This is a genomic window from Burkholderia sp. 22313 (assembly GCF_052045245.1).
In the GTDB taxonomy this organism is placed as follows: domain Bacteria; phylum Pseudomonadota; class Gammaproteobacteria; order Burkholderiales; family Burkholderiaceae; genus Burkholderia.
Genome location: NZ_JBQEON010000007.1, coordinates 143,658 through 197,426, shown reverse-complemented (window position 1 = coordinate 197,426; position 53,769 = coordinate 143,658). Strand labels below are relative to the sequence as shown.

Here is a 53,769-nt window from a genome sequence, read left to right as displayed (position 1 = left end):
TGCGTCGGGTCCTTGATGTCGCAGGTCTTGCAGTGCACGCAGTTCTGCGCGTTGATCACGAGGCGATCGCTGCCGTCGTCGTTCTTCACGAACTCATACACCGCCGCCGGGCAGAAGCGCCCCTCGGGGCCCGCGTAGGTCCGCAGGTTCACGTTCACCGGCACGTTCGCATCCTTCAGCGTCAGGTGCGCCGGCTGGTTCTCCTCATGGTTCGTGTTCGAGATGAACACCGACGACAGCCGGTCGAACGTCAGCTTGCCGTCCGGCTTCGGATACTCGATCGGCGTGCATTGCGACGCCGGCTTCAGCGTCTCGTGGTCCGCATGCTTGTGGTGCAGCGTCCACGGCACATTGCCGCCCATCACCTTCTGCTCGAGCCCGACCATCAGCGTGCCCAGGTACAGACCCTTGGCCATCCACTGCTTGAAGTTACGTGCGCGGTACAGCTCCGTGTACAGCCACGATTGCTTGAACGCGTCCGGGTAGGCATTGAGTTCATCGCTCTGACGGCCGGCCTGCACCGCGTCGAACGCGGCGTCGGCCGCCAGCATGCCGGTCTTGATCGCCGCGTGGCTGCCCTTGATCCGCGATGCGTTCAGGAAGCCCGCATCGTCGCCGATCAGCGCGCCGCCCGGGAACACCGTCTTCGGCAGCGACAGCAGGCCGCCCGCGGTGATCGCGCGCGCGCCGTACGACACGCGCTTGCCACCTTCCAGGAACGCGCGGATCGACGGGTGCGTCTTGTAGCGCTGGAATTCCTCGAACGGCGACAGGTACGGGTTCGTATAGCCCAGGCCCACCACGAAGCCGACCACCACCTGATTGTTGTCCATGTGATACAGGAACGAGCCGCCGTACGTATCGGACTTCAGCGGCCAGCCGGCCGTGTGGATCACGAGGCCCGGCTTGTGCTTGGCCGGATCGATTTCCCACAGTTCCTTGATGCCGATCCCGTACGCCTGCGGATCCGCGTTCGCGTCGAGCTTGAACTTCGAGATCAACTGGCGGCCCAGGTGGCCGCGGCAGCCTTCGGCGAACAGCGTGTACTTCGCGTGCAGCTCCATGCCGAGCTGGAAGTTCTCGGTCGGCTCGCCGTCCTTGCCCACGCCCATGTTGCCGGTGGCGACGCCTTTGACCGAGCCGTCGTCGTTGTAGAGAATCTCCGCGGCCGGGAAGCCCGGGAATATTTCCACACCGAGCGCCTCAGCCTGCTGGCCAAGCCAGCGCGTGACATTGCCCAACGAAATCACGTAGTTGCCGTGATTCTGGAAGTTGGCGGGCAGCGCCCAGTTGGGCGTCGTGACCGCGCTCTTCTCGGACAGGAACAGGAAGCGGTCTTCGGTCACCTCGACGTCGAGCGGTGCGCCGCGTTCCTTCCAGTCGGGGAACAGTTCGTTGATCGCGCGCGGATCCATCACCGCGCCCGACAGGATGTGCGCGCCGATCTCGGAACCCTTCTCGAGCACGCACACGCCGATCTCGGTGCCTTTCTCGGCAGCCAGCTGCTTGAGCCGGATCGCGGCCGACAGCCCGGCGGGGCCGCCGCCGACGATCACGACGTCGTATTCCATCGATTCGCGCGGGCCGTATTGCGCGAGCAAGTCCTGTGTGGTCAAAATCCTGTCTCCTCCTGCGCCCCGACCGTCACGGTCAGAACTGGTCTTCCGTCAACGCGAGCACGCTCTCGTTGCCCTTCGCGCCGACGATCGACGCTTCGAGCCCGCCTGCCTGCACGAGGACGTGTTCCGCATAGCATTGCGCGATCGCGATCTTCGCCTCGAAGAACGCCGTGTCGCTCGCGCGGTTCGCCTGCGCCGCCAGCAGCGCGCGCGCCATCTGCCACCCGCACAGCACGACGCCCGCGAGCTTCAGGTACGGCACGCTGCCCGCGAACACCGCGTTCGGGTCCTGCTTCGCGTTCGCCAGCACGTAGTCCACCACCGTCGACAGCGAGCGCGCGCCCTTCTCGAGTTGCGCCTTCATCGACGCGGCCGCCACGCCATCCAGCTTGCCGAGCGCCGCGACAGTCTCGCCGATTTCGGCGATCAGCGCCTTGGCGACCGCGCCGCCGTCGCGCAGCGTCTTGCGGCCGACCAGGTCGTTCGCCTGGATCGCGGTCGTGCCTTCGTAGATCGCCAGGATCCGCGCATCGCGGTAGTACTGCGCGGCGCCGGTTTCCTCGATGAAGCCCATCCCGCCGTGCACTTGCACGCCGAGGCTCGCCACGTCGTTCACCATCTCGGTGCTCCAGCCCTTCACGACCGGCACCAGATATTCGTAGATTGCCTGATGACGCGCGCGCGTCGCCTCGTCCGAATGGCGGTGGGCAATGTCGCTGTGCGCGGCAGCCACGTAGGCGAGCGCGCGCGCGCCTTCGGTCAGCGCGCGCATCGTGCCGAGCATCCGGCGCACGTCCGGGTGATGGATGATCGTCACCGATTGCTTGGCCGACCCGTCGACCGGACGACTCTGCACGCGCTCCTTCGCGAATTCGGCCGCCTTCTGGTACGCACGGTCGGCCACGCCGATCCCCTGCATCCCGACGCCGAAGCGCGCGGCGTTCATCATGATGAACATGTATTCGAGGCCGCGGTTCTCCTCGCCGATCAGGTAGCCGATCGCGCCGCCGTGATCGCCGTATTGCAGCACCGCGGTCGGGCTCGCCTTGATCCCGAGCTTGTGCTCGATCGACACGCAGTGCACGTCGTTGCGTGCGCCGAGCGAGCCGTCTTCGTTGACCAGGAACTTCGGCACGATGAACAGCGAAATGCCCTTCACGCCTTCCGGCGCGTTCGGCGTGCGTGCCAGCACCAGGTGGACGATGTTGTCCGCCATGTCGTGCTCGCCCCACGTGATGAAGATCTTGGTGCCGAACACCTTGTACGTGCCGTCGCCCTGCGGCTCGGCGCGCGAGCGCACCAGCGCCAGGTCCGAACCGGCTTGCGGCTCGGTCAGGTTCATCGTGCCCGTCCATTCGCCCGAGATCAGCTTCGGCACGTAGCGCTGCTTCTGTTCGTCGGTGCCGGCCGTCAGCAGCGCCTCGATCGCGCCGTCGGTGAGCAGCGGACACAGCGCGAACGACAGGTTCGATGCGTTCAGCATTTCGATGCACGGCGTCGCGATCAGCTTCGGCAGCCCCTGGCCGTCGTATTCGGACGGGTGCTGCAGGCCTTGCCAGCCGCCTTCGACGAACTGGCGGAACGCGGCGCCGAAGCCGGGCGTCGCGGTCACGACGCCGTCCTTCCAGCTGCTCGGGTTGCGATCGCCCTCGACGTTCAGCGGCGCCAGCACCTCGCCGCAGAATTTCGCGGATTCGTCGAGCACGGCCTGCGCCGTGTCGTAGCCGGCTTCCTCGAAGCCCGGCAGCTGCGCAACGGTATCGATGCCCGCGAGTTCCTTCAGCACGAACAGCATGTCCTTGACAGGGGCGTTATAGCTCATGGTCGATGTTCCAAATCAGGCGGTGAATGAGGCGCGCGACCCGGGCGGCTGCGGCAAAACCGGCCAGCACCAGGCGACGTCGTGACCCATCGTAATGCCGCGCCGGCGGTTTCCCATTGTCATATCCGGCCCATATGGTGACAAAACCGGCCACGCGATGCGGCGGGAGGATGGGGGAAACGGGCGTCCGGGCCGGGATTCGAAGGCGCCGGCTTCGGTGAAAACGACGCGCAATCGGCATGCCGGCCGGACAGGCGCGGAGGCGGGGTCGAAGCGGCGGGCGAAACGAGGGACGCGCAATGCACGCTGGATCCCGGCGCAGCCGGCGCGCATGTGAATATCCGCGGAGAAGCCGACAACACGGGCGAGTCCCGCAGCATCGCCTTCCCGAAGCGCGTCGGCCCGTCGGGTCGCAACGCGAATCACGGCAGCCTGATCGCTGCGGCAAGACCATGGCGGCCGATGCCAAATCGGCCGCCCTTTTTCGCTGCCCGGACCGATGCGTTTCTGCGTAGACTTTCTTCTCGTCAATGCAAGTGAAAGCGGGAGCACGAACCAGGATGCGCGAACGCCCGAAGCACATCGCGGATTTCGTCCGGCTCGCCGGCGAACTGTTCCAGTCGGACAAGCTGCCCCCCGCCGCGCGCGCGTTCGCACCGCACGTTTTCGCGCGGCTGCAACAGCCGTCGGATAACGGCGTGCGCAACGCGGTCCGATATCCGGCATGCGACTGGCTCGATCCGGCGCTCGCGTCGGTCGCGCGCATCGATCCGACGTTCGCCACCGTCGCGCAACTGCTCAAGTCGCTCGAGCCGGTGGTCGGCTGGACGCGTCGCACGTCGGGCAGGGATGGCAGCCCGAACTACATCGACGGGCACGTGAACGGGATGATTTGCGGCCCCGGCGGGGCGGAAAGCCGCGACGACATTCAGCTCGGCTTTTCGTTGATGATGCCCGGCGTCAGGTATCCGGATCATGGCCATGCGCCGGAAGAAGCATACGTACTCCTGAGCGCCGGCGAATTCCGGCAGCAAGGCGGCGCGTGGTTCGATCCCGGGATCGGCGGCGGGATCCACAACCCGCCGGGCGCGCTGCATGCGATGCGGTCCGGCGATGCGCCGTTCCTCGCGATATGGTGCCTGCTGAATTAATCCGACTGTTCTGACGAAAGGCGGCCCGACATTGACCAACCGGTCGGTCTGGACTGTTGCAGGCTGCTGTCGATGGAAGACATGCGTGTCCGGACCGGCCGGATCGTGCCCGCGAGCGTGGCAACGATTCAACGCCAGCGCGAATCGCCGATGTCGACGTCCCCATGAAAGCGGCAGTCCGGCCGCATCGTCGAGCTCCATTCGGGCGACGCGATGTTGGCCGCGCGTGGATAAAACACAACATCCGGCGGAAGATCTGCTCGACGCCGTCACCCCCTCGATGGCACCGTCGCTGTCGGGCATACTCGGTTCGCACTCAGCGAACGATCGTTCCTTTTTTAACGCAAACCGTCGCTCATGCCACTAAACACGCACACGATTCTGTTACCGTGACCCACCGGCCCGAGCGCTTCGCGATGGCCATCACCCATCTTTCACAATATGACATTACAGATTGGGATTCCTCTGGAGACAGCCACCGGCGAACGGCGCGTAGCGACCGTCCCCGAAGTGGTCGAGAAACTGATCAAGCTGGGATTTTCGGTCGCCGTCCAAAGCGGTGCCGGGGCCGGCGCGAACTTTGATGACGACGCCTACCGTGCGGCGGGCGCGAGCGTCGCCGCCACGGCGGCCGAGCTCTGGTCCGGCAGCGACATCGTGTTCAAGGTGCGCCCGCCGAGCGCCGACGAAGTCGCGCTGATGCGCGAAGGCGGCACGCTGATCGGCTTCGTGTGGCCCGCGCAGAACCCCGAACTGATGCAGCAGCTGGCCGCGAAGCGCGCCACGGTGCTCGCGATCGACTCGCTGCCGCGCACGCTGTCGCGCGCGCAGAAGATGGACGCGCTCACGTCGATGGCCGGCATCAGCGGCTATCGCGCGGTGATCGAGGCCGCCCATGCGTTCGGCCGCTTCCTGAACGGGCAGGTCACCGCGGCCGGCAAGGTGCCGCCGGCCAAGGTGTTCATCGCCGGCGCCGGCGTGGCCGGCCTGGCCGCGATCGGTACGGCCGCCAGCCTCGGCGCGATCGTGCGCGCGAACGACACGCGTGCCGAGGTGGCCGATCAGGTCAAGTCGCTGGGCGGCGAGTTCGTCAAGGTCGATTACGAAGAGGAAGGCTCGGGCGGCGGCGGCTACGCGAAGGTGATGAGCGAAGGCTTCCAGCAGGCGCAGCGCGCGATGTATGCGCAGCAGGCGAAGGATGCCGACATCATCATCACCACCGCGCTGATCCCCGGCAAGCCGGCACCGAAGCTCATCACCGCCGAGATGGTGCAGTCGATGAAGCCCGGCAGCGTGATCGTCGACATGGCCGCCGAACAGGGCGGCAACTGCGAACTGACGGCGCCCGGCGAAGCCGTCGTGCGCCACGGCGTGACGATCGTCGGCTATACGGATCTCGCGTCGCGCCTGTCGCGGCAATCTTCCACGCTGTATGCGACCAACCTGCTGCGCGTGGTCGAGGAGCTGTGCAAGGGCAAGGACGGCACGATCAACGTCGACTTCGACGACGACGCGATCCGCGGCCTCACCGTCATCAAGGAAGGCAACGTCACGTGGCCGCCGCCGCCGATCAAGCAGGCGGTCGTCGCGCCCAAGCCCGCGGCGGCGGCACCCGCGGCAGCCGCGCCCGCGAAGTCGAAAGGCCACGGTCACAGCGGCGAGCCGATGTCGGCCAAGGCGCTCGCGATCGTGTTCGCGATCGGCGCGGTGATGTTCCTGCTGGTCGGCCAGTTCGCGCCGGCCAGCTTCCTGTCGCACTTCACGGTGTTCGTGCTCGCGTGCTTCGTCGGCTACATGGTGATCTGGAACGTCACGCCGTCGCTGCACACGCCGCTGATGAGCGTGACCAACGCGATCTCGTCGATCATCGCGATCGGCGCGCTCGTGCAGGTCGCACCGCCGCTGGGCGAGCTGGCCAATGCCGGCGACCGTCCGTCCGGGCTGATCCTGGGCCTGGCGGTGGGCGCGCTCGCGCTCACGGCCGTCAACATGTTCGGCGGCTTCGCGGTCACGCGCCGCATGCTGGCGATGTTCCGCAAATAAGGGGACGACAATAATGACTTCCAACCTGACTACCGTCTCCTATATCGGCGCCGCGATCCTGTTCATTCTCAGCCTCGGCGGGCTGGCCAACCCTGAAACCGCGCGCCGCGGCAACCTGCTCGGGATGATCGGCATGCTGATCGCCGTGCTGGCCACCGTGCTCGGCCCGCGCGTGTCGGCCGCGGGCATTCCGTACGTGATCGCCGCGCTCGTCGTCGGCGGCGCGGTCGGCCTGTACGCCGCGAAGAAAGTGCAGATGACGCAGATGCCGGAACTGGTCGCGCTGATGCACAGCCTGGTCGGTCTCGCGGCCTGCCTGGTCGGCTTCGCGAGCTACATCGACACGTCGCTGCAGTTCGCCGGTGCCGAGAAGGCGATCCACGAGGTCGAGATTTATGTCGGCATCCTGATCGGCGCCATCACCTTCGCGGGCTCGATCATCGCGTTCGGCAAGCTGTCGGGCAAGATCGGCGGCAAGCCGCTGCTGCTGCCCGCACGGCACTGGATGAACCTGGCCGCGCTGCTGATCGTGATCTACTACGGCCGCGCGTTCCTGCATGCGGAAACGATCCAGGACGGCATGCTGCCGCTCGTCGTGATGACCGTGATCTCGCTGCTGTTCGGCGTGCACATGGTGATGGCGATCGGCGGCGCGGACATGCCGGTCGTGGTGTCGATGCTCAACAGCTACTCGGGGTGGGCGGCGGCCGCCACCGGCTTCATGCTCGGCAACGACCTGCTGATCGTGATCGGCGCGCTCGTCGGCTCGTCGGGTGCGATCCTGTCGTACATCATGTGCCGCGCGATGAACCGCAACTTCATCAGCGTGATCGCCGGCGGGTTCGGCAGCGGCGCGGGCGCACCGGCGGCAGCCGGCGGCGGCGCCGCGCAACCGGCTGGCGAAGCGGTCGCGGTGAGCGCGGCGGAGACGGCCGAGCTGCTGCGCGAAGCGAAGCGCGTGATCATCGTACCCGGCTATGGGATGGCCGTGGCACAGGCCCAGCACACGGTGTTCGAACTGACGAAGCTGCTGCGCGAAAAAGGCGTCGACGTGCGTTTCGCGATTCACCCGGTCGCGGGCCGCATGCCGGGGCACATGAACGTGTTGCTGGCCGAAGCGAAGGTGCCGTACGACATCGTGCTGGAAATGGACGAGATCAACGGCGACTTCCCCGAAGCCGACGTGTCGATGGTGATCGGCGCGAACGACATCGTGAACCCGGCCGCGCAGGACGACCCGTCGAGCCCGATCGCCGGCATGCCGGTGCTCGAGGTGTGGAAGGCGAAGACGTCGATCGTGATGAAGCGCAGCATGGCTTCGGGCTATGCGGGCGTCGACAATCCGCTGTTCTACAAGGACAACAACCGCATGTTGTTCGGCGACGCGAAGTCGATGCTCAACGAGATCTTCGGCGCACTGAAGGCCTGAGTGCGGCCACGCGCGTGGAGCGGGCAGCACGCCGCTCCCGCGCCGCGTCGCCTCTGCCTGTCGTCAAGGATGCCGGGAGCGGACGCATCGTCCCCACCCGGCATACGTCCTCCCGATCATCCCGCCCCCTTCCGCAGTCCGCCGTGCCGCCCCGGATCGACGCCAGATGCCCGGCGCACCTTGCATGGCGATCAGAGCCCTTTGCGCGTTACCCGCCGGCGAAAAAGCGGCATCATGCTCGACATCTTCCGCAACGGAGCCCAGGATGTTGAATATCGATACCGACCTGCCGGTGCTGGTGACCGGCGCAACCGGCTACGTCGCGGGTCAGCTCGTGCAACGGTTGCTCGAAGCCGGCCTGACCGTGCATGCCGCCGTGCGCCATCCCGACGACCCGGACAAGCTCAAGCATCTGCAGCGCATCGCGGCCGGCCAACCCGGCACGATCCGCTATTTCCGCGCCGACCTGCTCGAACCGGGTTCGTATGCGGAAGCGATGGCCGGTTGCGGCACCGTATTCCATACCGCGTCGCCGTTCACCGTCACGGTTCGCGATCCTCGGAAAGAGCTGGTCGACCCGGCGCTGCTCGGCACGCGCAACGTGCTCGAGACGGTGAACCGCACGCCGTCGGTCCGGCGCGTCGTGCTGACCAGCAGTTGCGCGGCGATCTACGGCGACAACGCCGATCTCGACGCGGTGCCGAACGGCGTGTTCACCGAAGCGATCTGGAATACCAGTTCGTCGCTCGAACACCAGCCGTATTCGTATTCGAAGACGGTGGCCGAACGCGAAGCATGGAAAATCGCCGGCGCGCAGTCGCGCTGGGATCTCGTGACGATCAACCCGTCGCTCGTCATCGGGCCGGGCATCAACCCGTACGCGACGTCGGAGAGCTTCGAGATCGTCCGGCAAATGGGCAACGGCACCATGAAAATGGGCGTGCCGGATCTCGGCATGGGCGCGGTCGACGTCCGCGACGTGGCCGACGCGCACGTGCGCGCCGCGTTCACGCCCGGCGCGAACGGCCGCTACATCGTGTCGGGTCACAACACGAGCCTGCCGGCGATGGCGGCCACGCTGCTCGAACGATATGGTGCCGACTATCCGATTCCGCGGCGCATCCTGCCGAAATGGCTCGTCTGGCTGGTCGGTCCGCTGGCGAACCAGGGCGTGACGCGCCGTTTCGTCGCGCGCAACATCGGGCTCCCGTGGCGCGCGGACAATCGCCGCAGCCGCGACGAACTCGGCATCCGCTATCGCCCGCTCGCCGAATCGATGAACGACTTCTTTCAGCAGCTGATCGAAACCGGACAGTTGAAGCGGTGAACCGCACACCGGCGGCACGCACGATGGCGCGCCACGACGGGGAGCCATCCATGGGATCGCACGAAGGATCCCGGTTATGGGAGCGAGGTTTGAATCGACCGCGCTACGCGCGCCGCCGGTAAGTGCCCGGCGTACTGCCCGTCCAGTGCCGGAACGCGCGATGGAACGCGCTCGGATCGTCGAAGCCGATATCGGCGCCGATCGCCGCGATCGTGTCGAGCGTATCGGTCAGCCGCTGAATCGCGATGTCGCGCCGCAGTTCATCCTTGAGCGCCTGGAACGTCGTGCCTTCCGAGGCCAGATGGCGGCTCAGCGTGCGCACCGAGCAATGCAGATGCTCGGCCGCCTGATCGATCACCGGCAGGTCGGGCAGCGCCGCCGACAGGTATTGCCGCACGCGATGGCACACGCGCTGTTCGCTGAACGATTCGAAGATCCAGTCGCCGGGCGCCCGCGCGAGGAACTTGCGCAGGTTGCGTTTGCTCTGCCGGATCGGCGCGTCGAGATAGTCGGCGCTGAAACGCATCAGCGTGCGTTCGCAGTCGAACTGCACGGAGCCCGTGAAGAAGTACAGATGCTCGACCGCATGACGCGGCCGCGGACACGCGAACTCGATCTGCAGCAGCGGAATCTTCTGCCCGATCAGCCAGGAGCACACACCGTGCACGAGCTTGAGCATCAGCTCCTGGCCGAGCGCGCCGATCGGGCCGATGGCCGGGTTCGGCCGCAGCAGCACCTGCGCGACCAGGCCGTCGCGCTTCGCTTCGACGAAGAAGTCGTCGAGCAGGATATGGAAGAACTGGCCGAAACGATGCAGCGCCGTTTCGAGGTTGCGCGCATCGAGCAGGCTCAGGCACAGGTACTTCAGCGTGCCGCCGCGCAGCGGGCGCGAGAAGATGCCGGGCATCTCGTCGTCGAGGTCGATCGCCAGCGTGCGGTACAGCGTCGAGAACTGCTCTTCCGTCACGCGCGCATGCGGCTCGCCGAGCAGCTCGAGCGGGATGCCGGCACCGCGCAGGTAGCGCTCGACCACGTCGCGTTGCGCGCCGGCACTCGCCAGGAAACCGTTGACGAGCGAGATCGGCACCGTCGCGCTCGGCGACGGCAACGCACGCCCGGGCTGGGCGGAAGGTGAGTCTGAACCGGTCATCGCGTCCCCGTCGATCGAACCGCTCGCATTGTACTTGAGCGGCCCATGCCGGGTTTTCGGGGCCTTCGCGGCTTTCTCGGCTTTCTCGGCTTTCTCGGCTTTCTCGGCTTTCTCGGCTTTCTCGGCTTTCTCGGCTTTCTCGGCTTTCTCGGCTTTCTCGGCTTGCGACGCACCCGCCCGCGCGCCGCCGGGCGCGCGGCGTGTCGGCACCATCAGTCGGCGCGGCTGAGTTCCCGGCGCAGGATCTTCCCGACCGTCGACTTCGGCAGCCGCTCGACCACGCGAATCAGCTTCGGCACCTTGTAGGCCGCGAGGTTCGCACGGCAATGCGCGACGATCTCCGCCTCGGTCACGGCCGCGTCCGGCGCGAGCACCACGAACAGCTTCACGGCCTCGCCGGTGCGTTCGTCCGGCACGCCGATGCACGCGCATTCGGCAATGCCCGGCAGCGCGGTCGCGACCGCTTCCACCTCGTTCGGGTACACGTTGAAGCCCGACACGATGATCATGTCCTTCTTGCGGTCGACGATCTTCAGGAAGCCGGCCGCGTCGAACACGCCGATGTCGCCGGTGCGGAAGTAGCCGTCCGCGGTAAACGCAGCCGCGTTCGCGTCCGGCTTCTGCCAGTAGCCGCCCATCACCTGCGGCCCCTGCACGCAGATCTCGCCCGCTTCGCCGATCGCCACCTCGCGGTCCTGGTCGTCGAGCAGCTTCACGTCGGTCGACGGCAGCGGCAGGCCCGTCGTGCCCGTAAACGCATCGATCGACTGCGGGTTGAACGTGACCACCGGCGACGTTTCCGACAACCCGTACCCTTCGCGAATGAAGTTGCCCGTCACCGCCTTCCAGCGCGCGGAGATCACGTCGATCACCGCCGCGCCGCCGCCGGCCGACAGCTTGAGCCGCGACCAGTCGACTTCCTTCAGCCGCGGATGGCCGGTGAGCCCCGCATACAGCGTGTTGACGCCGACGAACACCGACGGCCGCGCTTCCTTCAGCACGTCGATGAAGCCGTCCATGTCGCGCGGATTCGCGACGAGCCAGTTCGCCGCGCCGATCGCGAAGTAGGACAGGAAGTTCACCGTCAGCGCGAAGATGTGATACAGCGGGATCGCCGTGACGACGACCTCCTCGCCCGGCCGTCGCGCGGCCGGCACGATCGCCCCGAACTGCTCGATGTTCGCGACCAGGTTGCGGTGCGACAGCGCGGCGCCCTTCGACAGCCCGGTCGTGCCGCCGGTGTACTGCAACAGCAGCAGATCGCCGCCGCCGAGCGCGACCGGCTCGAATGCCAGCGATTCGCCTGCGGCGAGCGCGTCCGCGAGCGGGAGCGAACCGCGCGGCAGGGCTTCGCACGCGCCGGCCGGTGCATCGACGACGCCGAGATCGCCGCGCCCCACGCTCAGCACAGTGCGGATGCGCGTCTTGCCGACCACGTCGGCGAACGTGCCCATCGATCCGCCGCACACCACCGCCACTTCGACGCCCGCGTCGTTGAGCTGGTGTTCGAGCTCGTGCGCGGTGTAGAACGGGTTGACGTTGACCTGGATCGCGCCGAGCCGCGCGACCGCGACGAACACCACCGGAAACGCGAGCACGTTGGGCAGCATCACGGCCACGCGATCGCCCTTGCGCACGCCGGCGACCTGCTGCAGGTACGCGGCGAGCGCACGCGACTGGCGGTCGACGTCGGCGTAGGTGAGCGTGCGGCCGAACGCGCGGAACGCGGAACGCTCGGCAAAGCGGTGCATCGCGTCGTCCAGCAGCGCGGTTACGGAAGGAAAACGATCGGGATCGATCTCGGCGGGGATCGAGCCGTACGAGCCGATCCAGTGTCTCTTCGTCATATCCTGCTCCTCGGGGACGGCGCCGGGCAGCGCCGTTCGCACGGCGGCCCGCGCACCGGATGGGCACGGGCCGTCGCCTGATCGGCGACTATCGCCCGCCAACGGTACTTTGAAAATGATCCGGGCGGCCGAAAAGATGATCGAAACGGACACGCGGGCGCACGACGGCCGGCCTGCCGACGCATGCGCCCATGCACCGGTTCGCCGGCATCGCGCCACGCAGGCCGATGAAACTCAGGGTGAACCCTATGGCGCCCCCGCGCGTTCCGGCGCAGAATCGCGAACCCGGAACGGTATCGAATCGGACACAGAACCCCCATGCCGCGCAGTACGCCCCTGAACCCGACGGCCGCCGGCGCCGCGCCGCGGCCGGACACCCCGCTCGCCCCCGCGTCGCACGAGAAGCGCTTCTCGCCGGCCAAGCTGGCCGTGCTCGTCGGTGTCACCCAGGAACTCGGCCTCGACCCGGCCGCCGTGCTCGACGGCACCGGCCTGTCGCCGGACGCCGTCGCCGATCCGTTCACGCTCACGTCGTCGCAGCAGTTCCTGAGCGCCGCGCGCAACGCGATCGCCCGCCACGACGGCTCCGATCTCGGCGTGCGGGTCGGCCGCCGGCTGCATGCGTCGAGCTACGGGATGTACGGCTACGCGATGCTGTGCTCGGAATCGCTCGCGCATGCGTTCGATTCGGCCGTCAAATATCATCAGCTCGCGAACGGGATGCTCGCGATCCGCTGGGTCGAACAGGGCGACACCGCGTCGTGGCTGTTCCCGGATCCGCACGAAGCCGCGCTGTCCGGGCCGGACCTGCCGCTGTACCGCTTCCTGATCGACATGCAGTTCGCGCTGCACGTGACGGTCATCAAGGACGTGATGGGCGCGTGGTGCGTGCCGGCCCGCGCGCAGTTCGCGCAACCGCGGCCGGCGCATGCGGCGCAGCTCGCCGATGCGCTCGAATGCCCGATCGCGTTCGACCAGCCGCAGCATGTGCTCAGCTACCCGGCCGCCTGGCTCACGCGCGCGCCGCAGCTCGCGAACCCGATCACCGCCGCGCAGGTGTCGTCGCACTGCGCGCGCCTGCTCGACGAGTTGCGCAGCCAGGCCGGCGTGACGCGACGCGTCTATCAGGAACTCACGCGCAAGCCCGGGCAGTTTCCGGACATCGACGCGATCGCCGACACGCTGTGCATGACGTCGCGCACGCTGCGCCGCAAGCTCGACGCCGAGGGCACGTCGTACAGCGAACTGCTGACGAGCGTGCGCAAGGCGCTCGCGATCGACTACCTGAGCACCACCACGCTCAGCACCGAGGACATCGCGCTGACGCTCGGCTTCAGCGATGCGGTCGGGTTCCGCCACGCATTCAAGCGCTGGACCGGCACGACGCCGAGCGACGTGCGGCGCAAGCGCGGCGGATAGGCACGGTCGCTCGGCGCGCACACGCGCATCGCCGCCGGTGTCAGCGCGCGTCGCCGGCCGCCGGGCGCGCCACCGCCAGCGCAAACTCGAACACCGCCCCGCGCCCGTCGCGGTCGACGAGCCGGATCCCGCTGCCATTGAGCGCCAGCATCCGGTGCACGATCAGCAGCCCGAGCCCGCCGCTCGTCGCCGTGCCGCCGCTCATCGGCCGCTGCGGCCGCTGGAACAGCCCTTCGCGCCGCGCGGGCGGAATCCCTTCCCCGGTATCCGACACGGTCACCACCACGCGATCGTCCCGCGGCGTCAGCGCGACTTCGACTTCGCCGTGCTGCGGCGTGTGCCGCAACGCGTTGTCGAGCAGGTTGGTCAGCACGCGCTCGATCATCCCGAGATCGGCCGATACCGCCGGCACGCGCGGCGGGATCCGCGCATGCAGCGCGATACCGCGCGACTGCGCGGCCAGCTCGAATTTCTGGAACACGTCCTGCACGAGATCGACGAGCGAGAACGGCTCGCGCTCGGCCTGCACGCCACCCGACTCGAGCCGCGCGAGTTCGAACAGCGCCTGCGCCAGCCGGCCGACCTTCGTGCTCTGCGCAAGCGCGATCGACAAGTAGCGGCGGCGTTCGGATTCGGCGAGCGTGTCGGACTTCAGCGACAGCGTCTCCAGATAGCCGTGCAGCGAGGTCAGCGGCGTGCGCAGGTCGTGCGAGATATTCGTGATCAGTTCGCGCCGCTGCTGGTCCTGGCGTGTCAGCGCGCGCCACTGGTCGCCGATCCGGTCGGCCATCTGCGCGAACGCGGATTCGAGCACCGCGATGTCGTCGCCGCGCCGCCCCGGCGGCGAGCGCGGGACCGGCGGCTGCGTGTCGGGCGCGGCGTTCGCGTCGAAGCGGCGCATCGCGTCGGTCAGCCGGCGCAGCGGGCGCGTGATGAAGCTGAACGCGGTCAGGCCCGCGAGCAGGCCGAGCAGCGCGACCACCGCCATCGACCACAGCGTCGTGCGCAGCACGTTGCCGGCATCGAAGCGGGCGGCCAGCCGGTCATGCGCTTCGCCGAGCAGCACCACGTAGATGTAGCCTGACGGCGGCTGTCCCGCGCGCTGCAGCGGCGCGGCGCTGAACACCTTGCGCGCGTCGGGGCTGCGCGGATCGTCGCCGAGGATCGGCAGCGGATCGCCCGCGATGAAGCGCTGCACCGGCGCGAGATCGACGCGCTCGCGCTTCACGTGGCCGGGCGGCGCGTCGTCGCCCTTGATGCGCCCCGCGTTGTCGAGCAGATACACCTCGACGCTCGGGTTCACGCCCATCAGCTGACCGAACAGCGTGCGCACGGCGTCCGGGCGCAGCCCGTTCGCGTCCATCAGCGGCGTGCTGCTCGCGATATGCGCGGCGAGATCGCGCGACAGGCCCTGCACGACTTCCTTCTCGCGCATGTCGTTCGCGCGGATCTGCAGCCACGCCGATGCGCCCGAGCACGCGAGCAACAGCACCGCGAACACGCACGACAGCCGCTGGGTGAGGGTCAGTTTCATCACGCGTCCCGCTGGTCCGGCGCCGCGAACTTGTAACCACGCCCCCACACCGTGAGGATCCGCACGGGCTCGGCCGGATCGGCCTCGATCTTCGCGCGCAGCCGGTTGATGTGGGTATTGACCGTGTGTTCGTAGCCTTCGTGCTGGTAGCCCCATACGGCGTTCAGCAGGTCCATGCGCGAGAACACCTTGCCCGGATGCCGCGCGAAGAAATACAGCAGGTCGAATTCGCGCGGCGTGAGGTCGATGCGCGCGCCGTCGACGCTCGCTTCCCGCGCGATCGGATCGATCGACAGCCCGGCAACGTCGAGCGTGCCCGCGTCGATCCGCGAATCGCGCGCGAGCGCGTCGACGCGCCGCAGCAGTGCCTTCACGCGCGCGACGAGCTCGAGCACCGAGAACGGCTTGGCGAGGTAGTCGTCGGCGCCGAGCTCGAGGCCGAGGATCCGGTGCACCTCGCTCGAGCGCGCGCTGGTGATGATGATCGGCGTGTAGCGCGTCATCGCGCGGGCGCGCCGGCAGATTTCCAGGCCGTCGACGCCGGGCAGCATCAGGTCGAGGATCAGCGCGTCCCAGTTGCCCTGTTCGAGCAGGCGCAGGCCTTCCGCGCCGTCCGCGCTGTGCACGACTTCATAGCGTTCGTCGCGCAGGTGCAGGCTCAACACGTCGGCGATGTCGGCGTCGTCTTCGACGATCAGGATGCGTTTGGGGTGGTCCATGGTGGTCGGGGAAGTCGGACGGCGGTTCTGGCCGGCTCCGGGCCTCAAGGCCGGCGACGGCGCGCACATCGCGGCGCAACGCCGCGTTGCCGCCATTGTGCGGAAATTTTCGTCCGAAAGGGGTCACGTTTCGTTTAACTTTGAATCGTGACGGCACCACGAGGCAATGCCGGCACGGCCGCCCGATCCAGCCCCTGAAATTAAACTTTCAACGTCTTGATTTTCATCCGAACATCCGGGCGTGATACCCGACAGATTCGCCGCTGGCCCTCTGCGTCTTCCTTCGCGAATGCCTCAGGCCGCCAATCCCGACGATGAAGCAACCGTCGGATCCGCGTTGAACCGGGTCATGCAGTTCAGGTCGAGTGCGCGTATCCGCTCGGTCATGAAGTCGACGAAGATACGAATGCGGGTCGGGAGATGTTGCCGGCTGAGATAGCAGAGATAGTGGCCGCGATCTTCCGGCACGTGCTTCGCCAGTGCGACGACGAGTTCGTTCGAGGCGAGATGGTCGCGAATCTGATAGCCGGCCATCTGCGCAATGCCCGCCCCATTCAGAACCGCCTGCAACACCAGGTCAGCGTCGTTGAATGTGAGGCGGGCCGTCGGCAAGTACTTTTGTACCCGGCCATCGACGTTGAATTCCCACTCGAACACACGGCCGCTGGCAAAACGGAAATTGATGCACTCATGCCGGTCCAGATCCTCGAGGCTCTGCGGGAGCCCGTGCCTCGCCACGTACGACGGTGCCGCGCAAAGCGCCATCTGCATCGGAATCAGTTGTCGCGCAATGATGCTGGAGTCCTCGATGCGGCCGTTGCGGAACGACACGTCGATCCGTTCCGACACCAGGTCGATCGGCCGGTCGTCGAGCAGCAGGTCCAAGACAATGTCGGGGTACGCCTTCGCAAACGTTTCCAGCAGCGGCGCCACGATTTTCCGGCCGAACCCCACCGCCGAGCTGATCCGGATCAGGCCGCGCGGCGGCCCCTGCCGCAGTTCCAGCATGTCGTTCATGGCCTCGACGATCTGCGCGACGCCCTGGTGGCAGTTCTCGAAGAATCGCTGGCCTTCGCACGTCAGTTCGGTCATGCGCGTGGTCCGCTGGAACAGCCGCGTGCTCAACTGCGCCTCGAGCTTCTGGACGTTCCGGCTCACGGCGGGCCGGCCGACGCCGAGCAGCTCGGCTGCCTTGGTGAAACTACCCTCGCTCGCCACCGCGACGAACGCAAGGATGCCCGCGTAGCTCGCACCGAAGCTCGCCGAGAGTGCATCGGCACGACCGGCCAGGTCGCGACGAACGCCGTGCTCCGCTGTATCCGATTGATTCATTTCCGCTTCCCCAGACATGTCGCTCATTCCGATTGCCCATCGTCGGCCCGCGCCGGCGAACCGCTACCCGTGCGACTGCGAATCAGCTTCTTGCGAGCCACTGGTCGAGCCCGATGTGACCGAGCCGCGCAGGCCCGAGCGGCACCAGCGATTTCTCCTCGACGCGGCCGCCGTAGTAACGGGCGTCACGATCGGTCACGACCGCGCGCGGGTCGCCGACGGACTTCAGATAGCGCGCGACGATCTCCGCGAACGGCGCGCGATCCGGACCCGCGATCTCGACCGTGCCGTTCCGCGGCCCGGCGAGCGCGACCTGCGCAACGAGTGCCGACACGTCTTCCGCGGCGATCGGCTGAAACAGGCCGTCGCCGATGCGGACCGTGCCGTCTTGCGTGCCGAAATCTGCGATGCCGCCGATGAATTCCATGAACTGCGTCGCGCGCACGATCGTGTAAGGCACGCCCGCCGCCTCGATCGCCTGTTCCTGCGCGACCTTGGCGAGGAAATAGCCGTTCTCCGGCATCCGGTCGCAGCCGACGATCGACAGCGCGACGTGGTGGCGCACGCCTGCGGCCACTTCGGCCTTGCCGAGATTGCGTGCCGACGTGCGGAAGAAGTCCAGTACCGCCTGCGGTTCCCACGACGGCGCATTCGCGACGTCCACGACGACATCCGCGCCCGTCAATGCGTCGGTCAGGCCTTCGCCCGTGATGGTATTGACGCCGGTGCGCGGCGATGCGGCAAGTGCTTGATGGCCCGCTTCGCCGAGCAGCGCGACGACACGCGAGCCGATCAGGCCCGAACCGCCGATGACAACGATCTTCATCGCAAAATCTCCTGACACAAGGTTTTCATTGGAACGCGTGGGTACGTGACATGCACCGTATCCGATGAAGCCGGTCATGACCGTCGCACCGCGTGGCGCAATTGTGGAAGAATCATGTCCTATCCATAAGTGCCAAGAATCGTCGATCGGACTGGTCCATACCCGGCCCTGTCCCGTCGGATCGCTGTGACCCACGAGACCGTCATGTCCGAGCAAACGCCCACGCTGACCATCGAGATCGACCGGCATCAAGCGTTGCCGATCTACCTGCAGATTTGCGAGCGGTTCAGGACCGCGATCGCCGCGGGTCATCTGCGTCCCGGCGACCGCGTGCCCGCATTGCGCGGTCTCGCGACGCAACTGAACACGGCGCGAGGCACCGTCGAACAGGCTTACACGATCCTGGTCGACGAGGGATATCTGCAAATGCGCGGCGCGGCAGGCACCTTCGTATCGCCCTCCCTGCCGAAATCGGTGACGCGGCCGCCGCCCGAGCGCGCCGCTGACGCCGACTTGTTCCAGGCGTCGGGCATGTCGCGCGACAGTCAGCCTCCGAGGCGTCCGCAGCCGATTGCCGTCGCGATGAGCGGCGAGCCGCGCCCGTTGCAACCCGGGCTCCCCGCGTTCGACGCATTTCCGCGGAAGGTCTGGCACCGGCTCGTTTCGCAGCGCGCGAGCAGCGGCGAACGCGCGCTGCTGGGTTACCCGAATCCGGCGGGCTACCGGCCGCTACGCGAACACATCGCGACCTACCTGACGCTGTCGCGCGGAGTCACCTGCATGCCGGAACAGGTGTTCGTCACGAGCGGCTACCGCGCGACGCTGGAACTCGTGCTGCGCAGCCTCGCGCGTCCGAACGACCGTGTGTGGTTCGAGGATCCCGGTTATCTGCTCGCGCGCAGTTTCCTGTCGGAAACCGGCGTGCAGCTCGTTCCGGTGCCGGTGGACAGCGACGGAATCGACGTCGAGCGCGGTATCCAACTGGATTCGCAGGCACGCTTCGCGCTGGTGACGCCATCGCACCAGAGCCCGCTCGGGCACACGCTGTCGCTTGCCCGGCGCATCGCACTGCTGGATTGGGCCGAAAAAGCGTCGAGCTGGATCGTCGAGGACGACTACGACAGCGAGTTTCGCTATGTCGGCCGCCCGTTGCAGGCGCTGAAGAATCTCGACCGGCAGGATCGCGTCATCTACTGCAGTACCTTCAGCAAGGCGATGTACCCAGGCCTGCGACTCGCTTACACGGTTGTGCCGGAGCGCGCGGTGGAGCGCGTCGAACGCGTGGCATGCAGCATGAATGCCGGCTCGCCGACCCTCTTGCAGGCGGCCCTGGCGGATTTCATCGAACAGGGGCACTTTGCCCGGCACCTGAAGCGGATGCGCACGCTGTACGGCGAGCGACGCACGCTGATCGTGCACGCATTGCGCCAGGTGTTCGGCGAGCGGCTGATCGTCGAATTGCCGCATGGCGGCATTCAGTTCGCGGTGCGGTTCGCAGAGGGGCCGGAAGGGCCGGTCGACGACGTCGCGGTTGCGGCGCGTGCCCGCGACGCGGGACTCGCGGTCCTCCCGCTTTCGATCTGGTACACGAACAGCCTCACGCCGCAAACGCCACGGGGCCTCATCATCGGGTTCGCGAACGTCGCCGATGCCGACGAAGCGCACTCTCTCGCACAAACGCTGCGGGCCTGCCTGGACCGCTGACGGGCGGGCATTCGCGGCGCCGCCCCTCGTGCCTGGGTCCGGATTGGTGTCCAACGGGAAACATACAATCGCCCCGAACGGCCATACCGCCGCCATGTACGCACGTCTAGCATGGAGGCGTCTTTCCTCCGTGGACGAACCAGAATCGGGCTGCACCGGAAGATCGTTGCATTCTTCACACGATCGTTCGCTCCACTTCATCTCTTGAAGACGCCATCTGCCCGGGCAGTGCAGCCCCCGTCGCAGGACGCTTCGACGAATGAATGACCGAGGGTCGGAGCGCGTCGTCGAACTCGAGCACGCATCATGGATGACAAGAAGCTACAGGCCCCTCCGCTTTCCCTCCTCGACAGGTATCGGGGCCGGGATTTTCAGCCGCTGTATACAACGAGCGTCACCGTCACCGGCGGCGAGACGGGGCATGGCCGCGCATCCGGGGTGGTCCGCTCGGACGATGGAAATCTCGCCGTCGATCTGCGCCTGCCCACCGAGTTCGGCGGGCCCGGCAACGGAACCAATCCGGAGCAGTTGTTCGCGGCGGGCTTTGCCTCGTGCTTTCACGGTGCGCTGAACCTGCTCGAGAAGCGCGCCGACATGGAGATCAGCGATACCGTCGTGGAGGTGCAGGTATCATTCGGCCGCGATCCCATGGACGGTGGCTATGCATTGATCGTCGATGTCCGGGTCCGGATGCCCGGTGTCGATCGCAGCCTCGCGGAAGAAATGGTGCGAACCGCGGAGCGCTTGTGTCCGTATGCAAAGATGGCCAAACAAGGCACCGTCAATATCGTGACCGTCGTTGACTGAATCATCACCTGCCGCGCGGCAGCGGCGTCCCGTCCATCGATGACGCTCACTGCCGCTGCCGCGCGCCTGAGCGCCCCCGCCACGCATCGTGCGGCACGTGCAGGGGCGCCGACAGGTCAGTCGAAGGTAGCTTGCGGATTACCTGCCGCCAGCGCCTCGGCGCGATTCGGCGCCGGCGGATAGATCCACTGCGTGTTGATCATTTGCTTGCGTGCCTTTCCTTGCGCATGCGTCAGCTTGATCTCACGGTCCCAGCCTTCCGAGTAAACAGCGCCCCACTCGCCAAGGTCGACGCAGGTCGCATAGAACGGCTGCGTGTATTCCAGCGTCGGCACACCGATCAGATCCGCGGCGACGTTGTGCCCGCCGAATTGCCCCATCACGATAGCGTGCTGGCACGACATCAATGCATAGTGCCCTTCATCATCGCTCCGCGCTCGTGCCACATCGCCCGCCACGAACACGTGCGGTGCCTCGGCGACACGCAGGTCCGGCATGACTTCGACACGTCCGAGCGGGTCGAGATGCGAGGAGACCTGCGCCGTCAGCGGGCTGGCCTGCATGCCGCCTGCCCAGATCACGGTCATGGCTTCGATATGCATGCCCGACGCGGTGCGAACGCCGTCCGTCCCTACCGACACGGCACGCGATCCGAGCACGGTCTCGATGCCCAGCGAGTCGAAGGCTTGCGCGACGTAAGGCCGGGGATTGGGGCCGAGATCGGGGCCGATCTCGGCTTGCGAGCCGATCACGACAACGCGAATCGCCACGTCCGGGCCGAACCGCTCGCGCAATCGCCCGGGCAATTCGGTGGCGACCTCGATCCCCGTAAAGCCGCAGCCAACCACCGCGACGGTATTGCGTGCCGGCGAATCCGGCAGTTTCGCCAGCGCCGCGAAGTGCTCGTCGAGCGCGACCGCGTCCTCGATACGATCGACCGAGAACGCGTGCTCTGCCAGCCCGGGCACCGGCGGCTTGTTCAGCGTGCTGCCGCTGGTCAACAACAACCGGTCATAGGCAAGCAGACGCTTTTGGCCGTTGGAGCAAGCCACACTCACCGTCTTCTCCTGAACGGCGATCTCTTCGACACTACCCTCGAGAAATTTCACGCCGACGGCGTCGAGCAGCGGCAGCAGCGGTGCGGCCATTCGCTGCGGATCGCTTTCGTACAACCGCGGCCGGATCTGCAATTCCGGTTTCGGCGAGATCAACGTGATTTCGACGTCGCTGCCCGTCACACCGGCACCATCGAGCACGCGCGCTGCACCCAGTGCGCCCCACACGCCGGCAAAGCCGGCACCCACTATCAAGATCTTCTGCGACATGATGATTGCCCTCGGTTGGAAAATTGCGATGTCGACGGATGCCAGCTGCAAGGCAAACAGGCAAAACGCAAATGTCGTCGCGCGAAGTCATCGTAGGTTGACGCAGCATCGGGCAGTAGATCCGCAAGCGTGCTCACGATGTTGCCTCTTCGGCACCAATCGATCACGTCCCGGCCGAATCGATCGCAGGCATGATGCGTGACGGAAGCGTGCGCGCGACCAGAGCGCCATATTCATCACCCACCTGAGCTATCGATGAGGCAAATAAAATGCATCTTGGGAAATCGTACAAACTGTCCGAATTTCTGATCTGGACTCGCTGGAAAATTTACGAACTCCTCATTTTCGGTTCCGCTCCGGTTGTTCTGTACAAGTTCTTTTCCGTTACATGGCTGTCGATCCCCCTGACGATCGTGGCGCTCCTCGGGACCGCGACGTCGTTCATCGTCGGCTTCAAGAACGTCCAGACATACAACCGGGCCATGGACGCGCTGGATATCTGGACCGACATCCTGAGCAAAAGCCGCCGCTGGGGGCAAATCACGCGCGACTTCGTGACGGACGAGGAGATTGCCCGAAAGCTGGTCTATCGACACATCGCCTGGCTGACCGCGCTGCGATACGACCTGCGCCGTCCTCGTATCTGGGAAAGCACGAACAAACGCTACAACGCGGAGTACCGTCGCTTCTATCGCGTGCCGGAATGGGAAAAGGACATCAAGGAACTGTTGCCGAAGTACTTGTCTCCCTCTGAAGCGGAACAGGCGCTCTCTTCTGCGTCCATCACGACATTCGTGCTGAGCCTGCAAGGCACTTCGCTCCGGATGCTTCACCTTGCCGGCCATCTGAACTCGAGTTTCTACATGGAACTTCAGAAAGCCATTGGAGACTTCATCGATCTCCAGTCACGCTCGGAACGTTTCAAGAATTTCCCCTATCCGCGTCAGTACGCGACCGTCAGCGCCCTGTTCGTTCGATTTTTCTGCCTGTCTCTTCCATTCGGTCTTCTGAACGAATTCAACCGGTTGAACGATAGCGTGAGCGGATTCATGCACGGCAACATGGTCTGGCTGACGGTGCCGTGCAGCGTCGCCGTGTCGTGGATGTACACCTCGCTCGACCAGGTTGGCGAAAGCACGGAGAATCCGTTCGAGGGCGGCGCGAACGACGTTCCCATCTCGACGCTGTGCGGCACGATCGAGCGGGATCTGAAGGCGATGCTCGGAGAGCATGCCGTCGGTTCCTCGAGCCACACCGTCATTGCGCTATAGCGAATTCGACGCCCTCCCGGCGGCGGCCGGTCCATTGCCGGCCACCGGGGCAACCTGCCGCGCCGCCGGCTACCGATGTTGTCGTTCGCGCGGCACCAGATTGCCGACCCGCGATCGTTGCTGCCCACTCCTCCCGTCGCCGATTGTTGTCGCCGCGACAACATGGTGAGGTCCTTTGTGACGCTACTGCCGCAAGGCCGCATCGCCTACGCTTGGCGCTGACGGTGGCCAACCATGCTGCCGGATGCATCCGGGAACAAACACGACACCGCAAGAGCAACGTGCGACCGCGCGCGGCAAGTCTGCGCCGCATTGCGCTTTCGCCCGTCATTGACCGCGTCGGCCGAGCTGTCGCGATGGTGTGACCCGGCACTTCACCAACCGAGGAACGATCCGTGACCGAACAAGACATCCGCAACAGCGCCTTTGCGATGCCCGTGCATAACCCGGCGTATCCACGCCCGCCCTTCCGTTTCATCAATCGGGAGTACTTCATCATTTCGTACGAGACGGACATGGATGCGCTCCGGGCCGTCGTTCCGGAACCGCTGACGGTCGACCATGCCGTCGTCCACTACGAATTCATTCGCATGCCCGATTCGTCGGGATTCGGCGACTACACGGAGAGCGGCCAGGTGATCTCCGTGCTCGACGAGGACGGCAATCGCGCCAATTTCACGCACGCGATGTACCTGGATGACGAAGGCCCGATCGCAGCCGGGCGCGAGATCTGGGGATTTCCCAAGAAGCTGGCGTCGCCGACGCTCCGCGTCGACGGCAAGGACACGCTGCTCGGCACGCTCGACTACGGCACGCAGCGCATCGCCACCGGAACGATGGGCTACAAGTATCGCGCCCTCGACACCGCGGCCGAGCGCCGCAAGCTCGCCGATACGCCCAACTACCTGCTCAAGGTCATTCCGCACGTCGATGGCTCGCCCCGCATTTGCGAGCTCGTGCGCTTCTTCCTGCGCGATGTCGACGTGATCGGCGCATGGGAGGGGCCCGCCGCGCTCGAGCTGCATCCGCATGCGCTCGCCTCGGTTGCCGATCTGCCGGTTCGCAAGGTGATCGGCGCCCGCCACCTCATTGCAAATCTCACGCTCGATATCGGCGAAGTCGCCTATGACTATCTCGCCCCTGCCGAGTCGCTGAAACTCGCGGTCAACCAATAAGCTCCCGGAGGATGTATGGCACTGAATGACAAGATCGCGCTCGTGACGGGCGCGGCAAGCGGTATCGGCGAAATGTGCGCGCGCAAGCTCGCAGCAGACGGCGCAACGGTCGTGATCGCCGATCTGAATGTCGACGCGGCGCGCAAGGTTGCCGACGACATCGTCGCCAACGGCGGAAAGGCGTTGGCGATTGCCATGGACGTCACCAGCGAGGAAGCCGTCGACGCGGGAGTGGCCGAGACCGTGAAGCAGCTGGGCGGAATCGACGTGCTCGTGTCGAACGCAGGCATCCAGATCGTCAACCGGATCGAGGATTACGCATTTTCCGACTGGAAGAAGATGCTGGCCATTCACCTCGATGGCGCGTTCCTGACGACCCGGGCCGCCATCAGGCATATGTACGCATCGAACAAGGGGGGCGCGGTGATCTACATGGGCTCGGTGCATTCGCACGAGGCGTCGCCACTCAAGTCCGCCTATGTCACCGCGAAACACGGGTTGCTCGGTCTCGCGCGGGTCGTCGCGAAAGAAGGCGGACCGCGCGGCGTGCGTGCCAACGTCGTGTGCCCGGGGTTCGTCAGAACCCCGCTGGTCGACAAGCAGATCCCCGAGCAAGCGAAGGCGCTCGGGATCTCCGAACAGCAAGTCGTCAGGGACGTGATGCTGCGGGAGACGGTCGACGGCGAATTCACGTCGCTGGCCGATGTCGCGAACACGGTTGCCTTCCTGGCCGGCTTCGAGTCGAGCGCGCTCACCGGGCAATCGATCGTCGTCAGCCACGGCTGGTTCATGCAATAAGGAGAACACCATGTATTCGAGCCAGCGTAACAAGCTGAAGCAGCCCCATCGCATCAAGCTCCCCGCCTATGACGAAATCGGGCTCGTGCTGCAGGGTGGCGGCGCACTCGGCTCCTACCAGGCCGGGGTCTATGAAGGCATGGCCGAAGTCGGCGTGGAACCGACGCGAATCGCTGGCGTCTCGATCGGGGCGCTCAACACGGCGATCATCGCAGGCAATGCGCCCGCGGATCGAGCGGAAGCGCTGCGCGGCTTCTGGAACACCATCAGTCAGCCGACCGATCCGTTCTCACACCTCGGCACGTGCATGTCGGCGTGGCCCGGGCTTGAAGACATCGGGCGCAGGTGGTCGAGTGCCTGGGCCGCAACGCGTACGTTGATGGAAGGTCAGGACGGCTTCTTCTCCCCGCGCACGCATGTGCCTTTCGCGGGGTTCGGCAGGAAGCGCCCCGATCAGGTCAGTCATTACGACACGTCGGCATTGCGTGAAACGCTGTTGCGGTACGCGAACTTCGATCGCATCAACGACGGAAACATTCGCGTCTCCGTCGGGGCCGTCAATGTTCGAACGGGCAATCTCGTCTATTTCGACAATTCGAAGATGCGCCTGGCGCCGGAACATTTCATCGCCTCCGGCGCGTTGCCGCCGGGCTTCCCGGCCGTCGAGATCGATGGCGAGTTTTACTGGGACGGCGGACTGGTTTCCAACACGCCGCTGACCGAGATCATCCGGGAAAGCCAGCACAAGGACACGCTCGTTTTCCAGATCGATCTGTGGAGCTCGCGCGGCAAGTTGCCGGGCGATTTCCTCGACGTCAGCGAGCGCACCAAGGACATTCAGTATTCAAGCCGCACGCGCGCCATCACCGCGTTCATGTCGCAGAACCAGAAGCATGCGCAGATGATCAAGGCGCTGCTCGAGCACATTCCCGAACACGTGCGCCTCGCGCACCCTTTGTTGCGGGAGGCACAGAAGACGGCCGATGGCAGTGCAGTGAACGTCGTGCACCTGATCTACAAGAACAAGGCGTTCGAAGGGCACTACAAGGACTATGAATTCAGCAGGGACACGATGCGCGAGCATTGGGCCAGCGGCCTCGAGGACATTCGGCGTTCGTTCGGACATCCGGACTGGTTCGACATCCCGAACCGCGAAATCGGCTTCGTCACGCGGGACGTGCACCGCTATCGGCAGGACGTCGACGAAACGGGCGGCCAGGTCACCGACGCCTTGCCGCCAGCGAAACACTCGCATGAAAAGGCGCTGTCCGTCGCCAAGTAACGCGTTGCGACGCGCTGCCGCGCCGAATGGTCACGGTGACGGCCGATGCGGAGCCGGCACCGGGCAGGCAGGTTCACGCGGAGCAAGGAACGGGCTTCGAGGCCGGGTATGCGCGAATCTCAAGGAGAGCACCATGATGTCGCATGAAATGATTGCACGGTACGGAACGTTGGTCGTATTCCTGAATGTGCTCGGGTCTTCGCTCGGCCTGCCCCTTCCCGCGATACCGACTTTGATCACGGTCGGGGCCGGCGTCGCGCTCGTCACGCATGTTGCGTCGTCGACGTTGCTCCATTTCTCGACGATACTGGGCGCCGCCGTGATGGGCGGCTTTCTCGGCGACCTGGTCTGGTTTCACGGCGGCAAGCGGTACGGCAAACGCACGCTTCACACCGTCTGCAAGCTGTCGCAGTCGCGCGAGGCGTGCGTCACGACGACGGAGCGCTTTTTCGGGCGCTGGGGCGTTCGCGTGCTCATCGTCGCGAGGTTCGTGCCCGGGCTGTCGCTCGTCGCCGTTCCGCTATGCGGTGCGATGGCCGTCAGGTTGCGCTCCTTCGTCCTGCACGATTGTGCGGGCATCGCACTGTGGGCGTCGATCGGACTGGCAATCGGCACGCTGTTCGCTTCGCAGATCGACGTGATTTTCGCGTTCGTCGCCCGTCTTGGCTGGCATGCGCTCATCGTCGCCGGCATCGTTCCGGTGCTGTATCTCCTGTACCGCTACGGCCGCAGGCTCATGCTGGCGAGCGCGCTCGGCAAGGCGCGGATCAGCGCGGGCGAACTGCATGCATTGCTCGCGAACAATCCGCGGCCGATCGTGATCGATGTTCGCTCCGCCGAGCGAAGGACGCTCGATCCATTCGTGATTCCAGGCGCGGTAATCGGCGATGAACGAAAGACCCGGCAGATCATGCAGCGCCATGGAACGAACCGGACACTCGTCATCTATTGCGCATGCCATGATGAAGGGTCTGCCGTGTCGGTGGCCAGGCAGTTGCGGCTGTCCGGCATCAAGCTGGCGTTGCCGCTTGCAGGCGGCATCGATGCATGGCGTGCCGCGGGCTTCGACGTCGAGCCGATGATCGGCATGAACGACGCGGCGATCGGCTGACAAGCGCAGAGGCAAGACGCATTCGACTCAACGGTCCTTCCTGGCGGGCCCTGCTCGCGTCCGATCCCGAACCACACCTCAGGCAACCGGGCATCGCGCTACCCGCGATGGCAAGCGCCTTCCGATACCCCGCGCATACTCGGCTGGCGGGAGCAAAGCCCGACTTTGCGTACGCCAGTGAATACTGCGCAGGCCATCGCGATCCGGAATCGTGCCACGCGGCTTTTTCCGCCGTGCGCATGCCGACGATGCTCTATCGGACGCGGGGCGACCGCTATCCGGGTGCGGCGAGAAACGCGCTTGCGATCAACCCGGCTCGACGGCAGTCGAGTGATCGCCCCCCGCGCGCCGCGAAGCGGCCTCGCTCAGTGCGCCCCGGTCGCGGCCCCCGCGCCGCCCTTGCCTGGCCTGGTGAGCCAGACCAGCGGGATGATGACGATGAAGATGATCGACGACAGCCAGAAGATATCGTTCAGCGCGAGCATCGCTGCCTGCGCGTTCAGCGTGCGTTCGAAGAATGCCGCCGCCTGATCCTCGCCGCCGCCGAGCGTCGCATGGAGCTGCGCGATGGCGCTCGCATAGTCGGGATTGTTCACGCTCGACTGCTCGGCGAGCCGGGCGTGATGCAGGATCGTCCGGTCGTTCCACCCCGTCGCGATCAACGACGTGCCGACGCCGCCCGCGAACACGCGCACGAAATTGGACAGGCCGGCGGCCGCCGGAATCCTGTCGGGCGTCAACTCCGACAGGATGATCGCGGTAAGCGGCGTAAAAAAGAGCGCCATCGGAATGCCTTGCAGCAATGTCGGCAGCACCAGGGTATACGGGTCGACGCCGGTCGTGTAATGCGAGCGCATGAAGAACACGCCTGCAAAACCGACGAAGGCCAGCGTCGCGAGCACCCGCGCATCGGACTTCGGCATGATCTTCGCCATCAGTGGTGCAAGCAACACGGCGAAGATCCCGAGCGGCGCCGTCACGAGTCCGGCATCCACCGATCGATAGCCCAGATAGCCCTGAATCCATTGCGGCAGGATCACGAGGTTCGAGAAGAACACCGCGTACGCGACCGAAATCGCGATCGTGCCGCCTCGGAAATTGCGTACCGCGAAGAGGCGAATATCGACGATCGGGTTCTTCTCCGTGAATTCCCAGATCAGGAAAAACAGGAAGCTGACGGCGGCAATGACGGCGAGCACGCAGATCACGGACGATTTGAACCAATCGAGATCCTTGCCCTTGTCGAGCATGATCTGCAGCGTCGCGACCCACACGATGAGCGACATCAGGCCGACCTTGTCGATCGGAAGCTTGCGCACCGGCGTCTCGCGGTCGCGATAGATCATCCACGTCACGCCGGCCGCGAACAGGCCAACGGGAATGTTGATGTAAAAGATCCACGACCAGCTGTAGCTGTCGGTGATCCAGCCACCCAGCGCGGGCCCGGCAATCGGGCCGACCGTCGCGGTCATCGACCATAGCGCCAGCGCGGTCGAGCTTTTCTCCTTCGAATACGAACCCAGCAGGATCGCCTGGGAAAGCGGAATTAGCGGCCCTGCGACGACGCCCTGCAACACACGCGCGGCGAGCAGCACGAGCAGGTTCGGCGCGACGCCGCACAACCACGACGAAAACACGAACAGCACGATGGCGGCCACGAACAACCTGATCTGTCCGACGCGCTGCGTGAGCCAGCCCGTCAACGGAATCGCGACGGCATTGGCTGCCGAGAACAGTGTGATCACCCACGTGCCTTCGTCGACGGAAACACCGAGGTTTCCCGAGATCGTCGGAATCGCGACGTTCGCAATGGATGAGTCGAGCACGTTCATGAACGTCGCGAGCGCGACGGCGATTGTTGCAAGCACCAGCTTTCCGCCCGTCAGCGGCGGCGGTGCAAGTTGCATGGAGGCATTCATCTCGATTCCACCCTGAAAGATCGACCGGCCCGGCATATCGATCCGGCCAGTCAGACGATTGCGTCACCCGGGCCGCGACCACGCCGCGCCCCGGGGAGACGACTCAGCTTGCGCGCGGCTTCGTATCGCGTGTGTCGCTGGCGTCGTGCCCTGCGGGAGGCGACGACGATCCGACGCGCCCCATCGGCCCCGCACGCTCCGCGACGATGTTTTGCGCGACAATCCGCTCGATCTCGGCATCTGCCTGCGCGCCGTATTCGGCAAACACGTCCGTGCGATACGACGTATTCATCGCCGCGCCGAGCTGCGGGCCCGTGTTATCGCGCGTATCCACATCGACTTCCATCGACAGGCCGATACGCAGCGGATGTGCTTCGAGTTCCCTCTGGTCGAGCTGGATGCGCGCGGGCAGGCGCTGAACGATCTTGATCCAGTTGCCCGTCGCGTTTTGCGCCGGCAAGCTCGCGAAGGCGCTGCCCGTGCCCGCCGAGAAGCCGACGACGCGGCCGTGGTACTTGACCTTGCTGCCATACACATCGGCCGTCAGCGTGACGGGCTGACCGATGCGCATGCTGCGCAACTGGCCTTCCTTGTAGTTCGCGTCGACCCAGACCCCGTCGAGCGGCACGATCGCCATCAACGGCGTGCCGGGCGACACACGCTGGCCGACCTGAACCGAACGCTTCGCGACATATCCCGTGACCGGCGCGGGCAGGACGTTGCGCGCGTAGGCAAGATACGCATCGCGCACCTTCGAGGCGGCGGCTTGCACGTTCGGATGCTGGTCGATCGTCGTGCGGCCGGTCAGTGCGCGGTTGGCTTGCGCCTGTTGACGGGCGGCATCGAGCGCCGCCCGCGCGGCCGCCACGGCGTCGCGCGCATGCGCGATGTCTTCGGCCGACACCGCGCCCGTATCGGCAACCGCCTGGCGGCGGCGCAGGTCGTCCTGAGCGCGAACCAGATCGGACTGCTTCTGGGCGACGTTCGCGGCATACAGATCGTTGTTCACGTACAGACTGCTCACCTGCCGCACGGTCTGGCCCAGCGTCGCCTCGGCGTTGCCGAGCGCGACCTTCGCATCGGCATCGTCGAGCGTGACGACCGGATCGCCCGCCTTCACGATCTGCGTATCGTCGGCATTCACGGCGACGACGGTACCCGCCACCTGCGGCGTCAATTGCACGAGGTTGCCGCTGACGTATGCGTCGTCGGTGGACTCGTGGTAGCGCGCATACGTCAGGTAGTACACGCCATACGCGATCGACGACGCGACGACCGCCGCGCCGAGCAGCGCCAACAGCAGCCCACGCCGCCGCGTAGCGGGTTCGCTTGCGACAGCGTCGTCTCCTGACGGTGACGGATCGTGATTCACGCGGGCGGTGTCGACCGGCTTGCGAACCGGCGGGTTGATTTCGCTCATTTCAATTCTCCAGGCAGATTCGATGAATCACCGCTCAGCGCGCGGCGACGGCAGGCGTGTCGGGGACGGGTCCATCGGCGCGAGCCGCGGCCCCGGCGTCCGCGAACGACGTGTCGACGAACCCGCCGCCCAGCGCGGACGCCAGCGCGATCTGCCGGTCACGGCGAGTCATGCGCAGATTCGCGACGCTTTGATCGGCGGAAAGCGCGTTGACGTCGGCGTTCAACACGGTCAGTTGATTGGTGAGGCCGGCCTTGTACTGCGTGAGCGCCAGTCCGGCGGCTCTTAATGCGGCTTGCTGCGCGGTCTGCGCGTCGACCAGTTGCGCATCCGTCGAGCGCACGCCGGCGATTTGCGTGGCAACGTCGCTCAACGCGGTCACCAGCGCCTGGTTATAGGTGGCGACTGCACTGTCGAAATCCGCATAGCGCCCCTTCAGTTGCGCGCGGAGCGCACCGGCGTCGAAGATCGGCAGGTGGATGGCCGGGCCGACCGATACCGTGCGGCTCGCCGCCGTCAGGAAGCGCCCGAAGCCGAACGCGTCGAGCCCGATCGCGGCGCTCAGGTTGATGTCGGGATAGAACTCGGCCTTCGCTTCCTTCACGTCGTGCGCGATCGCGTCGACGATCCACCGGGCGGCCACGATGTCCGGCCGCCGGCTGACGAGATCCGCCGGCAGATTGTCGGGCAGGCGAACGTCGTCGCCCGTGCCGAGCACCGGCCGCGCGATCCGCAGGCCGCGATCGGGACCGGCACCGAGCAGCGCGGCGAGCTCATAGCGTGTCGCGAGAATCTGGCCGTCGAGCGATTTCATCGTTGCGCGGCTTGTCGCGAGGTTCGCACGTGCGGTCTCGCGCTCGACCTGAGTGTCGAGCCCTGTCGCGATACGGCCTGCGGTGATCCGGTCGATCTGCTCGCGCCGAGCGATCTCCCGTTGCGCGATGTCATGCAACAGGTAGAGGCGTGCAAGCTGGTTATAGGTGCGCGCGACCGACGTCGTGAGCGTCAGCCTGACCGTTGCCTCGTCCGCGCGGCTCGCCTGAAGCCTGGACACCGACGCCTTCAACGCCTCGCGCTTCTTGCCCCACAGATCGAGCTCATACGAAGCGCCGAGGATGCCCCGGTTCTCCGTCTGCCATGACCCGCCATACGGCGGAGGAACGAGCGCCGTTCCTGAGAATTGCTGGCGAGTGAGCGCGTAGCTGGCGTCGACGCGCGGCATCGTTCCCGCCTGCGCGGATTCGCCATAGGCCTGCGCGGCCGCCACGCGCGCACGCGCCTGTTCAAGCGTCGGGCTGCTTCTCAGCGCCTCGTCGACCAGCGCCTTGAGTTGGCCATCGCCGAACTGATCGGCCCAATCGGGGGTGGGCCAATGACCCTGCTCGAACGGCAGACTCTGTTGCGTCTCGTACTGTTGCGGGCCGGTCATCGCCGCATTGCCGTGAATGCCGGCGTAGTTCACGCACGCAGACAATCCGGTCGCGACGATCGCCGGCACGCCCGCCTTGAACACGCGCGACGTGTGTCGTCCGGCGATTGAAAAAATGTTCATTGTTCGTCTCGTCACGTAGTAGGCCCACAAAGCCGTTTGCAGAAAAATCGCCATTCGGGTTCGGTCCGGCATCCGCGCCGGCGCGGCAAGGCCCGGCGGCATTTCATCGCGACGACGCACCGTCGTGCGTGCGCGAGCAGCAAGCACCTCGGTCACGATCCCGTGGTGCGCATAGCCGTCGCGATCACTGACGAGATGCGCGCCCGCTTCGATGCGCGGATCAGTCCGGATCGGCGCCTGCGAAATCGTCAGCCAATCGATATTCAACGTTTCCATCGCAAGCCTCCGATTTCGCATGTGCGTTGCATTGCGCGTCGCTGATGGGCCGCTTGCACGCGCCGGTCGAAGCGTGGGTCGCGGTCTTCCGGATCGCAGGCAACGCCGGTCCCACCCGACGTCCGTCTTTCGGGCGCGATTGCCGTTGCATTCGCGGCACTTCATCAGCGGCGGAAAATCACGAATCAGGACGCAAGCGTCGAGCGTTATCGCAATCGAGGGTTCGTTTGCATCCCTGATCAGGCGCATTGCCGTACCTTGATACTAAGAGCCGGCCGCGCGCGCAGGTAGACCTGTATCGGAACACTTTCCCGTTCCTCATTGGCACCAATCAACGGCATCACCGCATTCGTCGAGCGCGCGATACGACCGATCACTCCCCGGCCGCATCTCATTGGTGCGGGGCAGGCAACACCATGCATCCCGATACCGATCTGGTACGGCGACTTGCCTTTGCCTAGCATGCAGGAACGTGTGGTCCATCTTTCGGATGGAGGTCATGGGGATCGACTTGCAGGCAAGCGCTGCGCCATTGCGTTGATTCGCTTCGACAAACGACGCCCCGCCCCGATACGCAAGGTTCGAGACGCTCGCGTTGACCAATACAAGCAACCGGGAGGCATATGGAAAACGAGAGGGTGCAACCTCCGTCGCTGGCACTGCTCGACAAATATCGTGGAGAGGCATTCGCCGCGCTCTACACGACCACCGTTACCGTCTCCGGAGGCGAGGCCCGGCACGGCCGTGCATCGGGCGTCGCGCGATCCGCCGACGGTTGTCTCGTCCTCGATCTGCGGCTGCCCACCGAACTGGGCGGCCCGGGCGGCGGCACCAATCCCGAACAGCTTCTTGCCGCCGGCTACGCCGCGTGTTTTCACGGTGCGCTGAGCCTGCTGGCACAACGCGAGAAAATCGACAACCGGGAAACGACCGTCACGGTCGAGGTCTCGTTCGGTCGCGATCCCGTCGATGGCGGATATGCGCTGATTGCCAACGTCACCGTTCGCATGCCGGGTGTGGACCGGCAGGTCGCGGAACGCCTTGTCCGCGACACGGAGCGCCTGTGCCCTTATACGAAGATGGCCCGGCAGGGAATCTGCGGTGTCGTCGCCGTGTCGGTCTGAGCGAACGTCGGCGGTGTGCGGGTGGCCGGCGCATCTGCCGGGCGATTGGTGCCGAAGCGGCAACAGAGTGCGCACCTCCCCGGCACTACTGACCCGCGAGGCCCGCGATTACGATAGTTACCAGGCAGGTCTCGCAATGAATCGGCACGCGCCGGGGCTGCGGCACCGCTTAAACCGATCAGGAGAATGGATCATGACGCAACGTATCAACTACTTTCAGCAATCGCCGGAACTGACCAGGAAGCTCGTCGAGCTCGACGGCCTGTTTCAAAAGACGACGATCGAGACGCCGATTCGAGAACTCATCGAGATCCGCGCATCGCAGATCAATGGTTGCGCGTTCTGCGTCGACATGCACATCAAGATGGCAAAAATCCACGGCGAGCGTGAACTGCGCTTGCATCACGTCGCGATCTGGCGCGAGTCGCCGCTGTTTTCGCCGCGCGAGCGTGCCGCGCTGGAATGGACCGAAGCATTGACGCATCTGCCGTCGCATGGCGTACCGGACGACCTCTACGAACGCGTACGGGCCCACTATTCCGAGAAGGAGCTGTCGGATCTCACCTTCCTCGTCGGTGCGATCAACAACTGGAACCGGCTGAATGTCGCGTTCCGCATCGTGCCCGGTTCGTTCGACAAGATGTTCGGGCTCGACAAGGCCAACCTGGAGTAACGACATGAAACGCATCATGCTCGCGCTCGTACCGCTTGCGCTGTCGCTCCTGATGCCCGTTCAGCCGGCCGCCGCCGCACCGCAAGCCAAAGTGACGCAGCTGACCACGGAGCCGCTGCCCGAGTATCCGGGCAAGGAAGTCGAGATGATCGTCGTGGATTATCCGCCCGGCAGCGTCGATCCCGTTCATCGTCACGACGCACACGCATTCGTCTACGTGCTTGACGGCAGCATCGTGATGGGGCTGAACGGCGGGAAGGAAGTCACGCTTCACGCCGGCGACACGTTCCACGAAGGCCCGGAGGACGTGCATACGGTCGGAAGAAACGCCAGCAGCACGAAGCCGGCCAGATTCGTCGTGTTCCTGATCAAGAACAAGGGCGCGCCGGTCCTCACGCCCGTGAAATAGCGGGATCGTTGTCGAGGTCCGGCAACGCCGGGCCCGCTCCGCCCGAGCCGTCGCATCACGGTGCGTCATCTACGACGTCAACGTCGTCTCCCGATTCAACGTCACGCGCACGGGACGGCCGGCGCGATGATCCGGCGATTCAGGGCGCGAGCAGCGTGATCGGCGTGCGCGAGGGCGATGGCCGCACGCTGCAGGCGCTCGACGCCGCACTCGCGCGTCTCAAGCAGGACGGCACGATCGATCGTCTCCAGCATTGAGTCTCGGGACACCGCGAGCCAGGTGCTCGCGGTGTCCGGTTCCGCTCAAGGCAAATGGCGCTTCGGCGAACAGCAGCGCACTCGCCCTCACGCCGGAATCGGCAAACCCAACCGCCAGCTCAGGTTGCTGCGCGCCCGCGCCTCGCAGCGCGTGTAGAAGAAATCGGTCAGATAGATGCGCGGACGTTCGAGCAGCCCGCGCAGCATCGTGCGTTCAAGACGGTCGTAAGCCCGGTCGTCGAGATCGGGGCGCTCTGCCCGAAGGTGGCGGCCGTCTACGCGAAATCGGCTGCGAGAAGCACCGAGCGCCGCCAGGTCGATGTCGCACACGAAACGGGTATCCGGTTCGGTGGCAATACCCGAGTGGGTCGTCGCGAGAATCATCTCGCGGATGCGATCGCACGTGCGGATTCGCCCGTCTGCCTGGCGTTCGAACCAGTCCGCGCTACGCTGCTCGTTGTCTTGCGCGCCGGGGACAAAAATCACGTCATGAAACCAGAGCGCGAGTTCGACGGCATCCGGCTCCGGAATCGCGTCGCGCGCCTGGTCGAGATGATGCAAGCATCGCCGCACATGCGCGAGCGTATGGTAATGGCGAGCCGGCTCCGCATAGCAGCGTGCGAGCATGCGATACACGTCCTCGGCATGGATCCCGCCGCCGCACGACCACAACGCGACAAACCGCGCCTGCGTCCGGTTCACGTTCGCTCCTTGGGCCGTGCCGGCCATGCGTGATCGCGCGATGCCGACACGACTGCGATGCGCTCAGAGAAATTCCCTGCGAATGTCGATGCTCGACCGCTTTCCGATGTTTCCGTAATGATGCGCGAGCCACGCGTCCGCTTCGCGTCGCCCGTGGTCACGCAGTCCGCTCAGGAATGCCCAGTCCGCGTTGTACTTGCTCGATACGCTCAACGCGCTCAGCGCGTCGTCCGCGCGAATGGAATGGATCAGCATTTCCTTCATCTCGCCGCGCTTGATCGTGCCTTGCTGGATCAGGTCGGTGACGAACGCGATGGCTCGCATCTCGCGCATCAGCGACGAGTTGAAACTGATCTCGCTGATCCGGTTGAGAATTTCCGCGGCCGTGATCGGGACGCCGCGGCGCACGAGCGGATTGATGTGCACGATCACGACGTCGCGCGTCGTGCAATTGTAGATAAGCGGATAGATGGCCGGATTACCCATGTAGCCGCCATCCCAGTAGTACTCGCCATCGATCGAGACCGCCTGGAACAGCGTCGGCACGCATGCCGATGCAAGTACCGCGTCGGCGCTGACATCCTCGCCCGTGAAGAGGCGGATCTTCCCCGTCTCGACGTTGGTTGCGCATAGATGCAACCGGATCGGACAGTGCTTGCGCAACGCGTCGAAATCGACCTGCCGTTCTAGTACTTCGCGCAGCGGATTCAGGTTGCCCGGATTGAACTGATACGGAGAAAACACGCGCAGCATCATGTCGGCCAGGGCATAAAGCGGCGAATGATCGAGCCCGAAGCTATGCGTGCCCTTCAGCCAGGGCGCCCAGCGCAGCGGGTTGTAGCGCTCCGCCGATTGCGCGACCGCCTGCCAGAAGTCGTGCAGTGCCTGACGCGCACCGTCCTCGCCGCCCTGCAGCAGCCCGTATGCGAGTACGGAAGCGTTCATCGCGCCGGCGCTGGTCGCGCTGACACCTTCGATTTCAAGCCTGCCGTCTTCGATCAGCCGGTCAAGCACGCCCCAGGTGAAGGCGCCGTGCATCCCGCCGCCCTGCAACGCCAGCGCGATCGGTTTGCGCGGGACATCGTCGCGGCGTCTTGTATGCGTGATTGTCATGCCCGTCTCCTCAAGCAGCGGCAGGTTGTGGACGGCGCGGGGTCACACGATGCGTCGTCGTGCGCCGCGGCCCCGTTCATCCGGCGCGCGCACCCAATGCATCCAGCAGCGTTTTCGCCTCTCGCAGATCGCGCGTCGCGAAGCCTTCGGTGAAGCCGATGTACACGTCGGACAGCATTTGCTGCGCCTCCGCCGTCTTCCCCTGCCGTTGCAACAGCCGGACGAGGTCCGACGCGGCTCGCAATTCCAGCGCTCTGGCGCCCTGCCGGCGTGCGCACGCGATCGCGCGCTGAAAACAGTCGGCGGCTTCGTCGTCGCATGCAGCGGCTGTCCCGTCCTCGTCGGCCCGTCCGGCCAGACAGATTCCCGCGAGCCGGTGCAGCTCGGCCTCGTAGCAATGCTCGCCGGATTGCTCGACGATCGCCATGGCCTCTTCCAGCATGTCCCGTGCCGCGCGCGCGTCACCCGCGCGCCAGTAACTGTCGGCGAGCAACGCGAGAGAATAGGGCCGCAGGTCTTCGCCGCCCGCCGCCCGCAGCGCATCGAGGCCCAGCCGCATCTGCGCGATGCCGTCCCGGATGTTTCCCAGTGCGCTCGCCGCCCAGCCTCGCAGAAGCGTCCCCCATGCGAGCCAGTAGGGCAATCCGTGCTCGGTCGATACGGCAATGACCGCCTCTGCACGCTCACCGGCAAGCACCGGCTCCCTGCGCAGCTGATGCAAGTGGGCCGCGTAGGTCAGACCGAACGCCAGGGACGGCCCGTAAGCGAGGCCCTGCGCGAGCGCGAGTGCATCGACGCTGCGTTCGAGCGCTTGTTCCGGATATCCCTGAAACCACAAAGTCAACGCGAGGTAGCTGAGCGCCCGAATGCCGGGATCCACCCCGTGCGTGAAGACATGTGCCTGATGCTGCTTCGGATCGTAGATCGCAAGCGCCGCTTCCAGGTTTGCGCGAGCAGCGTCGAAATCGCCCTGCAGAAACACGCAGCCGCCCCGTGCACTATGGGCCTCCACGAGCAAACCCGGGTCATTCCCTTCCCGCGCCGTATCGAGCATCTGCTTGCCCAGGGCACTCGCGATGGCATACTCGCCGCGCACCACATGGTGTATCCGCAATCCCAGCTGCGTCGCAAAGCGTTGCGATGCCTCGCCCGTGCGCTCGCATAGTTCGAGCGCACGCCTGTAGGTCGCGCCCACCTCCGTCGCGCCATACCCACGCACATCCATCAGGACCGGCCCCAGCGAAAGCAACAGCGTCAGCTCCCAATGCGCGCGCATCGGCGTGTCGGGCAAGCCCTTCAGTAGCGCAAGTGCCGCGCCGAGATGATTCATTGCATCGTGATGGGCGGCGTGGCGCAGCGCCTGCTGCGCCGCGCGATGCAGGTATTCGACGGCCTTCGGCACGTTGCCGCTCTGACTGTAGTGGTGCGCGAGTTCGCTGCAGTAATCGGCGATGCGCGTCGGGAACAGCACCTCGATCGCCTGCGCGGTGCGCTCGTGCAGCGTGGTACGCCGTTGCGTGAGCAACGAACGCCCGGCCACTTCCTGGGTCAGCGCGTGCTTGAATGAATAATTGACTTCGGGAAACGCAGGGCGCTCGTAGATGAACTCCGCCGCTTCCAGATGCGCGAGCAGACGCCGCAGTTCGTCGTCCCGTACCGGCGCCTCGCTGCAGATTTGCCGGACCAGGCTGAACGGAAACTCGTGGCCGATCACGGCAAGTGCCTGCAGCAGCTCCTTTTCCTCGATCGGCAGCCGGTCGATCCGGGCGGCGAGCACGCCCTGCACGGTGGCAGGAATGTGCAGCGTCGCCGGCGTCTCCACGATGCGATAGCGCCCGGCCTCGCCGAGCAGCGAGTTCTCCTCGACCAGCGTCTGGACCACTTCCTCCATGAAGAACGGATTGCCCTCCGTCTTCTCCAGAATGCGCTGCTTCAGCGGCCCGAGCGTGCGATCCTCGCCGAGCAGCGCCGCGAGCAGCCCTTGCGCGTCGGCAGGGCCGAGCGGTTCGAGCCGGATCGTGCTCCAGTGCGCCGCGCGCGCCCACGCAGGCTGATACTCGGGCCGGTAGTTCACCAGAAGCAGGATGCGTGCGGCCGGCACGTGGTCGACCAGGTACGCGAGGAAGGTTTCCGTTTCGCGGTCCAGCCACTGCAGGTCCTCGAACAGCAGATGGACCGGCTGGTTCTGGCTCTCGCGCACGAGCAGCTGCCTGATCGCATCGAAGGTGCGGTCGCGCCGGATCTGCGGATCCATCTCGACGAGCACCGGCCCGCCTTCACCGATGCCAAGCAGATAGAGGACGTACGGCACGAGGTCCTCGAAACCGCGCTCGAGCGCGAGCGCCTTGCCGATGACCTTTTCCCGGCAGCTCCGCTCGTCGTCCTGCGCGGTGATCTGGAAATAATTCTTCAGGAGTTCGATGAGCGGCAAGTTGGAAAACGCCTTGCCGTGCGATACCGAAAACGTCTCCAGCACCAGCGCGCCGCGTCGCGAACGCTCCTTGAACTCGTGGAACAGGCGCGACTTGCCGACGCCGGCTTCCCCCGCCACGCCGACCACGCGCCCATGCCCGGCCCGCATGCTCTCCAGGGCCTGGTTCAGGTGCTCCAGTTCCGTTTCGCGGCCGACGAACCGCGCGAGACCACGGTGTGCGGCCAGTTGCAGGCGCGTGCGTAGCGCACCGAGGCCCAGCACTTCGTAGACGCTCAACGGCGCGGGAATGCCCTTGAGTTGCGTGGCCCCCAGCGCCTTGAACTCGAAATAGCCTTCCGCCAGCTTGTGGGTCGACTCGCTGACGAGAATCGACGTCGGCGTGGCGATGCCTTCGATCCGCGACGCGATGTGGATCGTGTGCCCGAGCGGATCGTAATCGGTGTGCAGGTCGTCGGTGCGGATCGAACGGACGACGACCTCGCCGGTATGAACGCCGACGCGAATCTGCAGGGGAATGCCTTCCTGCAGACGAATGCGGTCGCCGTGCTGCCGCATCGCGTGCTGCATGCGCAATGCGGCGAAAAGCGCGCGCTGCGCATGGTCTTCGTGCGCGATCGGCGCGCCGAACAGCGCGAGGATGCCGTCGCCGAGCGATTTCGCGACGTAGCCTTCGTAGTAGTGGACGGCGTCCATCATCAGTTCGACCACCGGCACGATCAAGCGATGTGCGACTTCGGGATCGAGATCGTGGATCAACGCGGTCGACCCGGCCATGTCGGCAAACAGCGCGGTCACGGTCTTGCGCTCGCCGGCGGGCTCGCCGCGCGCTTCCATCGCCGCGTGTTCGGCACGGATGCGCTCGGCGAGATGATCGGGCGTGTAATGAACGGGGGTGGGTGACGGTTCGGGCGCCGCTGGCCGGGTCGATGGCGGCAGCGCAGCCGCGGGCGTGGCCAGCGACGTGCCGCAGTTGCTGCAGAAGCGGGCCGCGGGCGCTGTCTCGTGCCCGCACTGCGGGCACGTGGGGCACAGCACGGCCTGGCATTCCTGGCAGAACCTCCCGCCGGGAGGATTCTCGGATCCGCAGATGGGGCAGCGCATAAAACCCTCTTCCAGCCAAGGGCCGACATCAAAATATTATGCGCCGCCGTGCGCGGAAATTCAGTGAAGTAGCGGCATCGATGTCGAGGCCCGGCAATGCCGGGCCCGACCGCACACGATAAAAACGGCTTCTTGCGGTGGCGCCGCCGGGCCCGAGGTTCGCGCCGCGTCGTCGGATCAATGAGTATCGACGAAACGGAAACAACGCCCCCACTGCCTGCCGTCGCGAGTGCTAGCGTTCGATACGCCGACTCACGTTCTCGTCACCTGGGTTTTCGCGAAATAGGTGTACGGCCCGTTGGGGCTCCTTTCGGCGATATATCCCGCACACCACCCGGCGCCCCACGGCTGCTTCGTATTGAAATTCTGGTTGTTTTCGTTATCCCAGCTCCACGCCTTCGCATCGGTCGGATTGGATGGAAAGCCCCCGGAATACAGGCAGACTCGCCCTTGCTGCGCGCGAAACGGCGCATTCGTGGACCACTTGATCCAGCAGGTTCCCTGGTATTCATACAGCGACAGTTCCCAGGAGTACGTACCGACACCGGTCACCGGTGCCACTTCCGCTTGCACGTTGCTCATGAACATTCCCCATAAGGTCCATTTGTCATGGCCGATCCAGCATCGGCCACCCGTTTTTTAAAGTGGTTCCTGGACTCCACTCGACGTTCGCCGAGGCGTGCCCCGGTTCACTCAACTCAGCAGCCGCTCGACTTCCTCGATGAGGGCATGACGACGCTGCGCGTCCGCTTCGTAAGCCCGCTCGGCGGCCGCGATGTCCGCCCCGCAGTGCGGGCACTGCGACTCGTGCCGATGCACGTAGCTGTTGCACGCTCGGCACACGGCCAGCCTCGGCGGGATTCTCCCGACCTCCGGCGCACGCTTGCCCTTGTGCTGCCACGCGAGCTCGACGGTCTGTCCCGAGCGGGAAATACTCGCGACGGGCGTGCCGTCCGCAATGCGTTCCGTGATCAGATCGAAGCGCCCCACCGCGAACGACGCGGGTGCAGCCTCCTCGATCTTCTCGATGCGCTCGCGCAGCCCCTGCTTCTTCAGTTCGAGCACGCGATAGTGGCAATACGGGTTGTTGCCCGGCTTGCCGAGCAGCGAATGCGAGGTCCACGTACAGCCGCCACGGCACACGTCGGCGTAGTAGCACGTGCGGCAAAATCCCCACAGGTCGTCAACCGAGCGCAACCGGCCGAAATGGATCGCCTCGCTCGTGCGCCAGATCTCTTCCAGCGACAGATCCCGGATGTTGCCGCCCGCGAAGCCGACCGTTGCGAGCGACGGGCATCCCTTGACGGTGCCGTCCGCTTCGAGCGCGATGACGGTCTGCCCGGCCGCGCATCCGCTCCAGTGCACCCGCTCGTCGCCGAAACCGCGCCACAGATGCTCGTACGGCCCGAAGTAGCCGATGTTGTTGCCGACATTCATCAACAGCCCGCGATCGAGCCCCCGCTGGTAGAGATCGGCCAGCAGCGGCATCAACGCTTCGAGCTGGTAAGGCTGCAGAAGCAACGCGTCATGATCGACCGCGTTGCCCATCGCGACCGTCAGCTGAATCTGCCAATGTGTCGCCCCGATCTCGATGATCGTGTCCATCAACGCGGGCAGGTCGCGCATCGTCGCGGAACCGATCTGCGTGTTCACGCTGACCGCGAGACCGTGCGCACGGGCACGCTTCAGCGTATCCACCGCACGATCGAACGATCCCGGGACATTGCGCACCTTGTCGTGCAGCGGCGCCAGCCCGTCCAGCGACACGCCCAGCCCGTTGAGGCCCGCTTCGACCGCCTGCGCGAGCCGCGCGGGTGTCAGGTTGCGGCCGCCCGTCTGCACCGCGCAGTACATCCCGTGCGCGCGGATGGCCTTGATGAGTTGCGCCCAGTCCTTGCGCAAGTAAGCCTCGCCTCCGATCATCGACACTTCGCGGGTGCCGAGCCTGGCCAGCGCATCGATCACGTCGAGACACTCGGCAGTCGACAGTTCGCTGGTGCGCCGGTGGCCCGCGCGCGACCCGCAGTGCAGGCACTTCAGGTCGCAGGCCAGCGTGACTTCCCACACGACGTGGACCGGGACGAACCGTTGGTAGTCCTCTCCGCTCAGGAAGCGAACCGGGCGCGCTTGATTGTCGTCCATATCGATGTCCCTCGAGTATCGTCCGTCCCGCACCGGCGGCTCGCCGGCCGGTGATCGACGGCGCCCGCCGCGGGCCGCGGCAGGCGCCTCGCCTCGCAAGCGCTCAGCGTCGGGCTTCCAGCCGGGCGATCTCGGCGTTCAGGCCGGCGAGGGCTTCTTCGATGCGGCCGGAATCGGCGAGCTGTTGTTCGGCCTGGCGGGCCAGCGCCTTCATCCGGCCGAGATCGCCCGATTGCCGCGCCTGCTGCAGGCCGACGCCGTACAGCGGCGTGACCGGATGGCGGGGCTCGAACGGGTGCAGCGCGCCGGTCACCGTCATGAGCGCGTGGTCCACCTCATGCCAGCGCGCGCCGTCGAAGAACCGGTAGCTGGCGACCCCCGACTTCCAGTCGGCCTCGACGATGCCCTGCAGGCGGAACGTTTCGGCCAGGCCGCTGGTCGGCCCGGATGGATTGCCGAGCAGGCTGACGACGAGTTGCGTCTTGCCGCCGGGCGTCAACACGATCGGGCTGTACTGGCCCCACACCTGCGCACTGAATTCGAGCGGCGGCCAGGTCGTCTGGGTGACGCGCGCCACGCCGCTGACCTTCTTGGCGGGCGAGTTGATCAGTAGCGCCAGCGTGAGGACCGGCGCGCCTATCGCCGGCGTTGCGACGCGAAAATTCACGGGAAAAAGAGCGGCGGACATTGAATGGCTCCTGTAGCGAATAAGGATCGGGGCAACCGGGCCGGTTTCAGTTCCCGGCTTCCAGGCGCGCGATTTCGGTCTTCAGCGCGGCCAGCGCTGCCGCGATTTCGTCACGGCTTTGCAACTGGTGCGTGGCCGCGGCCGCGACCGTCTTCATGTGCGCGAGATCGCCGGAGGCCGCCGCTTGCTGAATCGGCGCGCCATACAAGGGCCGCGGGCCGCCGTGCGGTTCGACGATCACCGGCCCGGGCTCGAGCGGCACGAATTCCCGGTCGATCCGGGCCGGCACGTTCTCGAACGCGCGCCAGCTGCCGTTGTCGAAAAAGCTGTACGACGCCACGCCGCCTTGCCAGTCGCTTTCCAGCACGAGATGCAGCCGGAACGTCACGATGGCATTCGAGTTCGGGCCGCCGTCGTTGCCCTGCAGCGTCATCAGGATGCGCGTGTTGACCGGCGGCATCAGCGCCATATAGGTGTAGTGGCCCCAGACGTCCGCATGGAAGTCGACCGGCGGATTCACGGCCTGCCCGATCGTTGCGGTACCCACCACACTGCCTTCGGGTGCATCCACGAGCAATGCGAGCCTGAGCGATGGCGCACCCGGCATGCCGGTGCCGATGAGATAGCCCGCGGGGAAAAGCCCGGTACGTGTGTTCTCTGACATGTGGTCCTCCTGCGTGGTGAACGAAACGGCGATGCGTGCGCCGGCCGCTCAGGCCTGCTCGCGCCGCACGATCTCCTGCTTGAGCTTGCCGACCGCGGCGGCAAGGTCTCCGTGCTGCTTCAGAACCGCTTCGGCCTCGCCGAGCAAGGCCTTCATCTTCGATAGATCGCCTTCCGATATGGCTTGATGGATCGCTACGCCATAAGGCGGAATGGCATGGCCGGTTTCCCTGTTCATGACGGTCTCGCTTGAAAGGTCGTCGTGCCGATTCGCGGAAGCCCCGCGAGCATGGGATCAAGCAACGGATATGCCAGTCGTGGATGGGCAGGCCTGCGCCGGCGCGCCGTGCTGCCGCTCGGCAACCGAAGGACGAATTCGTCCGATCGTTTGCTGCGTGGTGGACGAATGTGTCCATGCGCGTCGACCGGGCGCCGACCTTCGCCGCGCGCCGCGGTCCCGGAATGAAGGTGTCATGGGGGCAATCCGCCGTGCCGCACCGCGCACGCGCGGGACATCGCGCTCGAGCGAGCGCTACTGCAGGCCCGGATCCTGGAGCGGCGTGGCCGACGGTCGCGGTGCGACGGGCAGGTGCAAGGGCCGTTCGAGCGTTTCGATGATCGACGCCGGCCGGGCGGCCGGTCGCGACAGATCCGCGAGATGGCCCATCGCGGCAAGACGAGCGGGCACCGAGCCCAGCGCCAGCGCCGTCGAGATCGCGATGCGCAACCCTTGCTCGGCACCCGCCGTATCGCCCAGCATCGATTGCGCACGGGCCTTGAGGATCAACAGCTCGCCGAGATACGCACGCTCCTGCCGGCGAATCATCTTGTCGAGCGCGTCGGAAACCAGCGCTTCGCACTGTTGCGCGCGCCCCGTGCTCAACAGGATCTCGCCATGTTTCCAGGCCTTGATCGAATGGAACAGCGCGCCGCCCTGCCGTTCGATTTCGTTTTCATAGGCGTCCAGCAGCATCGCCTCGGCCGCGTCGAACTCGCCGATCGCACTCAGGTAGCACGCCCTGAAAATCCGCACCGCACCGCCCGCACAAGCCGGTGCGCCGGCCGGCGGGATCGCGTCGAACGCACGGGTCAGGTTCCCGAGCCGATCGACGTCGTTGAAGAGCATCGCCAGCCACGCGGCGCCTTGCAGGTCGAGCGCGCGACCGGGCAAGGACGGCGGCTCGAGCTCCGCTCGCTCGGTCAAGCGGTGCATGGCACCGCGTGCATCGTCGAGTGCGCCGGTCTGGTAGGCGGCCAGCCCCTCGAACGTCAACGCGAGCCCGGCGACATCGGTGCCGCAGACCCCGAGCCGGCGATCGGCGCGGCCGATGCCGGTCAGGCCGCCACGGGACAGCAGCGCCAGCGCCTCCTCGCTGTCGCCGAGCCAGAACAGCGTATTGGCCAGCGCGACGTGAGCGTCGTCGAGCATCATCCGGTCGTCCGTTGCGTGCGCGCGGTGCAGCAGCTCCTGCGCGGTGGCACGCGCCCGGGTGAGTTGCAGCGTCACGAGCTGTGTCGTCCAGATGCCGAAGTGCACGGTGGCGAGCTCGCGTGCGTCGCATACGCCATCGCCGATCGACAAGGCCGTCTCGTAACAGGCGGCCGCCTCGGGAAACTGCCAGCCATGAACACTGCGCAGCACGACGGCCAGCAGGCGATAGGCGCCGAACTGCAAGCGGCGGCTGTCGTCGGTCGGGCTGGCCTTTTGCAGCAGATCGACGCAGCGGCGCAACAGCGCGACGGATTCGCGATACTGGACGGCACCGGCCAGCGCTTCCGCCCGCTCCAGGCACTGCCGCGCCTCGCCGTGCTGCGCTTCGCGCGCCTTGAGCCGGCGCTCGACGACCTTCCGGCTCACGCCGAGCAACGCGGCCGCGGCGCTCTTGTTGTAGGAAGTCCGCTCGAGCGCGCGGTCGATGAGCAGGCGTTCGGCTGCCGCCAGCTTGTCGCTGCCGCCGAACTCGAGCAGGCGATCCGCGAGCAGCGCGCATGCCGTCGCGTCGGGCGCGTCCTCCGTGGCCAGGAACGGCGCGAGCGTGTCGACGTCGATCCGCGCCTGCTCGGCGAACACGCTGAGCTGGCTGACGAGATTGCGCAACTGGCGCACGTTGCCCGGCCACGGATGCTCGCACATCCGCTTGATGGCCGCCGGCGTGAACGCGATCGCGCGCGTTTGCTGGGCAGCAAAATGCGCGGCCAAGAGCGGGATGTCCTCGCTGCGTTGCGCGAGCCCCGGCACGTTGAGAATGAAGACCGCGAGACGGTAGAACAGGTCCTCCCTGAACCGGCCGACGCGCGCTTCTTCCAGCAGGTTTCGATGGGTGGCCGCCACGATGCGGCCGGCAAATCGCTGGCTCGCCGACGCGCCGATCGGCCGGAACGTGCGCGTTTCGAGCACGCGCAGCAGCTTGGGCTGCAGCGCCAGCGGCAGCTCGCCGATCTCGTCGAGAAAGAGGGTGCCGGCCCCGACCTGGCCGAACAGGCCGCGGTGGTCGTCGACCGCGCCCGTGAAGGCGCCGCGGACATGGCCGAAGAACTCCGCCTCGATCAGGTCGTGGGGAATGGCGCCGCAGTTCACGTCGATGAACGGCATGTCGCGCCGCGGGCCGTTTGCGTGAAGGCGTCGCGCGACCAGTTCCTTTCCGGAGCCGGTCGGCCCGACGATCAGCAGCGTATGCTCGGTCGGCGCCACCCGATCGATCATCCGGACCAGCTGGCGCAGTGCCGCCGACACGCCGATCAGCACATGCGCGTCGAGCATGCCGGTGCCGTGCGCGCCCGCGTCCGGGCCGGCAACGGCCCTGTTCCGTATCCCGTTCATCTCACGATGTCCGGCAATCGCGATACAGGCGAAGGCGAAACGCTGTCGAGCCGACGCATCATGATGTCGGCGAACGCCGCTACGCCGGAATTGTGCAACGCGCCCGCGCTGCGGACGTCTGTCCCCGGTCTTTGCATGCCCGTTCCTGTACGGTGAGGCTCTGGAGCGATTCTTTTTGAATTTCTTGTCTTTTTTGAAGGCCGGATACCCCACGGCCCTTCACGCATCGACCTTTCAGCATCCGCACCGGTGGCAATCCGGGCGACGACTGAATCGCGGCCGTTGCTGAAGACAGTGTAGAAGGATTTATTAACTCGGGAGCCGAAATAAATGGGGTTTGATTATCGATGGATTTTGTCGGTCGCGGTAATAATCGCGAGGTTTGTTCAATGAACTCTGCGAGTCAAAACCGCTGCCCGATACACCGGCCGACGGTTCCTCGCATCAATCCCGCGCGCGAAAACGCTATCGCTGCATTTCTGACGACAAAACCCGACCTCTTCGCCAGAAACATCGATGCGGTCGTTTTTCGAGAAGAAGATTTCTCGACATTCTTTCAAGAAAACAAGGTTGCCGCCGTTACGGCATGTCCGCTTGATGGATAACGGCAGCCCGACATTGATTACGGATCGGTTTCCAAATGGCGCAGCAATACCGCGGCAATGCAATAGATTCGCGTCTTTTATCTGGCCGCACGATCGGGAAGAGGATCCGGCGCGCTATCGAAACGGCGCGAGCGAGCCGGGACAAAAATATTCATGGATGAACCGCACGGCGCGCTCGCGAAACAGAACCGGAGAATGAAAGGCCGCGCCGGTCTTCACGCCGGCGAATTGGCCAGATCGCGCCGCCGGCGGATAGCCCGTTCCTTTACCGCGCCGGCAACGCGCCGGCGATCTGATCCGCGAGCTGGCCGAGAATCCGGCTCAGCGCAGTCGCTTGCCCGGCCGCATCGAAGTGCGCGATCCGCGCCGTCAAGGTTGTCTCGCGGCTCAACGTCACGCGAGCAGGATGACCGGACAGCACGGTCCACGCAGCCTCGAACGTCAACCTGCCGTTTTCGTCCGCATGCGCGTCCAGCACCGTGACGACCAGCGTGCGCGTATCCGGCTGCCGGGGCGCGTCGGGCAACACGACGGCGCCCGCGGGCAGGCGCGTCAGCAGATCCTGCGCCAGCGTCCGACGCATCATCCGGTCAAGCGGCGCGCCCCAGCGGGCGCCGTCGTCGATCACGAGACGGTTCGCCGAACGCTGCACGACGACTTCAAGCCGATCGAGCTCCGCCGGATTATGCACGGCGGTGAGCTGTACCGGCGAAACCGGCTCGCTGGCGAACGGTGCGGAAGCCGGCATCGCAGTCAGCGTCACGTAGCGCGTCGGCGGACTGTGTCCGCAACCGGCAACCAGCGCGCCGGTCAGCGCAACGACGATCGCCGCGGCACTCGACCGCAGCGCGTTCAGCGCGGAGATTCCGTTCCGTCGCCCTGCGTGGCCGATCATGGCTGGTCCTCCCGTCTGCCGCGCACGAGCGCTTCCGGATGCCGATCGAGATAGTCCGCCAGCGCGCGCACCGAGCGTGCGGTGTCGGTCAGCTCGCGCAGCGCCGCGGGCAAGCCGGTCTGGGTCGTCGCGTCGTCCCCGAGCGTCCGGTTGGCCGCCGCGACGGCCTGATCCGCGGCATTCGCGGTGTCGCGCAGCTGCGCGACGAGCGGGCCGATCTGCGGTGATACCTGCTGCAGCGTCCGGTCGATCTGCGTCACCGAGCGGTCGATATGCGCGAGGCTGTCGCGTATCTGCGGCGATCCCGCCAGTGCGTTGATCCACGCCGCAATGCTGCGCACGTCGTCGCCCGTCGCCTTGATCGGCAGCGCGTCGAGCTTGCCGGCGATGTCGTTGGCCCGCGCGGCGATCGCGTTGAGGTCCGCTGGCGCGACACTCGGTATCTCGGCCGGGCCCGGCCCGGTGACGAACGGCGCCGCCGGCGCATCGCTGACGAAGTCGAGGCTGACCAGGCGCGAACCGACCAGCGGCGGATCCTGGACCAGACGTGCGCGCAGCCCCTGTGCGACAAGCCGCCCGAGCATGCCGTCGACGACGGGACGCCAGTTGCCGTTCGCCGGTGGCCGCACGCCGGCAATGCCGAGTGCCGAAGGCTCGAGCGCGATCTGCACGGGCGTGCCGAGCCGCCCGGTGCCCGCGTCATAGCTCAGGCGCACGCTGGTCACGGTGCCGACCTGAAAGCCGCGCAATTTCACGGGCGCGCCGTCCTTGAGTGCGCCGGCCGCCCCGGCAAACCGGACGACATACGGGACGACGGGCCCATGCTCGGGCGCCAGGGCCGGCCGACGCTCGGTGCCGTCGAAGCGCCGCGCCGGCTTGCCGGGCCCCGGCTCCATGACGATTTCCGGTCCGACCACGAGCGCCCGCAGCGACGCCGGATCGCTCATGTCGGGTTGCGCGCCGCGCAGGAAGAACCGCGTTCCGTCGAGCAGATATTTCTCCTCCGCCCGATCGATCCTCAACGCGGCCTCCACCTGCCGGCCGTCGGGCGACACCGCGATGCGCGACACCGTCCCTACCTTGACGCCGCGCAGCGTCACTTCGGTATCGTCGACCTTCATGCCGTGCGCGTCGGAGAACACGACCGTCACGGTCTCGCCGCCCTCCGCCACCGCGCGGATGCCCAGCCATCCGACCACGCCGAGCGTGGCGATGGGAACGGCCCAGATCCAGCCCGGCCACACGCTGCGGCGCACGTCGGCGCGGGTCCGTTGCACGCGCGGGCGGTTCATCGGCGCCTCCGGTCGAGCGCATCCCACATCAGCCGCGGATCGAACGCACGCGACGCCAGCATCGTGAAGAACACGACGAGCGCGAATGCCGTCGCACCGGCCGCCGGGTCGGCCGAGGCAATGCCGTCGAAGCGAATCAATGGAACGAACGCCGCGATCGTGAAGACATCGACGTTCGACCAGCGGCCCAGTTCGTCGATCCAGCGATGGATGCGCCCTTTCAGGCGCAGATGCCGGCGCGATTGCCGCAGCACGGATACAACGAACCAGGCCATGCCGACAATCTTGGCAACCGGTATCACGATGCTCGTGATGAAGGTCAGGATCCCGAACGGCCACAGTCCAACGTGAAACAGCTGCAATACGCCGTCGACGACGCGATGCGATACCGTGTGCCCGAATTGCATCGACACCGTCATCGGCAGCAGGTTCGCGGGTACGGTCAGAACGAGCGCCGCCAGCGACAGCGCGCTCGCCCGTGAAAGCGGCGCCGCCTTCCGTGCGCGCAACGTCAGCCCGCAACGCGGACACGCGCGTCCTGCGCGCTCGGCCGGCTGGATCAGGTCGCAGGCGGTGCACGAGAGCGTGGCCTCCCCCCGCGCCGGATGCCGTTCGGCCGCAATGGCTCGCCACACGGTGCGGCGATCGAGCGACGCACGCGTGATCATCGACATCAGCCCCGCGGCGATCAGGCAATAGCCGCCCGCACCGATCGTGCCGGTCAGGTTCTGCGTGACACGCGCATAACCGACGATGCATCCGACCAGATACACGTCCGGCATCGCCCATGCATCGAGCCGGAGCGTCCATCGGAACAACGTCCCGATGCCGGTGAAGCGCCAGCCGAAGCGGACCGCACCGAGCACCAGCATGAGGCCGCCAAAGCGGGCAAAGGGCAGGACGATGCCGAACATCGCGAGCAATGCGGCCAGGATCACCCACCCGTCGTCCCACATCGGCAGAAGCCCCGACGCGAGCACCGACGCATGGGCGGTTCCGAGCATCGTGACGGTCATCAGCGGCGCCAGGTTGGCCGGAAACAGCAACGCGAAGGTCGCAGTGGAACAGGCCAGCGCGGCCTGCACGCTGCGGCCGCTGCGACGCTCCAGCGGCGCATGGCAGAGCCGGCAGCGCACGAGCGCGTGCGCGCCGACGGGCGGAATGTCCTCGAGCGCGCCGCATTCGGGGCAGCCGATGGTCATGATCCGGCCTCGGCGTCCGCGCATCGCGCACGCGTGCCCGGATGGGACATGTCGCGTGCGGTCCTGCATCGACGTGCCGCCGTTCGAACCCGCCGCAGCCGCGCGCGCCGGATCGATGCGCCGATCATCGCGCGCAATGCGTGATGACACGCGTCATGGCAGAACTTGCCAGGCTCCCGCCGCTGGTCGCGCACCCTGGTACGCATGGCTCCTCCTGCTCGATCGCACCGCCACCCCGGCACCGGGCGCCCACGTGCGGCGCCCGAGGCCCGATACGCGCCGGCTCGATGTCCCATTAGAGATGCGCGCCACCCCGGCACCGAGGTCTCGCGTGCGAGCCGACCCTCGCGGTGTCCGCCGGCAAACCGCGTGCCTCGCGGTTATCGATCGCCCGTCAACCCGTGCGGTGCCCGTGCCGGCTCCGGCACGTCGGACGATACCGATCGGCACCTGCGCGCAGCGTTCGCCCGTCACCGATCCGGCGTGCGCCAGGCCCGGCGAGCGCCGGCATCGGGAATCGCCGGATATACTCCCCACCAGTATCGTGCTTATACTCCCCCCCAGTTTCATTCGACGAATGACGGACACCGTGCGGCCGCAAGAAGGAAGCAAGCGCCCAGGCCGTTCCAGACCGTCGTTCACTACTGAAGCACCGAAAAAGGAGCATGACCATGTCCGTCGCCATTCATCCCACAGTCGATCGCGGTGTGCAGAAAGGAGCCGATTCGTTCGCGGGCGGTACGCTGCGCTGCCTGTGCACGCAGGACCCGGTCGAGGTTCGGGTCGATTCCCAGGTCGCGTTCAACCACGCATGCGGCTGCACGAAGTGCTGGAAACCGGCCGGTGCGCTGTTTTCCGTCGTGGGCGTCGTGCCACGCGACAAGCTCGCCGTGACCGCCCATGGCGAAAAACTGCGCGTGGTCGACGCCACGGCGCTGATCCAGCGCCATGCGTGCACCGCGTGCGGCACGCATCTGTTCGGGCGCATCGAAAATCGCGATCATGCGTTCTACGGTCTGGATTTCATTCACACCGAACTGTCGCCGGATGCCGGCTGGGACGGCCCCGGGTTCGCGGCCTTCGTCTCGTCGATCATCGAAAGCGGCACGCCGCCGTCGTCGATGGCGGACGTGCGCGATACGCTGCGCGGCAAGGGCCTGGAGCCGTACGATTGCCTGAGCCCCGCGCTGATGGACGCGCTGGCGACGCACACGGCCAAGGCCAAAGGGACGTATCGGGACGCGTGAGGTACGCGGCGTGGCCGGCGCGATCGGCAAGATGGTCGCGACGACCGCGTGGTCGCTCATCACGTGCGTCCACGCATGATGGGGCCACCTATGCACGTCGCCGAGATCGCGACGCGCGCAGATCGGATAGCACGCGCGGTCGTTCGCCATCACGGGGATCGGCCGCGGATTGCGCCCTCACCCCGGTTCCCCCACTTGCATCGTCACGCCCACTGCATTGCGCAGCACGTCCGCGAGTTGCTGGTTCTCGTCGATGCGGGCCTGCTCGATGGCCACGTCTTCGGCGTTGCCGGTCCGCCGCGCCCATTCCTGGCGCTCGCGCGCGAAAATCATCCGCTCGTGCACGGCCCGGATCGCCGCCCAGATCGCGTCCTCCGTTTTCTGCGCTTCCGCATCCGCCAGCGAAAGCGCCGAGAACGCGTGCCCGGTGTGGCACCGGTATCGCAACGGCCGATCGTCGCGCAGGCGCCAGAGCACGCCGTTGCAACTGGGGCACGTGAGCGCGGAACGTTCGCCGATTGCATCGAGACGCTGAGGCGCCACGAGGCCGTCCTCCGCAATCCGGGCCTCGTCGTCGAGATCACGCAACTCTGCCATTTTTCCCTTCTCCTCCACACGTGCGCCGTAGACGGCCTCATGAATGGTCCGCGGCAGGTCGTCGGTCCGCGCGATCGCATCGGCGCCCGCCGCGGCGAGCGCGCTGCGCGGCATCGACGGCGCCTCGCACTCGGCGGGGTCCTGAATGATCCCGTAGCCGTCCCGTGCCCGGATCGCGGCCAGTCCGGCGGACCCGTCATCCAGATCGCCGCTGAGGACCACGCCGACCACCCCGGCACCGTATTCGCGGGCCACCGATCGAAACAGCGGATCGGCGGCCGGGCGAGCGTAGTTTTCGGCGGCGGTGTCGAGCAACCGGAAGATCCCGCCGCGCAGAATCATGTGCCGATCCGGCGGCGCGACATAAATCCTGCCGGGTTGCGGGTGTTCCCCCTGGATCGCCTGGGTGGCAAACAACGCGCCCCAGCGCGTCAGCAGCTCCGGCAACATCGTCCGATGCCGGCCAATGTGCTGCACGATGCAAATCGGCACCGGGAGATCCGCGGCAAAGCCCGCCACCAGTGTCCGGAGGACCGGAAGGCCGCCGCGGGATGAGGCGATGACAACGATATTTCGATGGTTCATGACACCTCCTGTGTGCATGGACGAGCAAAGTCCATGCGTGATACGAGGTGTCGCCGTTCGGACGACGAAGAAATGCGGTACGGCAAGCCAGTGGCCCGCTGTATCGGGGTTTGTAGTCGATCGCCGTCAGACGGACGTCGACGAGGTGCGCGCGAGCGCGATGCCATGACTTGCAGCGGACCGCCGTCCGCTGCAATACCGCCACACGCGAATTGACTCAGGCGGACAACTTCACCGAGGGTCGGTCAATGCCGCGAGCAGCATCCCGAAATCCAGCGGTTTGGCGAGATGCGCGTCGAATCCGGCTTCCACGGCGGCCTGGACATCGTCCTGGCGGTTGCGGCCGGTCAGCGCAACGGCC

General features: G+C 66.1%; 44 protein-coding genes (1 of these 44 cut by a window edge). 17 read left to right on the top strand and 27 right to left on the bottom strand.

Translation table 11 applies throughout. The features are described 5' to 3' along the window. Together ACTJKF_RS08710 and ACTJKF_RS08705 are read right to left on the bottom strand one after the other, a co-directional pair. Positions 1-1,571 (bottom strand): 4Fe-4S dicluster domain-containing protein (locus ACTJKF_RS08710; protein ID WP_440623158.1); only part of this gene is annotated, 1,571 nt, incomplete at its 3' end. A gap of 79 nt (positions 1,572-1,650) precedes the next feature. Next, positions 1,651-3,441 (bottom strand): acyl-CoA dehydrogenase, encoded by a 1,791-nt coding sequence (locus tag ACTJKF_RS08705; RefSeq protein ID WP_440623150.1) that lies wholly within the window; start codon positions 3,439-3,441, stop codon positions 1,651-1,653. A gap of 560 nt (positions 3,442-4,001) precedes the next feature. Between ACTJKF_RS08705 and ACTJKF_RS08700 the strand changes: the two genes are divergently transcribed. From ACTJKF_RS08700 to ACTJKF_RS08685, 4 genes are all read left to right on the top strand, one after another. Continuing rightward, positions 4,002-4,592, top strand: coding sequence for a dimethylsulfonioproprionate lyase family protein (locus ACTJKF_RS08700; protein WP_440623149.1), 591 nt, complete (start codon positions 4,002-4,004; stop codon positions 4,590-4,592). 441 nt (positions 4,593-5,033) lie between these two features. Further along, the gene (locus ACTJKF_RS08695) at positions 5,034-6,635 is read left to right on the top strand and encodes a Re/Si-specific NAD(P)(+) transhydrogenase subunit alpha (protein WP_440623148.1); all 1,602 of its coding nucleotides are present in this window, start codon (positions 5,034-5,036) and stop codon (positions 6,633-6,635) included. 13 nt (positions 6,636-6,648) lie between these two features. Beyond that, a complete protein-coding gene (gene pntB / locus ACTJKF_RS08690; protein WP_440623147.1) occupies positions 6,649-8,064 on the top strand; it encodes a Re/Si-specific NAD(P)(+) transhydrogenase subunit beta in 1,416 nt (471 codons plus the stop codon). Between the two features lie 265 nt (positions 8,065-8,329). Continuing rightward, positions 8,330-9,391, top strand: coding sequence for an NAD-dependent epimerase/dehydratase family protein (locus ACTJKF_RS08685; RefSeq protein ID WP_440623146.1), 1,062 nt, complete (start codon positions 8,330-8,332; stop codon positions 9,389-9,391). Between the two features lie 103 nt (positions 9,392-9,494). On the opposite strand, the gene ACTJKF_RS08680 is transcribed toward ACTJKF_RS08685, so the two are convergent. Both ACTJKF_RS08680 and ACTJKF_RS08675 read right to left on the bottom strand, forming a co-directional pair. Then, positions 9,495-10,868 (bottom strand): AraC family transcriptional regulator, encoded by a 1,374-nt coding sequence (locus ACTJKF_RS08680; RefSeq protein ID WP_440623145.1) that lies wholly within the window; start codon positions 10,866-10,868, stop codon positions 9,495-9,497. Beyond that, positions 10,754-12,388, bottom strand: a complete 1,635-nt coding sequence (locus tag ACTJKF_RS08675; protein ID WP_440623144.1) for an AMP-binding protein — start codon at positions 12,386-12,388, stop codon at positions 10,754-10,756. The genes ACTJKF_RS08680 and ACTJKF_RS08675 overlap by 115 nt, the downstream gene beginning before the upstream one ends. Positions 12,389-12,706: 318 nt before the next feature. Here ACTJKF_RS08675 and ACTJKF_RS08670 point away from each other — a divergent pair, with 318 nt between their 5' ends. Continuing rightward, the gene (locus ACTJKF_RS08670; RefSeq protein WP_440623143.1) at positions 12,707-13,807 is read left to right on the top strand and encodes an AraC family transcriptional regulator; all 1,101 of its coding nucleotides are present in this window, start codon (positions 12,707-12,709) and stop codon (positions 13,805-13,807) included. Positions 13,808-13,847: 40 nt separating this feature from the next. On the opposite strand, the gene ACTJKF_RS08665 is transcribed toward ACTJKF_RS08670, so the two are convergent. From ACTJKF_RS08665 to ACTJKF_RS08650, 4 genes are all read right to left on the bottom strand, one after another. Continuing rightward, a complete protein-coding gene (locus ACTJKF_RS08665; protein ID WP_440623142.1) occupies positions 13,848-15,341 on the bottom strand; it encodes a HAMP domain-containing sensor histidine kinase in 1,494 nt (497 codons plus the stop codon). Next, on the bottom strand, positions 15,341-16,060 hold the full coding sequence (locus tag ACTJKF_RS08660) for a response regulator transcription factor (RefSeq protein ID WP_440623141.1): 720 nt from the start codon (positions 16,058-16,060) through the stop codon (positions 15,341-15,343). Before ACTJKF_RS08660 ends, ACTJKF_RS08665 begins: the two co-directional genes overlap by 1 nt. A gap of 294 nt (positions 16,061-16,354) precedes the next feature. Then, positions 16,355-17,392 (bottom strand): LysR family transcriptional regulator, encoded by a 1,038-nt coding sequence (locus tag ACTJKF_RS08655; protein WP_440623157.1) that lies wholly within the window; start codon positions 17,390-17,392, stop codon positions 16,355-16,357. Positions 17,393-17,474: 82 nt separating this feature from the next. After that, positions 17,475-18,218: an SDR family oxidoreductase gene (locus ACTJKF_RS08650; RefSeq protein WP_440623140.1), complete on the bottom strand. Its 744-nt coding sequence runs from the start codon at positions 18,216-18,218 to the stop codon at positions 17,475-17,477. Between the two features lie 204 nt (positions 18,219-18,422). On the opposite strand from ACTJKF_RS08650, the gene pdxR reads away from it, so the two are divergent. Further along, positions 18,423-19,922, top strand: a complete 1,500-nt coding sequence (pdxR, locus tag ACTJKF_RS08645) for a MocR-like pyridoxine biosynthesis transcription factor PdxR (RefSeq protein WP_440623139.1) — start codon at positions 18,423-18,425, stop codon at positions 19,920-19,922. Positions 19,923-20,228: 306 nt separating this feature from the next. Further along, positions 20,229-20,729, top strand: a complete 501-nt coding sequence (locus ACTJKF_RS08640) for an Ohr family peroxiredoxin (RefSeq protein ID WP_440623138.1) — start codon at positions 20,229-20,231, stop codon at positions 20,727-20,729. 116 nt (positions 20,730-20,845) lie between these two features. On the opposite strand, the gene ACTJKF_RS08635 is transcribed toward ACTJKF_RS08640, so the two are convergent. Beyond that, entirely contained in the window at positions 20,846-22,054 is a 1,209-nt protein-coding gene (locus tag ACTJKF_RS08635) for an NAD(P)/FAD-dependent oxidoreductase (protein ID WP_440623137.1), read from the bottom strand. Positions 22,055-22,323: 269 nt separating this feature from the next. Here ACTJKF_RS08635 and ACTJKF_RS08630 point away from each other — a divergent pair, with 269 nt between their 5' ends. The 5 genes from ACTJKF_RS08630 (at position 22,324) to ACTJKF_RS08610 (ending at position 27,691) form a co-directional block, all read left to right on the top strand. After that, a complete protein-coding gene (locus ACTJKF_RS08630) occupies positions 22,324-23,325 on the top strand; it encodes a bestrophin family protein (protein WP_440623136.1) in 1,002 nt (333 codons plus the stop codon). 437 nt (positions 23,326-23,762) lie between these two features. Next, the gene (locus ACTJKF_RS08625) at positions 23,763-24,500 is read left to right on the top strand and encodes an acetoacetate decarboxylase (RefSeq protein WP_440623135.1); all 738 of its coding nucleotides are present in this window, start codon (positions 23,763-23,765) and stop codon (positions 24,498-24,500) included. Between the two features lie 15 nt (positions 24,501-24,515). After that, complete coding sequence (locus ACTJKF_RS08620) at positions 24,516-25,298, top strand: 3-hydroxybutyrate dehydrogenase (protein ID WP_440623134.1); 783 nt, start codon at positions 24,516-24,518, stop codon at positions 25,296-25,298. Positions 25,299-25,308: 10 nt separating this feature from the next. Continuing rightward, a complete protein-coding gene (locus ACTJKF_RS08615; RefSeq protein WP_440623133.1) occupies positions 25,309-26,580 on the top strand; it encodes a DUF3734 domain-containing protein in 1,272 nt (423 codons plus the stop codon). Between the two features lie 4 nt (positions 26,581-26,584). Further along, a complete protein-coding gene (locus tag ACTJKF_RS08610) occupies positions 26,585-27,691 on the top strand; it encodes a VTT domain-containing protein (RefSeq protein ID WP_440623132.1) in 1,107 nt (368 codons plus the stop codon). 365 nt (positions 27,692-28,056) lie between these two features. Here ACTJKF_RS08610 and ACTJKF_RS08605 read toward each other — a convergent pair whose 3' ends face one another. The 3 genes from ACTJKF_RS08605 to ACTJKF_RS08595 all read right to left on the bottom strand — a co-directional run bounded on the left by ACTJKF_RS08605 (position 28,057) and on the right by ACTJKF_RS08595 (position 32,858). Further along, positions 28,057-29,610 (bottom strand): DHA2 family efflux MFS transporter permease subunit, encoded by a 1,554-nt coding sequence (locus tag ACTJKF_RS08605; protein ID WP_440623131.1) that lies wholly within the window; start codon positions 29,608-29,610, stop codon positions 28,057-28,059. A 103-nt stretch (positions 29,611-29,713) separates the two neighbouring features. Further along, on the bottom strand, positions 29,714-31,030 hold the full coding sequence (locus ACTJKF_RS08600) for an HlyD family secretion protein (RefSeq protein WP_440623130.1): 1,317 nt from the start codon (positions 31,028-31,030) through the stop codon (positions 29,714-29,716). Between the two features lie 34 nt (positions 31,031-31,064). Continuing rightward, positions 31,065-32,858: an efflux transporter outer membrane subunit gene (locus tag ACTJKF_RS08595; protein ID WP_440623129.1), complete on the bottom strand. Its 1,794-nt coding sequence runs from the start codon at positions 32,856-32,858 to the stop codon at positions 31,065-31,067. Positions 32,859-33,481: 623 nt separating this feature from the next. On the opposite strand from ACTJKF_RS08595, the gene ACTJKF_RS08590 reads away from it, so the two are divergent. The 3 genes from ACTJKF_RS08590 (at position 33,482) to ACTJKF_RS08580 (ending at position 35,064) form a co-directional block, all read left to right on the top strand. After that, the gene (locus tag ACTJKF_RS08590) at positions 33,482-33,982 is read left to right on the top strand and encodes an Ohr family peroxiredoxin (protein ID WP_440623128.1); all 501 of its coding nucleotides are present in this window, start codon (positions 33,482-33,484) and stop codon (positions 33,980-33,982) included. Between the two features lie 193 nt (positions 33,983-34,175). Beyond that, positions 34,176-34,655: a carboxymuconolactone decarboxylase family protein gene (locus tag ACTJKF_RS08585; RefSeq protein ID WP_440623127.1), complete on the top strand. Its 480-nt coding sequence runs from the start codon at positions 34,176-34,178 to the stop codon at positions 34,653-34,655. A 4-nt stretch (positions 34,656-34,659) separates the two neighbouring features. Continuing rightward, positions 34,660-35,064 carry a cupin domain-containing protein gene (locus ACTJKF_RS08580; RefSeq protein ID WP_440623126.1) on the top strand — a complete coding sequence of 135 codons (405 nt, stop codon included), beginning with the start codon at positions 34,660-34,662 and terminating at the stop codon, positions 35,062-35,064. Between the two features lie 101 nt (positions 35,065-35,165). On the opposite strand, the gene ACTJKF_RS08575 is transcribed toward ACTJKF_RS08580, so the two are convergent. The 10 genes from ACTJKF_RS08575 to ACTJKF_RS08530 form a co-directional block, all read right to left on the bottom strand. Continuing rightward, complete coding sequence (locus ACTJKF_RS08575; protein ID WP_440623125.1) at positions 35,166-35,318, bottom strand: hypothetical protein; 153 nt, start codon at positions 35,316-35,318, stop codon at positions 35,166-35,168. A 90-nt stretch (positions 35,319-35,408) separates the two neighbouring features. After that, complete coding sequence (locus ACTJKF_RS08570; RefSeq protein WP_440623156.1) at positions 35,409-35,948, bottom strand: HD domain-containing protein; 540 nt, start codon at positions 35,946-35,948, stop codon at positions 35,409-35,411. 138 nt (positions 35,949-36,086) lie between these two features. Then, positions 36,087-37,136 carry a patatin-like phospholipase family protein gene (locus ACTJKF_RS08565; RefSeq protein ID WP_440623124.1) on the bottom strand — a complete coding sequence of 350 codons (1,050 nt, stop codon included), beginning with the start codon at positions 37,134-37,136 and terminating at the stop codon, positions 36,087-36,089. 76 nt (positions 37,137-37,212) lie between these two features. Further along, positions 37,213-40,671, bottom strand: coding sequence for an AAA family ATPase (locus ACTJKF_RS08560; protein WP_440623123.1), 3,459 nt, complete (start codon positions 40,669-40,671; stop codon positions 37,213-37,215). Positions 40,672-40,923: 252 nt separating this feature from the next. After that, positions 40,924-41,253, bottom strand: coding sequence for a hypothetical protein (locus ACTJKF_RS08555; RefSeq protein WP_440623122.1), 330 nt, complete (start codon positions 41,251-41,253; stop codon positions 40,924-40,926). A 111-nt stretch (positions 41,254-41,364) separates the two neighbouring features. Further along, entirely contained in the window at positions 41,365-42,813 is a 1,449-nt protein-coding gene (locus ACTJKF_RS08550; protein WP_440623121.1) for a GDL motif peptide-associated radical SAM/SPASM maturase, read from the bottom strand. Between the two features lie 103 nt (positions 42,814-42,916). Beyond that, the gene (locus ACTJKF_RS08545; protein ID WP_440623120.1) at positions 42,917-43,501 is read right to left on the bottom strand and encodes a DUF1842 domain-containing protein; all 585 of its coding nucleotides are present in this window, start codon (positions 43,499-43,501) and stop codon (positions 42,917-42,919) included. A gap of 46 nt (positions 43,502-43,547) precedes the next feature. Continuing rightward, positions 43,548-44,165, bottom strand: coding sequence for a DUF1842 domain-containing protein (locus tag ACTJKF_RS08540; RefSeq protein WP_440623119.1), 618 nt, complete (start codon positions 44,163-44,165; stop codon positions 43,548-43,550). A 48-nt stretch (positions 44,166-44,213) separates the two neighbouring features. Then, a complete protein-coding gene (locus ACTJKF_RS08535) occupies positions 44,214-44,402 on the bottom strand; it encodes a DUF1843 domain-containing protein (protein WP_440623118.1) in 189 nt (62 codons plus the stop codon). Positions 44,403-44,696: 294 nt separating this feature from the next. Continuing rightward, positions 44,697-46,985, bottom strand: coding sequence for a sigma 54-interacting transcriptional regulator (locus ACTJKF_RS08530; RefSeq protein ID WP_440623117.1), 2,289 nt, complete (start codon positions 46,983-46,985; stop codon positions 44,697-44,699). Between the two features lie 347 nt (positions 46,986-47,332). Between ACTJKF_RS08530 and ACTJKF_RS08525 the strand changes: the two genes are divergently transcribed. Then, positions 47,333-47,590 (top strand): hypothetical protein, encoded by a 258-nt coding sequence (locus tag ACTJKF_RS08525; RefSeq protein WP_440623116.1) that lies wholly within the window; start codon positions 47,333-47,335, stop codon positions 47,588-47,590. Positions 47,591-47,855: 265 nt separating this feature from the next. Here the strand turns inward: ACTJKF_RS08525 and ACTJKF_RS08520 are convergent, their stop codons facing one another. From ACTJKF_RS08520 to ACTJKF_RS08510, 3 genes are read right to left on the bottom strand one after another with little or no spacing between them, the layout of a single operon-like run. Beyond that, positions 47,856-48,485: a PqiC family protein gene (locus ACTJKF_RS08520; RefSeq protein WP_440623115.1), complete on the bottom strand. Its 630-nt coding sequence runs from the start codon at positions 48,483-48,485 to the stop codon at positions 47,856-47,858. After that, positions 48,482-49,777 (bottom strand): MlaD family protein, encoded by a 1,296-nt coding sequence (locus ACTJKF_RS08515; RefSeq protein WP_440623114.1) that lies wholly within the window; start codon positions 49,775-49,777, stop codon positions 48,482-48,484. The genes ACTJKF_RS08520 and ACTJKF_RS08515 overlap by 4 nt, the downstream gene beginning before the upstream one ends. Further along, entirely contained in the window at positions 49,774-50,979 is a 1,206-nt protein-coding gene (locus tag ACTJKF_RS08510; protein ID WP_440623113.1) for a paraquat-inducible protein A, read from the bottom strand. The genes ACTJKF_RS08515 and ACTJKF_RS08510 overlap by 4 nt, the downstream gene beginning before the upstream one ends. 671 nt (positions 50,980-51,650) lie before the next feature. On the opposite strand from ACTJKF_RS08510, the gene gfa reads away from it, so the two are divergent. After that, positions 51,651-52,226, top strand: coding sequence for an S-(hydroxymethyl)glutathione synthase (gene gfa, locus ACTJKF_RS08505; protein ID WP_440623112.1), 576 nt, complete (start codon positions 51,651-51,653; stop codon positions 52,224-52,226). Positions 52,227-52,403: 177 nt separating this feature from the next. On the opposite strand, the gene ACTJKF_RS08500 is transcribed toward gfa, so the two are convergent. After that, the gene (locus ACTJKF_RS08500; protein WP_440623111.1) at positions 52,404-53,408 is read right to left on the bottom strand and encodes a chemotaxis protein CheB; all 1,005 of its coding nucleotides are present in this window, start codon (positions 53,406-53,408) and stop codon (positions 52,404-52,406) included. Between the two features lie 231 nt (positions 53,409-53,639). Beyond that, positions 53,640-53,769: the final stretch of a CheR family methyltransferase gene (locus tag ACTJKF_RS08495; RefSeq protein ID WP_440623110.1), read on the bottom strand. It continues 4,013 nt past the right edge of the window; only the last 130 of its 4,143 coding nucleotides appear in the window; the start codon falls outside the window, past its right edge; its stop codon occupies positions 53,640-53,642.

Excerpts from the sequence above, each read along its gene's own strand:
- ACTJKF_RS08595 (WP_440623129.1), bottom strand. The coding sequence starts at position 32,858 with ATGGAAACGTTGAATATCGATTGGCTGACGATTTCGCAGGCGCCGATC.
- ACTJKF_RS08615 (WP_440623133.1), top strand. The coding sequence starts at position 25,309 with ATGTATTCGAGCCAGCGTAACAAGCTGAAGCAGCCCCATCGCATCAAG.
- ACTJKF_RS08620 (WP_440623134.1), top strand. The coding sequence starts at position 24,516 with ATGGCACTGAATGACAAGATCGCGCTCGTGACGGGCGCGGCAAGCGGT.
- ACTJKF_RS08590 (WP_440623128.1), top strand. The coding sequence starts at position 33,482 with ATGGAAAACGAGAGGGTGCAACCTCCGTCGCTGGCACTGCTCGACAAA.
- ACTJKF_RS08580 (WP_440623126.1), top strand. The coding sequence starts at position 34,660 with ATGAAACGCATCATGCTCGCGCTCGTACCGCTTGCGCTGTCGCTCCTG.
- ACTJKF_RS08675 (WP_440623144.1), bottom strand. The coding sequence starts at position 12,388 with ATGACGAAGAGACACTGGATCGGCTCGTACGGCTCGATCCCCGCCGAG.
- ACTJKF_RS08550 (WP_440623121.1), bottom strand. The coding sequence starts at position 42,813 with ATGGACGACAATCAAGCGCGCCCGGTTCGCTTCCTGAGCGGAGAGGAC.
- ACTJKF_RS08655 (WP_440623157.1), bottom strand. The coding sequence starts at position 17,392 with ATGAATCAATCGGATACAGCGGAGCACGGCGTTCGTCGCGACCTGGCC.
- ACTJKF_RS08540 (WP_440623119.1), bottom strand. The coding sequence starts at position 44,165 with ATGTCAGAGAACACACGTACCGGGCTTTTCCCCGCGGGCTATCTCATC.
- ACTJKF_RS08650 (WP_440623140.1), bottom strand. The coding sequence starts at position 18,218 with ATGAAGATCGTTGTCATCGGCGGTTCGGGCCTGATCGGCTCGCGTGTC.
- ACTJKF_RS08635 (WP_440623137.1), bottom strand. The coding sequence starts at position 22,054 with ATGTCGCAGAAGATCTTGATAGTGGGTGCCGGCTTTGCCGGCGTGTGG.
- ACTJKF_RS08705 (WP_440623150.1), bottom strand. The coding sequence starts at position 3,441 with ATGAGCTATAACGCCCCTGTCAAGGACATGCTGTTCGTGCTGAAGGAA.
- pntB (WP_440623147.1), top strand. The coding sequence starts at position 6,649 with ATGACTTCCAACCTGACTACCGTCTCCTATATCGGCGCCGCGATCCTG.
- ACTJKF_RS08665 (WP_440623142.1), bottom strand. The coding sequence starts at position 15,341 with ATGAAACTGACCCTCACCCAGCGGCTGTCGTGCGTGTTCGCGGTGCTG.
- ACTJKF_RS08585 (WP_440623127.1), top strand. The coding sequence starts at position 34,176 with ATGACGCAACGTATCAACTACTTTCAGCAATCGCCGGAACTGACCAGG.
- ACTJKF_RS08515 (WP_440623114.1), bottom strand. The coding sequence starts at position 49,777 with ATGAACCGCCCGCGCGTGCAACGGACCCGCGCCGACGTGCGCCGCAGC.
- ACTJKF_RS08555 (WP_440623122.1), bottom strand. The coding sequence starts at position 41,253 with ATGAGCAACGTGCAAGCGGAAGTGGCACCGGTGACCGGTGTCGGTACG.
- ACTJKF_RS08500 (WP_440623111.1), bottom strand. The coding sequence starts at position 53,408 with ATGAACCATCGAAATATCGTTGTCATCGCCTCATCCCGCGGCGGCCTT.
- ACTJKF_RS08605 (WP_440623131.1), bottom strand. The coding sequence starts at position 29,610 with ATGAATGCCTCCATGCAACTTGCACCGCCGCCGCTGACGGGCGGAAAG.
- ACTJKF_RS08685 (WP_440623146.1), top strand. The coding sequence starts at position 8,330 with ATGTTGAATATCGATACCGACCTGCCGGTGCTGGTGACCGGCGCAACC.
- ACTJKF_RS08575 (WP_440623125.1), bottom strand. The coding sequence starts at position 35,318 with ATGCTGGAGACGATCGATCGTGCCGTCCTGCTTGAGACGCGCGAGTGC.
- ACTJKF_RS08630 (WP_440623136.1), top strand. The coding sequence starts at position 22,324 with ATGCATCTTGGGAAATCGTACAAACTGTCCGAATTTCTGATCTGGACT.
- ACTJKF_RS08530 (WP_440623117.1), bottom strand. The coding sequence starts at position 46,985 with ATGAACGGGATACGGAACAGGGCCGTTGCCGGCCCGGACGCGGGCGCG.
- ACTJKF_RS08700 (WP_440623149.1), top strand. The coding sequence starts at position 4,002 with ATGCGCGAACGCCCGAAGCACATCGCGGATTTCGTCCGGCTCGCCGGC.
- ACTJKF_RS08670 (WP_440623143.1), top strand. The coding sequence starts at position 12,707 with ATGCCGCGCAGTACGCCCCTGAACCCGACGGCCGCCGGCGCCGCGCCG.
- pdxR (WP_440623139.1), top strand. The coding sequence starts at position 18,423 with ATGTCCGAGCAAACGCCCACGCTGACCATCGAGATCGACCGGCATCAA.
- ACTJKF_RS08640 (WP_440623138.1), top strand. The coding sequence starts at position 20,229 with ATGGATGACAAGAAGCTACAGGCCCCTCCGCTTTCCCTCCTCGACAGG.
- ACTJKF_RS08560 (WP_440623123.1), bottom strand. The coding sequence starts at position 40,671 with ATGCGCTGCCCCATCTGCGGATCCGAGAATCCTCCCGGCGGGAGGTTC.
- ACTJKF_RS08565 (WP_440623124.1), bottom strand. The coding sequence starts at position 37,136 with ATGACAATCACGCATACAAGACGCCGCGACGATGTCCCGCGCAAACCG.
- ACTJKF_RS08600 (WP_440623130.1), bottom strand. The coding sequence starts at position 31,030 with ATGAGCGAAATCAACCCGCCGGTTCGCAAGCCGGTCGACACCGCCCGC.
- ACTJKF_RS08570 (WP_440623156.1), bottom strand. The coding sequence starts at position 35,948 with ATGCTCGCACGCTGCTATGCGGAGCCGGCTCGCCATTACCATACGCTC.
- gfa (WP_440623112.1), top strand. The coding sequence starts at position 51,651 with ATGTCCGTCGCCATTCATCCCACAGTCGATCGCGGTGTGCAGAAAGGA.
- ACTJKF_RS08535 (WP_440623118.1), bottom strand. The coding sequence starts at position 44,402 with ATGAACAGGGAAACCGGCCATGCCATTCCGCCTTATGGCGTAGCGATC.
- ACTJKF_RS08660 (WP_440623141.1), bottom strand. The coding sequence starts at position 16,060 with ATGGACCACCCCAAACGCATCCTGATCGTCGAAGACGACGCCGACATC.
- ACTJKF_RS08520 (WP_440623115.1), bottom strand. The coding sequence starts at position 48,485 with ATGATCGGCCACGCAGGGCGACGGAACGGAATCTCCGCGCTGAACGCG.
- ACTJKF_RS08525 (WP_440623116.1), top strand. The coding sequence starts at position 47,333 with ATGGATTTTGTCGGTCGCGGTAATAATCGCGAGGTTTGTTCAATGAAC.
- ACTJKF_RS08545 (WP_440623120.1), bottom strand. The coding sequence starts at position 43,501 with ATGTCCGCCGCTCTTTTTCCCGTGAATTTTCGCGTCGCAACGCCGGCG.
- ACTJKF_RS08695 (WP_440623148.1), top strand. The coding sequence starts at position 5,034 with ATGACATTACAGATTGGGATTCCTCTGGAGACAGCCACCGGCGAACGG.
- ACTJKF_RS08510 (WP_440623113.1), bottom strand. The coding sequence starts at position 50,979 with ATGACCATCGGCTGCCCCGAATGCGGCGCGCTCGAGGACATTCCGCCC.